The sequence below is a fragment of the Prevotella sp. MGM2 genome (genome assembly GCF_002933955.1).
Lineage (GTDB): Bacteria > Bacteroidota > Bacteroidia > Bacteroidales > Bacteroidaceae > Alloprevotella.
Genome location: NZ_BEWW01000225.1, coordinates 1 through 57,671, shown reverse-complemented (window position 1 = coordinate 57,671; position 57,671 = coordinate 1). Strand labels below are relative to the sequence as shown.

Below are 57,671 nucleotides of genomic sequence, written 5' to 3'. Positions count from 1 at the left end.
AGATTGTCGGTATCGAGCTTTCCGGCCGGGCCATTCCACGCCATGGCTATGAGGTGGAAGCCGACGGAAAGGTCATAGGGATTGTAACGACCGGTTATTGCTCTATCTCTACGGGCAAAAGTGTCTGCATGGCACTCATTGATGCCGCAAATGCCAAACTGGGAAATGCCGTAGAAGTACGCATACACCGGAAACTGCATCCCGGCATAATTACCAAGAAACGTTTCTACGAAAAGAACTACAAGAAATAAAAGGAAAAAAGTATATTTAACAAGCAATTACAAACTTAATTAAAACACTATCATCATGGCAAAAGTTATTGAAGGATTATATTACAGTGAGAGTCACGAATTCGTAAGGGTTGAAGGCGATTTCGGTTATATCGGCATAAGCGATTATGCTCAGGAACAGTTGGGCAATGTGGTTTACGTAGACATGCCGGAAGTTGACGATGAGGTGGCTGCTGGCGAAGAATTTGGAGCTGTAGAAAGTGTAAAAGCCGCCAGCGATTTGCTTTCTCCCGTTAGCGGTCTTGTTGTTGAAGTTAATGGAAATCTTGAAGATGCACCCGAGCTCATCAATGAAGATGCCTTTGCCAATTGGATTATCAAAGTAAAGCTCACGGATAAAAGTGAGTTGGAGACGCTCATGAATGCTGCTGATTATGAAAAAATATGCGGTTGAACCAACTATAACACTCCATTTACAGCATCCGAAATCAATTGAATTTCTTGCATAAGAAAACTCATAACGGGCATGATATGTTCTCACCCTGTTAATGTGCAAACATATCTTGCCCGTTGCTTATTTTTTCCAATGAAAGACTCACAGTTAACCGGACAAACCATGAAATATCTGCCCCACACTGCCGAGGACCTGCAAGCTATGCTGGAGGTTATCGGCGTCAAGTCTCTGGATGAACTTTATTCTGAAGTTCCAGAGGAATTAAAACTTAAGAAAGATCTCGACATACCTTCTGCTATGTCGGAAATAGAAATAAGAAAACACATAAAAACACTGGCCGACAAGAATCTTCAACTAAAATCCTTTGCCGGTGCAGGTGTCTACGATCATTACACTCCAAGCGTCATCCCCTACATCACCTCACGTTCTGAATTTTCCACTTCCTACACGCCTTATCAGGCTGAAATATCACAGGGGACATTACAATATATCTTCGAATATCAAACAATGATGACACACCTGACCGGCATGGACCTGTCGAACGCATCGATGTACGATGGCTCCACAGCAACCGCAGAAGCCATGCTCATGTGTGTAGCCTCCGCTAAAAAGCGTAATAAGGTATTGATTTCCGAAACTTTTAATCCGTCAACATTACGCGTGGTAAAAACCTACGCTAAATATCATGGTGTAGACCTTATTGTCATACCTGCGCAAACTGACAAGACCACCGATAAGACAGCCATATTCAAGGCTTTGGAAGAAGGTGACGTGGCAGGTGTAATTGTGCCTCAACCCAACTATTTCGGAGTGATAGAAGACTTCAGTGGACTGGCCGAAGCCTGTCATGCGGCCAAGTCCTTACTAGTTGTCAATACTATGGCCTCAGCCCTTGGCATATTGAAATCTCCCGGTGAATGGGGAGCCGATATCGCCTGTGGAGAAGCACAAAGCCTAGGTGTACCGATGAATTTTGGCGGTCCGTTCATCGGTTATCTATGCACAAAATCATCTCTCATCCGTAAAATGCCCGGACGCATTGTCGGACAAACAGAAGATACAAAAGGAAATCGTTGTTTCGTACTTACCATGCAAGCTCGCGAACAGCATATCAGAAGAGAGAAGGCCACGTCCAACATCTGTACAGCACAAGGTTTCATGTGCCTTTGTGTTGCCTGTTATCTTGCCTTAATGGGAGAAAAAGGTTTACGGGAAGTCAATGAAATATCTTACTCCGGAGCTCACTATCTGCAGGAAAAGCTATTAGAGACTGGGGCGTTTGAGGAAGTACATTCTAAACAGCCTTTCCTCAATGAATTCTCGCTCCGGTTTACCGGCAGTAAGGAACAACTAGAAGAATTCCGCCGGGATTTAGCTGAGAAACATGGCATTTTAGCCGGAATCATCGCAGAAGGATGTGATAATATCATCATCTTTGCTGTAACAGAACAACGCACTTCTGAAGAAATGAGCATTCTGATAGAAACTGCCCGAAAATACAAAGCATAAATCCAATATACCCTATCTGTCAAAAAAACTTTTAAACATAGCCAAACCATGAATAACACTTATTATGGTCAACTCATTTTTGAGCATTCAAAATCAGGCCGCACTGGTTATTCCCTCCCCCATAATGCATGGAAAGAACATGATATACACAGTCTGCCCCATCACCTGATACGCGAAAAGTCCGCAAAACTCCCTGAAACAGACGAGTTGACAGTAGTGCGTCACTACACTAATATGTCTAATAACAACTTTGGAGTTGACACCGGCTTCTATCCGCTTGGTAGCTGTACGATGAAATATAATCCCAAAATCAACGAAGAAATTGCCGGCATGCCGGCTTTCACCAGCCTTCATCCGGCTCAATGGGACCATGCACAAGGAGCATTGGAAATTTATTATAATGTACAGCAAATACTGTCGGAAATAGCAGGCCTTTCGAAGTTTACCCTTAATCCTTATGCCGGAGCTCACGGTGAACTTACCGGGCTGATGATAATACGTGCCTATCACCAGAAACGCGGCGACGCTAAACGCCGGAAAATTATCATACCAGATTCCGCTCATGGCACCAACCCGGCTTCAGCCGCAGTTTGCGGTCTCGACATCATAGAGGTGAAAAGTACCGCAGACGGAACTGTAGACGTTGAAGATCTCAAACCGTTATTAGGCGATGATATTGCCGGCATGATGATGACGAATCCTAACACTTTAGGCATTTTTGAACGGCGTATTCCTGAAATTGCCAAACTTATCCATGAATGCGGCGGATTAATGTATTACGATGGTGCCAATTTAAATCCGATGTTGGGAGTATGCCGCCCCGGCGATATGGGCTTTGATATCATGCATATCAATCTTCACAAAACGTTCTCAACACCTCATGGCGGCGGAGGACCTGGCAGTGGACCTGTAGGAGTAAGAAAAGGACTTGAAGAATTCCTACCCAATCCACAAGTATTAAAAGATGAAAAGGGACACATCACATTAAAAACTGCTCCCGAAGCTCTAGGAGCCGTATCTTCTTTCCTTGGCAACTTTAACATCATCATCCGCGCCTATTGCTATCTGCTGTCGATGGGAAAAGAATATATTCACATGGCTGGAAAATTATCTGTCCTCAATGCCAATTATGTTAAAGAAAATCTGAAAAGCCATTATTTGCTCCCCATTGCAGGACTCTGCAAACACGAGTTTGTGTTCGATGGTCTACGACCTGAATATGGAGGAAACCATCACACTCCCAACCATATAACAACCCTCGACATCGCCAAGCGTCTGCTTGATTACGGTTTTCATGCACCAACCATCTATTTCCCTCTGCTTTTCCATGAAGCCATGATGATAGAACCTACAGAAAGTGAGAGCAAAGAGACTTTGGACAACTTTATTGAAGTTATGAAAAAGATAGCAGAAGAAGCCAAAGATACTCCTGATATTCTCAAAACAGCCCCACATAATACCCCAATAGGACGCCCCGATGATGTTTTGGCTGTAAAAGCTGCCAAATTCACTTATTGAAACAGGAAAACAGGCAAGCAAACAGACAGGAAAAGGGAGAAGCCCACTTCAAAAAGGTCTTGGTTTGCTTGCCTTTATGATTATTAACCAACCACTTAATTTATTTCCCATGGAAACAGACTTAATCATTATAGGAGCCGGACCGGGAGGATATGAATGCGCCGTAAAAGCTGCCCGTCAAGGACTAAAAGTTACCATCATTGAAGCCAAAGCTCCAGGAGGGACTTGCCTGAACGAAGGTTGTATTCCAACTAAAAGCCTTTGCCACACCGCCGCAATTCTAAGAGAATTAAATGATGCAGGTGATTATGGAATAATCATGCAAGCATCCGCGCTTGACTTTACGGGCGCAATGGCACGTAAAAACCAAATTGTATCTTCTTTAAAAGAAGGCATAAAGCAATTGATGAAAATTCCGGGAATTAATTATGTAGAAGGAAGAGCAAGTTTCATAACTTCTCATACTATTTCTGTTGGGGCTGACATATATGAAGCTCCTCATATAATCATTGCGACAGGCTCTCAATCCAAGTGCCTGTCTATTCCTGGAGGAGATTTGCCTCGTGTGGTAGATTCAGCAGAAATGCTCTCCCTGACAAAGATACCACAACGGTTAAGCATCATAGGTGGAGGAGTTATCGGTTTGGAATTTGCATCTATTTTTGCGACCTTCGGCAGTGAGGTTACCGTTATAGAATTTTGCAAAGAAATTCTCCCCAACTTCGATAAAGACATAGCCAAACGGCTACGCCTTGAACTCAAAAAACAAGGTATAACATTCAAAAACGGAACTGCAGTAACTGCTATAACTACTGGTGAAAATGAAAATGCCCCTTATCTTGTAAGTTATGAGGAAAAGGGGAAAACATCCGCCATTGAAGCAGATATTGTTCTAATGGCCGTTGGCCGTATGCCTAATATACATGGACTTAACCTAGAAGCAATAGGAGTCGCAACAACTCAACGAGGTATTACAGTCGACGAAAACATGCAAACGAACATCAGAGGAGTCTACGCAGTCGGCGATGTAAACGGCCTATCCCCACTGGCCCATGCCGCTACTTTCCAAAGCTACCGCGCCTTAAACCATATCACTGGCCAAACAGATAACATTAAATTTAATATTATTCCAGCTGCAGTGTTCACGGTTCCGGAACTTGCAAGTATCGGGCTTACAGAAGATGAATGCGATAAAAAAGAAATTCCATGTACCATTCATAAATCTTTTTATCGTGCCAACGGAAAGGCATTGACAATAGGAGCAAGTGAAGGGCTAGTGAAAATCATAACTTCACCCAATGGGCTAATTTTAGGTGCGGCGATTTTAGGACAACATGCCAGTGACCTTATACACGAGGTTGCTGTAATCATGAACTATGGGGGAACTTTGGATCAATTAAAAGATATTATCCACGCACATCCAACTCTCAGTGAAACAATACTTTCTGCAGCAGAAGCGTAGTTCTCACACTTAAAAGAATACCATTATAAAAAAACGGCAGTTTTTCCTGTTAGGGAAAACTGCCGTTCATATTTTTAAATAGAATATCCATTACAAAGTACGCATATTCTTTAACCTTTGAATTTCACGACTTAAGTTTTGGCACATGATTCCATTTCCCATTGCCTGATATCGGCTAAGCTGATATTGAAGCATCATAATCGTTTGGTTCTTCTCACTTTTCATAATTTTCTGAGCTTTGTGGCAGTTCGCGTTTCGAACCGCAATGTTGAACATCTTTATTAAATCATTGCAAAGGTACAAAAAAATCACGTGTATTCCTCACTAAACACCTCAATTCACGGAAATGTTAACCGAATTTTAGAAGCTAAACCTGCATTCTGACAGGTACGCATTACTTTTACCATTCACAATGGCACTTACAAAAAACACAGAATGTCTTAAATAGTCCTGTTTTATTTGCACTTTCAATCAGATATAGTTATCTTTGCTTTTGAAGAAATCAACAAACAGCTTATGCCCGATATCCAACTCACCATACCATATACACATTGTACTTTTGAGGAACTTTCTTCCGAAGACCGAATTCTGGTAGAGAAAGCTCAAGATGCCTGTAAAACAGCTTATGCCCCCTACTCCCACTTTTGTGTGGGAGCCGCAATTGCTTTAAACAATGGTGAAATAATATGCGGCAGCAATCAAGAAAACGCCGCTTATCCTTCCGGAACCTGTGCCGAGCGATGTGCCATGTTCTATGCCAATGCACAACATCCTCAAGCAACTCCTATTACCATAGCTATAGCAGCCTGTAACACCGCTGGGGATTTTTCTTCATTTCCTATCACTCCCTGCGGGGCATGCCGACAAGTTCTGCTGGAAAGCGAAATACGTTATAAACAGCCGTTACGTATTATCCTTTACGGCGTAAAAAGCATCTATATTCTGAAGTCGGTTCGTTCACTGCTCCCGTTCCAATTCGACTCGTCAGCACTATAATCACTCCATATAATATAAATAATAAGCGGACAGACTGTTCATCTTTATGCTGAACTTATCTATCCGCTTTATTGATTTATTTTTTGTTCTCTTCAAATGGAAAAAGTGTCAATTACGGTCTTTAGCCTAGCCTGAGTGGCCTGGGTAGCAGGAACTAACGGCAAACGCAAATTATTCTCTATTCTGCCTTGTTCCGACAATAAAGCCTTCACACCCGATGGGTTGCCATCGACAGTCATCAATTTATACAAATCACTAAATCGCCGGTGTATGCACAAGGCTTCGTTATAGTTACCGATGAGTGCACTATGTACCATTTTACCAAATTCTGCGGTAAAAGCGTTACCAACCACCGATATCACTCCCGCAGCTCCAATGGTAATCAGTTCAAAAGTAATGGCATCATCACCACTCAACACCTGAAAGCCGTCAGGCGCCCCTTTTATAATATCTTCTATTTGAGAAATATTGCCGGAAGCTTCTTTTATCGCTACCACATTCTTACATTCATGAGCAATGCGGAGAGTTGTTTCAGCAGAAAGATTCACTCCCGTACGCCCTGGAACATTATAAAGAACAACAGGTAATTCCGTAGCGCCAGCCACTGTACAGAAGTGCTGATAAAGACCTTCTTGAGAAGGCTTATTATAATAAGGAGTCACGATGAGCAACCCATCTATACCATTCAAATCAGCCGTATTCAAATAATCAACCACCGCCGCAGTTGAATTGCCTCCGGCGCCAAGCAGCAAAGGCACACGACCTTCCACTTTCTCTACAGCAAAACGTACAATCGCTTGTTTCTCGGCCAAAGTAAGACAAGGCGTTTCAGCCGTAGTCCCCAAAATACAAAGAAAATCCACTCCAGCCGAAATTTGTGATTGTATCAAATTGCCCAAAGCCTCAAAATCTATACTAAAATCACTGCGAAAAGGTGTGACAAGCGCCACACCAAGCCCTTTAAAAAGGTTCTTCTTTTCCATAAATACTCTAATTTGGGCACAAAGTTAATTCAAGGCAAGTAAACGACAAAGTTATTTTGCTGTTTTTCTGCTTTTATTTCTTTCTCTCAGACCTATTCCTGCACTTTCTACAAACACTTTGCTTATCTCTGATCTTTTTTCTCATTATAGTCAACAAAAAACTGATGCAAGGCCATACGGGCGTCTGATAATTTGTCCGACCACTGTTTCACGGAATTTTGTCCGACAATATCCGTTACATACTTCACAGACACAAAAGGCAATCCGAATTTCAAACAAACGGCAGCACAGGCAAACGCTTCCATGTCAATGGCATCACCAAACAATCCGTCTTTGTCTGTTGCAAAATTATCGCCGGTATTAACAGTATATTCTCCTATTGTCCTCCGTCCGCCAACAACACTGCCCGATTCAAATAACGGACAAGGAAGTGCATCAATATCCGCTATCAGCCCATGTATCCTTAAATTGTAAAGATTACGGTCTACAAATCTCCGGCACACCAATATGTCGCCAACTGCATGATTTATAGTTCCGGCTGTTCCTACATTAATAATCAGGTCGGGATGAAGTTCCAACACGGCAGCCGTGAGGTTCATGGCAGCATTAGCCTTTCCCACTCCTATGATTGTCCGTATGACATTGCATCTGGGCAACTCCACACTTATACTCTCCTCTTCAAGAGCAAAGGCCACAAGCACCAACGGCTTGCGGCCTTTTTCCTTTTCATAACCTGCCGGTTCGTTGAAAGTCATAAAGGACTGTTTTTCATTCAAAATGATAGAGGAATGTTGCCACACCCGTCAAGGCCGGTTTACGCTCATCCTTTATTTCAATCGCAAATTTTATTTCGACCTTGCAGATACCACGCAAATTGGCGATGCTCTGAAGAGTAGCCACCAAACGGACACTCTGACCGCTTAATACGGCCTGGCCGAATTTCATCTTGTCCATACCATAGTTCACCATCATTTTCAGATTGTTTACCTCTATAATCTGTTCCCACATATAGGGCAAAAGAGAAAGAGTCAGATAACCATGAACTATGGTCTGTCCGAAAGGACCATCCTTTGAACGCTCTTGGTCTACATGTATCCACTGGTGATCCAAGGTGGCATCGGCAAAAAGATTTATTCGATCCTGAGGCACTTCCAGCCAATCTGAAGTACCAATGACCTCACCCACATGCTGGGCAAATTCCTCATAAGAGCTGATAACTAACTTACTCATATTTATTTCTTTGATTTTAATGATTTTTTATTTCGCAGAAGGCTATGATGCTTTTTCTTACAACGCGCAAAGTTAAACATATTTTCCTATATAAAGAAGCAACGACACTCCTGCGTCCATAAAAAGACGGAACTTCCTTCTAGGCTGCAAGAAGACCACCCGCCACTTGTCCATCACGTATCCCGTATTTCTTAAATGATTCTTCTTCTCAACCCTTTTCATAAGAGAGACGGCGGAATAAATTATATCAAAAGACTCTCCAGATATTTTACCGCGTTATTTCTCGTCCTGCCATTTCAGGCATCACTTTTTCTCTGATTTTGCTTGTCCTGAGATTTTAACACAATTTGCTTTCGACCTCAAAAAGTGGTATATTTGTAACAGCGCAGAGGACCGTCTCAAAAGACGGTCCTCTTTTTTAGACAAAATCAGGAAGAAACTCATGAAAAACTGACCTGAATATTGGCAAAAAGCCCGTATTGCAATTTTAAATCCAAGTATTCGAATTAAAGTTTCAAGTAATCTTTTTCCAACAACTCTTGCTTCGGTTTCGAAAAGCTATATAAATATGGCAAAAAAGCTCCTCCGAAATGTAACGAAAGGTTAAAAATGTTAATTTTAAAAGAGTATGTTTATGCGATTATTGAACAAAATTTTATTCTGCCTATGCATAGTTCATGCCTGCTCCGATGTGAAATTACGGACAGTCGTAATGAAACTCCTATAAATACTGCTCCGGCAAAGCAGTTCCTTGCACCCTACCATAAAAAATTGTTTTCTAGCCCGCGTAAGAGCCACATTGAGCTTACGGTCAACATCCGTTCCGCCCACCTGTTGCACCGAAGAAAGTATGTTTAATTGATAAGGCTGACGGATGGTTGTGGAAAAGATGACATAATCGCGCTGACTCCCCTGAAAACATTCCACGGTGTCTATGGTTACAGCTTCACATTCCAAAAGCCCATGCCGCAACAGCGCACTCCGGATAGTGGCAATCTGATTACGGAACGGCACGATAATACCGATCTGACGGGCCGGCACAACTGGGATATTGTTTTTCTTAAGCAACGCCAACAAGGCACCGATTATTGCCGCCACCGCTTCGGCCTCTTCCTTATTAATCTTATTATTGTCTGACGTCACAGCAGAAGCCACATCAACAAAACCTAAACGTGTAGAAGCCACGAAGGCCTCCATCAATGTTTCGGCGTGCTCCAGACTGAGCGCAGACAACTGATGTGAAAGTCCTACAGTCTTCAGGCGGTTGTCATAAAACTGTTTATTGACAAAATCACAAATTTCAGGGTGCATGCGGCCCTGCCTGTCGAGCATGCCCACCACAGCGTCCATTCCGTTGCTCAAGGCCTGACCGTGCAAGCGTTCAAAGAGAGAATTCCGTAAATCCGTCAACCCTATATCCAGCAAACAGGGATCGGTCACACGCGTTTCCCCTTCCGGCAACAGCACAACGGCCGGCAACTGTTTGTGATCGCCTATCATAATGAACTTGACAATACCGCTGCTTCCATCGGGGTGGCGTGCGCATAAAAGGCCGAGCAATTGCGGTTCTAGCACTTGAGAAGCCTCGTCGATAATGGCCACGAAATGCCTCAGGTTGAATATCTCCGTATGTGCGGACATCGTCGCCACTGTTCCGACGACAATGGGAACCTCCAGCAATCGACGACGTACATCCTCACGCTTCGAGACCCCCTCCATGAAAGCCGGAAGAAGATGCCTGCGGAATGCCGACTCACAGGTTTGAGGCAAACCGATGCGGACATAAGGAGCGTCTACTCCCGCTAACATGGCACAAATTTCATCGACAGCCCGATTGGTATAGGCCATGAGGAGCAATCCGGAACTTTCCCCAATCTCACAGCCTCTACTTACAGATTGGCTCTCATCATGCAAATGCTCCTCAACCATGGCTTTCAAGGCCACACTTGTTTTTCCTGTTCCAGGCGGCCCTACGAGCAGAAAGTAATCTTTGGCTCTTTTGGCAGCCTGCACTATCGGTGAAACGGCTTCATGATAAATTCCGACCAAAGGAACTGCTCCGTCATGCACTTCAGGAAGACGTTGCCCTAAAAGGAGGTCACGGCGTTTCTCTGTGGCAGTAAGAAGACTGAACAGTCCGCTCACCGAACGATTGAAAAGGCTATCAGTGGAATCATGCTCTATGGCATAAAATGTTTCACGCGAAAAGAAAGAACGGTTGCGCTGGCGATAGGTCAGACGCAACTTAACATATTCGCGCGTCAATTCTTCAATATAGCCTCTAATGAGCTGACGGGTGGTAACACTATCATTTTTCTCACGGCGCTCATACAACTGTACCATTTCGCCAACACTGAAATTGGCAATAAACTTATCTCCATAGTCTGGAAGGCCCAATGTCAGAGCTTCCACTCCTCCCAAACCACTCTCTTCAATAATCCGCAAATTGATAAGAATGTCGCCGGCCATCAGTTTGGTTGTCAAATCCGCCGTCCATACCGAAGCAAAGCCGCGGTTGGAATCAGGGCGATTATCGGTGGTTTTGCTCAAAAATTTTTCACGCTCCAAGAAAGTCAGGAAATGATTGAAATAGGCAGACAGGAGTGGTGTCATTTGCCGTAACGGCTGCATAACCGCCTCTATCGAAGGCTGAAAATATTTTTTCCACAAGGGAGTGGAAAGCTGACGGAGATTCAATTTTTCAGAAGCCATAAGAGGCACCACCTCCTGCCATTGCCCTTCGCGTATGCATTGCTCCAATGCGACTATCTCATTACGTAATTCCAATATATTCCTGACAGCCTGTGAACTGGAACGTTCGTTGTAAAAAATCGGATAACGGCTGTACAGAAGAAAAGAGCGGACAGCATCGCGCGGTATATTAAAATTATAATGAAGTATCTCTTTATAGAGCGACATCTGCAAGACATGCTCTTCCTTAGGACGCACGGCATGTCCAAAATGTTCTTGCGCCTTACCACTCTTCAACTCAACCAGACGTAGGTAGTCGGCTGTCATCACGTCAAAACGTCCGCGCAATCCCAGACATTCACAAATAAAAGACGGCTCTAGTAACACTTCATCTACATCTATGTCGACTTCCGGAGAAAGAAACTGCTCGGAAACAGCTTTACTGACATGATTATACGTAGCCTTAAGATTTGCGGCATAAACCCTATCCGGAGCTTCCGACAAACAAGCATAAGCCAACATATTCTCCTGAAAATGTTGTTGCAAAGAAGAGACAAAAAGCTGATCACCGCTCTTCTGGCCCGAGGCATTGACCTTATCGTCCATAAAACGGTTGGCAGCGTCACCCAGTAGAATGGGCAACGTTATCTGTCTAGGAGAAAACATGTTGACGAAATAATTTAAAGGACTGTCACCATAAGGTTTGACGCAAGCAGCCAATGCACTCACATCAATCAAATAATCCGGCTCGATGATAATCATTCCGGCTTTTATCATATCATCACCGATGACTTCCGCATCAATCAGATTAACGGCCATCCCTTTTCTCAATACTTGCAGTGTACGCTTAAGATGAGGTACAAGCACAGTACTGTCACCTAATTCACAGGTACAGCTGAAAGCATTGCTCCGAACTTCTGTAACGATGGCCCTAATACGCTGTTTTCGTATGATAAAAGTTTTCTTAATAGTAGCTGTTTGCGCCGTATTCTGTAGCTTTCCCATTAGAGTACCAGGCATATCCACGGCATAAAGTTCACACAAAAACCGGCAAAGTAGCGAAACATCTGTAAGAAAAGTGGTTTCTGTTGCAATCTCCTTTTCCAGCAAAACCATACGGGCACGACGGCGAAAACTGTCTGCGGCATGATAATCTATACCGGCTGCCTGGCACACTGCATATAACTGGGAAAAAAGACCGGAAAAGTCTGTATGAAAACCCTCTGACCGTTCTGTGCAAATCCGTCTTAACAGACTGTAAAGGCAAGAATAGCGTACCCGCAATTTCTGCCGTTTATCTAAATGCAACTCTATTTCTTGAAAAATCTCTTCTGCCGTAATCACCTGAAACCTTATTGCTGAAGTTGCTGCCTCAATTCTTCCGCAGAATAAATGCGGCGCTCACGGGAATAACGGTTACGCTTATGCGAACGCGCACCGGAGGCATGAACCGATGAATGATGACTGGAAACAGTCATACCGATATTTCCTCCATAGCTCCTGTAACGCTCAAGAACACTCGTTACATAACCAGCTGTTTCAGATCCTATCATATATCCGTACTTTACGACCGGATCCCTATAATATTTCGGTTCGGAAAGCCGAAGAACATAAAAACTGACGCTCTCCCACAAATGGGCATTCCTTCCATATTTTCTAGCCAACGCCATGGCATCACGCACATGACCGAATCCGCCATTATAAGCAGCCAAGACAAACTTCACACGCTCTTCCTTATCGGTAATATCCTTAAATTTATCAGTCAGTTGCTTAATATAACGGGCTGCTGCTGCCACATTATCCTTAGGATTATAAATGCGATCAGCCGAAAGTCCGAGCCCTCGGGCCGTTGACGGCATAATCTGCATCAAGCCGCAAGCTCCGGCCCAAGACAGTGCCGAGGGGTCAAAACCGGATTCCTGATAACATTGTGCGGCTATAAGCCGCCAATCCCATCCTGTAGTTTCAGCCGCAGCGTGAAAGTATTCATCATAAACGGAGATAACTCCACGTTCGCGAGAAAGATACGATGCACGCACTTTACGACGGACCTGACGGCGCTCATCAAAGCGATGCTTTTCTTTACGCTTTACTTCCGGCGATGGAGACGTGGCATACCACATTTGCAATGCCTCCCCCAATGCCACAGCCTGTTGACGAACCGCCCAAGAGTATTTACCATCATCACTGGTTACTCCAACAGCCGCCAAACCATTCTTCCGTATGACTTCGAGTGGCAATGCTAAAGCTATGATGTCAGCCTCTCCATTTTTCAACATTTTTAAAAGCGAAAGTGTGTCATTCGCAATCTCCATGCGCAAACGCAAACCTTCATGGGTTGCAAAATCTGCCGCAAAAGCATATTGCAATCCCATCGATTGCCCCTGATAGTCAAAATAGGTATCTGGGCCATTTAACGTGGCTACAATCAATTCTCCTCCATTCTGAATGTCTACAAGATCATATCCCTGAGACGTTTTTTGCTTCCCTGACGATAGAAAAGCACCATTATCTCCTACAGACTGTGGAGACTTCCGACATGCCCCCAACAATATTAAAAGAAGAAATGGAAAAACGTCATATCTCATAGTCCACACAACTGCGCACTTCGATATAAGGGGCTAACCGGCCCGCAACTGCGCGATGAGCCGGATGTACGGAATAAGCTCTAACATCGTCTAATGTATCAAAAACACTCTCCAGACAAATGTCACACACTTCGTCGGCATTAACATTAAGGCCTACGCGGATATTTCTGATACAATTTATCACTGCCGGCAATGCCTCTATATCCGATTTAAAGGCTGTCATAACAGACTTTTTTTCCTGAGCGGACATAGCCGGCTTTAGCTTAAATATCACGATATGTCTGATCATATTATTTGCTGAAAATCCAATAATTATTCCATATTACTCTTTCAGGCCTCAAATATCCTGTTTTTTTCTTCATTGCTCCGAAATGGCCTCGTGCATAGCCATAGCAGCCCGGCGGCCGTCCCCCATAGCCAAAATGACGGTTGCTCCACCCCGCACGATATCACCACCGGCATAAATAGCCGGTACTGAAGTTTGCAAATTGTCGTCCACTTCAATAGTACCTTTCCGACCGACATTCAACCCATCAATTGAATTGGGTACTATAGGATTCGGAGAAACACCGATACTTACAATAACAAGATCGACATCCATCGTGACAACAGCCCCTTCAACCGGAACGGGGCGGCGGCGGCCACTGGCGTCAGGTTCTCCAAGTTCCATTTTCTGCAATACAACTTGCTTAACATGTCCATCTTCATCCGTGACATATTCCAAAGGATTGTGAAGTGTCAGAAAGCGCACACCTTCTTCTTTGGCATGTTTCACTTCCTCCAATCGAGCAGGCATTTCTTCTTCAGAACGACGGTAGATGATTGTAGCAGACTCTGCTCCAAGACGCAATGCCGTACGCACTGAATCCATGGCCGTATTGCCACCTCCTACCACAGCCACCCGTTTGCCCATAATGACCGGGGTATCGCTGGCCGGATTGGAAGCATCCATCAGATTGACACGGGTCAGATATTCATTCGATGACATCACCCCGGTAGCATTTTCACCTGGAATACCCATAAAATTGGGTAAACCGGCTCCGGAAGCCACAAAAACACCACAGAAGCCATCTGCTTCCAACTGTTTCACGTCGAGTGTCTTACCGACAATACAATCTTTTATAAAATGTACTCCCAATTGCTTCAGATTTTCAATTTCATGGTCTACAATGGCATTGGGCAGACGAAACTCCGGAATTCCATACTTCAGGACACCACCGATTTCATGCAAGGCTTCAAAAACAGTCACATCGTATCCGTGCTTTACCATATCGCCGGCAAATGACAAGCCTGCGGGACCGGAACCGACCACCGCCACTTTCTTCCCATTCCTTGCAGCCTTAACCGGCGCAACAACAACCGCATGCTCACGCTCATAATCGGCAGCAAAGCGCTCCAAGTAACCAATAGCCACGGCCTCTCCTCCTGTTTTCAGATGAATACAGCGACTTTCACACTGTTTTTCCTGCGGGCAAACCCGACCACATACAGCGGGCAGTGCACTGGTTTCCTTCAAGGTTGCAGCAGCGGCCAGAAAATCACCCTGCTCAATGTGCTTCACGAAACGTGGTATATCAATACCGACAGGACAGCCCTGTACGCAGCCGGGATTATTACAATCCAAACAGCGCTTGGCTTCCTGTTGCGCGACCTCGGCCGAAAGTCCGCGATTGACTTCCTCCTTTAGTCGCCGTGCACGATACTGCGCTTCTAACTCAGGCATGTGACAACGAGATATAGCCATTCGTTCCTTGGGCTTCATGGCTTTGCGCAAATCAGTGCGCCACAAAGCGTTGCGCGAAATATCCTCATCCAAACAAGGCATGTGCTCTTCGGCGGCCACACCCTTGCATTCCGCAACCTTAACATTCTGAATATCAACCTTTTTCTCACAGCCATCTCCTTTACCAAGTTGAGACTCAAACTGTTCCAAGGCCACTTTTTCCGCACTTCGGAAAGCCCCCATACGCTTGAGCATTTCGTCAAAGTCAACGACATGTCCATCAAACTCAGGCCCATCAACACAGACAAACTTCGTAACCCCTCCGACTGTAATACGGCAGGCACCGCACATGCCCGTACCATCCACCATGATGGTATTGAGCGAAACATCTGTAGGTATATTATATTTTTTTGTCAGCAAACAAACAAATTTCATCATGACAGCGGGACCGATGGCAAAGCATTTATCTACCCGCTCACGCTGTATGACTCCCTCTACGCCCTCTGTTACCAAGCCTTTCTGTCCGTAAGAGCCGTCATCAGTCATAATAATAAGTTCATCGGACGAGGCACGCATTTCCTCTTCAAGAATAATCAACTCCCTCGTTCGTCCGGCCAAAACTGTCACGACACGGTTGCCGGCCGCCTTCATCGCCTGAACAATGGGCAACATAGGAGCTACTCCAACGCCGCCCCCCGCACACACAACAGTACCGAAACGTTCCACATGGGTGGCTTTACCCAGCGGGCCTACGACATCAGCCAAACAATCACCAACTCCCAAACGGCAGAGCTTTTCGGAAGAGACCCCAACTTCCTGTACAACTAAGAAAATGGTGCCTTTTTCCACATCTGCCTGAGAAATAGTAAGCGGTATGCGCTCACCGTGCTCGTCTACACGCACAATTACGAAATGACCGGCCTTGCGCGAACGAGATATCAAAGAGGCCTCAACCTCTATCTGAAATACTTTCTCCGAGAATTGTTTCTTGCTGACTATTTTATTCATTGCACATTAATATTTTATATTCAAACATCTGAAGCCCCTGCCCAATACCTCACTTATCCAAACACTCCAGCCTCAAAAGGCATTATGCTTCGTATGAAGTGAATTACCGGAAAAAGCCTTTTATTTTCTAAATATTTGGCAAATATAATGAATTTTCTTTTAGGCATCCCAAACGCGATACTGAAATATCAAAAAAAACACATTCACATTAGTCCTCAGAAACAGTCTGTAAAAAAGCATACCTACTCAACCCAATATCACCCGACAAACCGGTCTATGTAATTTTCCAAGCCTTCCAACTTTAACATTTTTAACCTTCATAAACGTTTCTGCAACCTGTTTTCCTAACTTGAAGTATTGGATTTATAAAAACCTTATTGAAATTTTAACAGGAATACTTCGAGTTTAAACTCCAATACGGGAAATTTTCAAGAAAAACAAAGCGAAAACATACAAAAATAGCCCTAAAAAACACATAAAAACGGGGATTTCAATAAGAAATCCCCGCTCCGCTATTACAAATATACGACATTTTACAGCCAAAAGCAAATTGTGTTAAAATGGCAAATGCCTATCCCAAAAACATCCCCGTTTCTTCATGGCCGACCTCATCTACAAAGAATTACCTCTCCTGCGAAAAGCCGGTCGATAGGCTCATACCATATCCAGCTATCAGAAGCAGTTGTCAATAATAACAGACAACAGGTCTGCCGGTTATCCTTCATAGCTGTTCAATGACTTAAGTAACATACTGTTAGCCTTATCTATCACGGAATTATCCAGCGATGCCAAATAAATCTGCGTAGTACGTTCGGAAGAATGCCCCATTCCCGCACTGATAACAGAAATCGGCACATTGTGATTACGGGCAGTAGTGGCCCAAGTATGGCGGGCGGTGTATGAACTCAAAGGATGCAAGAGGCCTAAACAGGCTGTCAGTTTCTTAAGAACACGGTTATAATACCCTAAAGCTGTTTGATATTGTTTATAGGCCACAGATGGATGGAGACTTCTGAGAAACGGGAACACATAGGGGCTTCCTGCCGTTTCTGCTGCATATTTCTTAATGATGCGCGCCATACAAGGCTCTATGCGTACAGTCAGGTACTGTCCTGTCTTACGGCGGACATAACAAAGCACACCGTCTGAAATGTCACTTTTCTGCAAGAAGGCAATATCAACGAAAGCCATGCCACGGGCACAATAACTGAAAATAAAAACATCGCGCGACAAAGCCAGATGTGACTTCGGGCGCAGTTCCAATGCTTGCAGCTTCAGCAATATGTTCTCATTCACCGCACGCTTACGGGTTGAAGCCACTCCAGTATAAACGTCACGGAACAAATGAGTACATTGAAAATCATATAGCCGAGACAATTTGTTACAAATAGAACGGAGCACTCTCATGTAAAAGGAAATGCTGTTGCGTGCCACTCCCCGTTGTAACAACCAGGCATTATAGGTTCCAACAAAATCCTCATTCACAAGCGATAGCGGAAGTTCTGCCTTATCTCCAAGAAAGTTTGTCAGACTGTTAAGCGTACGCTGAAAATTTCGGGCAGTCCCAAACTTTTTTTCTGCTTTCTTCTCCTCAATGGCCAAACGAAAAACAACGAGCAAACAAGGTTGGGAAGATGATGACAAATAATCCATAATGATTGTATATTTAAAAGTTAATCAATAAAGTTATCTGCAACATTCTTTTCAACAAAATCCTTTGCCAAAACAGTTCCCGGAGTACTCGGAATTACCAGGATACCTGTTCTTTAACATCGAAAAAATTCCCACCTGACCAATTTTACTTGACAGTTTAACACATCACCTGACAAAAAAACAATCCCGACCCGAAAAAAATCCGAGCCAGGATGTCTACACATATAAGCACGCTTTACGCAGCCTGCTATTTTTTCAAATCAAACAAATAGGTAAATTTCACCACGATAGTCCCATTGTTTGAACGAGAGAACACCTCTTTTTTACTATTGCCATATAAATCGCTCAATCCATAATAGTAACGTCCATCCAACATAAAATGTCCCACACGCGTATTCAATTCAATACCGGCACCTGCCGTAATTCCATAATCGAACTTATGTTTGAGCGGCATTTCATATTGTGCATACATGCCGTTAGGTCTGTCGGGATTTCCATCGGCATTGGTAGTCCACACTTCGCTTCGCTTCGTCTTTTCCGAAAAGCCATACCCCACCTGAGGACCGGCCAGAAAATACCCCATCACACCACGGTGCTCACGTCCCCAGCCAAGACGCGCAAGGAAAGGTAACTGAACGTAATCGATGTCACGTTGATACGTATCGGGCAAAGGCTCGTCTTTCCCATTATAAATATCTTCTTTCCACCCTAAACGTGCGAAATTCAATTCTACCTGCAAAGCACAAAGCGTGTTAAAATATTTTTCACTGGTCATACGCAACGTCACCCCAAAAGCCGGCCCCACATGCCACTTCTGCTTGATGGAGGGATCAAACCCCACAGAGTTAAGAGCCACCCCACCGTTAAAGCCAACAGCGAGTGAACTGCGCGCCTCACCTATCTGTGCCATAATTGAACCACACGCACAAAAAGCAATGAACAATGATAATATGTTTTTCCTTATTTGCATTCCTTCTCTGATCTGTAAATAATAAAGATATTACCCTATTTTAAAAAAGGGAACAGGGTAGATCCATATTCCTCAATTAATTATTTAAGCTTCATCTTATCTATCACACGGTCCGGACGAAAATGAATAAATTGCATGCAGTCATTCACCAGGCCCATGCCTACAACCGGACGTATGAAATGAAGTTCATTCTGTAATAATCTGCCTTCTGCTTTACGGCTGAAAAAATCATCGCCATATTTCAGCAAACCGCCAACGGCATAAATACCTACATCGTGGCCCAACAAGCCCATGCGGGGATAAACTGAAAGCGGTGTGGTCTTGAACCAACGGGTATATTCCTTTTCAAAATCAATCGTGGCCTTGTCATACTTATTGTAAAAATAATTGGCAAAAACGTAAGTATTGGCCGCAAACATATCTTCCTGAAGTTCCTCGGCATATTCCATCCAGTCAAGAAAACCCAAAACGGCAAACTGTCCCTGAGGCGACAAACTCTTCATCCATTTTATTTTTTCAAGAACTTGTCTGGCACATTCTTTCGTAGAGGCATCCGGAACGAAAACGGTCATGCGGTTTTGGCCCATCGCCGCTTTCATCTGTCCGGAGGTGTAGCCGGGAGCCAGTTCCGTACAATCATATTGCTTGGTTTTCAACGCTTTGATTAAATCAATCGAAAAATTCTTTTCATTACCATTCTCACTATGCAGAAACACAACTTTTACATCCTTGAATACTTGCGAAAACAAGCGGGCTACAGACTCATTGAGATATTTCTCCGGAGCATTCACTAAAAACAGGTTGGGATTAGTCGTTATTTGCGGCACTTTCGATGAAAACGGTTGTATCCACTTTGTCTTCTGCTTCTGACTTGTAAAAGCTGACATCGCTGCCATATTCTGAGGATAAAGAGGTCCCACTACAAGATCAATATCTTTCAAGTTCAGTTGAGAAATCAAACCGCCCATATCACCACTACTTTTCGGTTCATTAAAAGCATATACATTAATATTCTTGCCATCACGCTTCAAATTACCGACTGCCATAAGAAAGCCGCGATAAAACTCAACGCTACGTTCCACTTCCACTCCTCCGGAAGTCAACGGCAAAACCACAGCAACATTCACCGCGGAGAGCGCATTGCTCTTGTCAACAACAGGTTTCTGCACTTCCGCCTGTTGAGGTTTGGCATAAGGAATACACAAGAAATTTCCTTTTTTTAATTTATAGCCTTCAGCTTTCATCTCCGGATTTGCAGCAATAAGTTCGTCTACGGTAATGCCATAACGTTGCGAAATACTCCAGACTGTTTCCTTTTTCGCAACTTTATGCATTTCACGACAATCCGACCCTGCAATTCCGGTACCTCTCGCCTGTCGTGGTATCATAATCACGGTCCCTATTTTAAGTGATTCTGTCTTCAACGAAGGATTTGCCGCAATAATACCATCTACGGAAACGCCATATCTCTGCGATAGAGAGTAAAGGGTCTCTCCTTGCTGAACCGTATGTCTGCCGGGATTTTGCTGCGCTGCAACAGACAATGTACCGACTAAAAAGGCTATGAATGTCCCTAACAATATCCGCTTGATTTCCATCTGCATCTGTTGATTCCTTAATTAATATTTAAATTATATTTTCAACATAAAACGATTATCCCGGTAACTGGCAAAACACCATATTCCATAGGAAAAAGTCCCCACTCTTCTTTTAACAGCAGGTTAAATTGAGGCAAAAATACACAAAAACTGGTGACTATAGCAAGCTATTAAAAAGAAATACGTATTTTTGAGCCAAATAAACCGTTTAAACATGACAAGCAAGTACAAATACATTATCTCTATTTTCTTATCGCTAATTCTCTCTATTCCCTTATCCGCACAAAAAAAAGTCTCCAAAAAGAAAACCGCCAAAACCGTCAGAACCATCGATATTACAGAAATTCAGAATTTAATAAAGGCATATCGGTTTGAGGAAGCCGAAGACCTGATTACAGAAGAACTGGATAAACAGGAAAATACCGACAAAAGCAACATCAACCTGATTAAAGAATTACATCAGGCCCGTTTAGGCGCAGAGATGCTGTGTAACACTGAAAAAGTCATAATTATAGATAGTACTGTGGTGAAACGCAGCGATTTTCTGAAATATTTCAACATCAGCCGTGAATGTGGGAAAATAATCCCGCCAAGCGCTATCATTCAAAGTCTTGCCGGAAAACAAACCGGCGCTACGGCTTATATGAATGAATTGGGAGACCGTTGTATATATTCACTTCCTGACTCTACCGGAGCTCTTAAATTAATGTCTGCCGACCGGTTAGGAGAAGATTGGAGTTCTCCCGTACGCCTTGAAGGTATAGGCATTCCTACAGACATTCAGGATTATCCATTCATGATGGCCGATGGAATGACTCTCTATTTTGCAGCCAAAGGCGAAGAAAGCCTGGGAGGATATGACATCTTTGTTACCCGCTATAACAAATCCACAGGAGAATTTGTAAGGGCCGAGAATGTCGGCATGCCATTCAACTCTCCAGCCAACGACTATCTGATGGCCATTGACGAGACTTGTAACATCGGCTGGTTCGTAACTGACCGCAACCAAACAGCTGATAACGTCTGTATTTACCGTTTCATCCCCAATGAAACCCGAGAGGTCTATGATTTTTCCCCAGAAAATGAAGAAAAAATACGCCATATGGCACAACTTTTCAGTATTTCAGAAACCCAGACCAATTCTCAAGCTGTAAAAAATGCTCTTGAACGGATATCCCAAATAAAGAACATTCCCGATAATCACCCACAGGAGGAACATCATTTCATCATTAATGATCAAAAGGTATACACCAACCTCTCCCAGTTTACAAATCCGAAAGCCAAAGAACATGCAATAAAACTGATAATATGGTATGGGCAACAGAACAGTAAGAATAACTCACTGGAGGTTATGCGTTCCACCTTTTCCAAACGGCCAACAGAGCAATTAAAGAATGACATATTGAAACTTGAAAAAGAAATTGCGACTTTACGCCAAGACATCGAAAAAGAAGAGAACCACATGCGACAAGCTGAAACTGAAGGCAAACAATAACAACCTATCCAGATGAGCATAAGTGTCAATAAATTATAAAAACCACGCCATGAAAAAACATTTCGAAGATTCCGAACTTATCATCAACTCAGACGGGACAATATTCCACCTACATTTGCTCCCCAAACAACTCGCCGACAAAGTAATACTCGTAGGTGATCCAGGCAGAGTGTCGCTGGTAGCCGCGCATTTTGAAGAAAAGGAATGTGAAGTTGTAAGCCGGGAATTTCACTCAATAACAGGAAGTTTCAAAGGGAAACGTATCACAGTTCTTTCAACTGGTATCGGTTGTGACAACATAGACATTGTACTCAACGAACTCGATGCTTTGGCCAATATAGACTTTGCAACCCGCGAAATAAAGCCGTCGCTTCGCTCTTTGGAAATTGTACGCATAGGCACATGCGGCGGACTACAACCTTATACACCTGAAGGAACATTCATTGCAAGTACAAAAAGCATAGGCTTTGACGGACTTCTTAATTTCTATGCCGGACGTGACAACGTCTGCGATACTGATTTTGAGAAAACTTTTGTAACAGCTATGGGATGGAAAGGTAATCAATGTATTGCATATCCATACGTTGCAGATGCTCATCCGGAATTAACGGAACGCATAGCTGGTACTGATATGGTGAGGGGGGTGACAATAGCCTGCGGCGGTTTTTTCGGCCCGCAAGGTCGCGAACTGCGCATTCCTTTAGCAGATCCTTCACAAAATGAAAAAATCATGAAGTTTGAGTATCACGGGCTACGTATTACAAACTTTGAAATGGAAAGCAGCGCTTTGGCCGGTCTGGCCAAACTCATGGGACATAAAGCCCTTACCTGCTGTATGGTTATAGCTAACCGCGTGGCTGGCAAAGCAAATCCCAACTATAAAAATTCCATAGATAACCTTATCAAAACTGTTCTGGATCGTATTTGATACATATTTATAAAGAGTAAGAAGTAACTATTTAAAACCATCCGCTTTGTCCGAAAATGTTATATATTTCCGCTTTTTAAAGTCAGGAAGAAAAAGTGAGATATGAAAGTCATAAGCCTGCATGGGACGGATGATCATTTATATGAACTTGTGGCACCTTTAGTCATGAGTCCGGAAGTCTTATGCTACAATAACAACTATCCATTCAAAACCACTCCTCTACATACATGGTACATCTGCATGATAAACGGAGCCACAGCAGGCTTCATGCCAATAAAGGAAACGACCCGCGGACTATACTTGGATAACTACTACATCAGAGATGATAACCATGATATTTTAGAGGTCTTGATAGCCCATGTCCTCTCTGTTACAGACAAACCAATAACAGTTTTAAGCCACAAAAGACATACAGAGATTTTCCGCCATTATGGATTCATAATAAGCACTGTATTCGCTCAATACAACAAAATGCAACGAACCATTGCGAAAGGAGGATACGACCAATGATTCGTCGGCTTAATGTATATGAGGCAGTACAGGAACGCCTGAAATTGCTTTTTGAAAATTTTGATTATATCTATGTTTCCTTCTCTGGAGGAAAAGACAGCGGAGTCCTTCTCAATCTATGTGTGGAATATATACGCAAAAATCTGCCTGGGCACAGACTGGGTGTTCTGCATCTCGATTACGAGGCACAATATTCTCAAACCACAGAATATGTCAGCAAAAGACTATCGGAAGACAGTGATATTCTTGATATATATCATTGTTGTGTGCCTTTCAAGGTAGCCACATGCACATCCATGCTTCAATCCTACTGGCGTCCTTGGGAAGTGTCAAAAAAGGGTATATGGGTCAGAGAAATGCCTAAAAATTGTTATAAAACTGATGATTTCTGTTTCTTTGAAGATAGCCTATGGGATTATGACTTTCAAAAACTGTTTGCTCAATGGCTTCGCCATAAGAAACAATGTCGTTATATATGCTGCCTTGTAGGCATACGCACCCAAGAAAGTTTCAACCGCTGGCGCACGATCCACAGTGACAGAAACTACAGGCATTTCGGTTCTACAAAATGGATACACATGATGGACAGTCATGTATATAATGCTTATCCCATATATGATTGGAAAACAACGGACATTTGGACAGCAAACGGTAAATTCGCCTGGGATTACAATCATCTGTACGATCTGTTTTATCAAGCAGGAATACCAATGGGGCGTCAGCGCGTGGCGAGTCCGTTCATTTCACAAGCTCTATCAACCTTAGCAGTATACAAGGTCATTGATCCCAGCACATGGGGAAAGATGGTCAGCCGTGTCAATGGTGTCAACTTTGCGGGCATATATGGGAACACGCTCGCTATGGGATGGAAATCAATCAAATGCCCAGATGGATTTTCATGGAGGCAATATATGGATTTTTTACTTAGTACTCTTCCGAATAAAACTGCGGCGAACTACCGAGAAAAACTCCGTGTCAGCATCCGTTTCTGGAGAGAACGCGGAGGTTGTCTTTCAGAAAACACGATCCGTAAGCTTCAAGATAGAGATATTCCAATTTCTGTCGGAAAAACATCAGCATACCGTACCAATAAATTTCCAGTCAAGATGGAATACCTTGATGACATCGACATCCCGGAATTCAAAGAGATACCAACTTACAAACGTATGTGCATCTGCATACTGAAGAACGACCATATCTGCAAATACATGGGATTTGCCCTTACTAAAAAAGAGCAGTCATTAAGAGAGCAAGTGATGAAAAAATATAGATCATTAAGCCATGAAAAAATATAAGAGTCCTGTATATAATGTAATAGCCGTACCTATTGAAAAGATTGTCGCAAACAATTACAATCCCAATGTCGTAGCTCCCCCAGAAATGAAGCTATTGGAACTTTCAATATGGGAAGACGGCTACACAATGCCATGTGTATGCTACCACTTGAAGGACATTGACCGCTATGAGCTCATTGACGGGTTCCACCGTTATATGGTTATGAAAACTTCCAAACGCATATATGAACGCGAACAAGGACTCTTACCTGTAGCAGTCATAGACAAGGACCTGTCGAACAGAATGACCTCTACAATACGCCACAACCGTGCCCGTGGAATGCACAACATTGAACTGATGAGCAACATTGTCGCAGAACTCACACGTTCCGGCATGTCAGATAGTTGGATTATGCGCAATATTGGCATGGACAAGGATGAGTTGCTGCGACTAAAACAGATATCCGGACTAGCAGAGCTATTTGCAGACAAGGATTTCGGGATGTCTGATGAATGGAAAGAAGAGGATTAACTATCGGGAAGATTAACAAAGTACATTCATTTTAAGAAGGGACTATTACATTTCAAAAAGATAAGAAAACAAAAACTGTCCTTGAAAAAAGTTTTTTAAGTAAATGATCTTCAGCAAACCAAATCAACAACAGAAAACAAGAGACTGATTCTTCATAAAACATCAAAACATTATTATAGCGTAACAAATAAACACTCCTTTCACAACTGGATTCAAGAGTGTCTGCCACCTCAAATCCCCCATAATATAGAAGAGAAAAATATCACAGGACAACAATTATTAAGGTTTAATTAGTCAAAAACGCAAAAAAACAAAAAACCAATCGATGTTAGTTTATTCCTTCTTAAAGAATAAAGCTAAGTTTATTCATATAAAGAAAACATATACACTTATTTTTTAGTACTTTTGCTGCAAATTTTAAGGAAGACTATTAAAGCCCCACACTTAATTTCCCAATCTTTCTCATAGGTAATTGATATCACACTAGAATAAACCACCAACGAATAATAAATACGATGAAACGTTCATTTGTTTTTTTCGTGATGACATTGCTCATCGCATGCAATTTAAAAGCTCAAAACGCAGCCTATCAAATACGTGGCACTGTAAAAGATTCCATAACAGAAGAAGCAGAAGCATTTGCCACTATTACCCTTACCCCACAAGGAACCTATCGCCCCACAGCAATGACAACAGCCAACGAGAAAGGGGAATTCAATCTCCCTGTAAAAAGTTCCGGTAATTACACACTTCAAATAATAAGTTTAGGAAAGGCTCCAATAGCCCGTTCGGTCACACTAAGTTCTCAAAAAGTAAAAGACATGGGAACTTTACTCATACAAGAATATACCTCAACGCTGGGAACAGCCACGGTTACAGCCATACGTCCACTCATTAAAGCTGAACCTGACCGTATCGCCTACTCCATCGCCGATGACCCGGACTCACAAACAAACTCCATGCTTGATATGTTGCGCAAAGTACCGATGGTTACAGTAGATGGAGAAGACAACATCAAGGTTAACGGCAGCAGTGGTTTCAAGGTTTATGTTAATGGCAAACCCAATCAAATGATGAGTTCGAATCCTTCACTCATTCTCAAAAATTATCCGGCTTCTGCCATTAAGAAAGTAGAAGTTATAACTGATCCCGGGGCGAAATACGACGCAGAAGGGACATCCGGTATTCTCAATATAGTAACAGCTGCTGAAACAAAAACCACAGGCTACACTATAACACCACACATCAATCCATCCAACCGAGGTCTGTTCGGCAGCCTTTTCGGTATGGCACAAATTGGAAAGCTCACGATATCAGGAAACTATGGTGCAGGCCACATGAAACAACCTGAAGGGACAAACAAATCCGAGCGCGAAACTTTTTCTGACCCTGTCAATCATTTATTGCGTTCCGAAGGTACATCTCAAAATAAAGGCACATTTCAGTTTGCCGGAATTGACGCCAGTTACGAGTTCAATCCACGCAATCTGCTAAGCGTTTCAGCTGGTCTTAACACATATCATGGCAAGTCGCCGCTATCCACTCATTATTCTATGACTGATTCCGAGGGGAAACCTGTTTACAGCTACGACCTGATTCAATATACAAAAATGAAATATGACGGTTACAACGCCAGCGCAGACTATCAACACACATTTAAGAAAGAAGGACAAACTCTAACATTCTCTTATCGCTTTAATACGTCTCCTTCAAATTCACGCACAACATCACTATACACAAATATAATAAATGTCCCTTACCAGCTGACCGACCTCTATGCTGATCCAGACAATAAAGCCATAGAACACACAGCTCAAGCCGACTTTACCACTCCTTTTGGGAAATACCATACTCTGTCTGCTGGCATTAAATACATCAATCGTATTAACCGCAGCAATAACCTGGAAGGCACACGGCCGACCGGTACTGATGAAGAGTTTATCCGCGATGAAGAACGTAGTCTGAATTACCGCCACCGTAACGACATTATGGCAGCCTACGGTGAATATACCCTCAAAATAAAAAAAGCCACAACACGTGCCGGTATACGTTATGAATACTCACATGTAGATGTAAGTTATCCGGATGGTAAACAAATGCCCTTTACCAATAACTTCAGCGACTTTATACCCTCTGTCAGTGTGGGTTATAACCTATCCCAAACCATGATGTTGAAAATGGGATATAACCTGCGGATCGGCCGACCTGACATTTCCTATCTATCTCCCTATGTACAACACCCAACGGCCGAAACACAAACTTATGGCAACCCTAATCTAGACAGTGAAAAAGCACATAATTTTGAATTGGGGTACAACTCTTTCAGCCAAAAACTCAGCATCAGCACCACACTGGCTTATCAGTTGCAAACGAACGGACTCACACCATATACATTCCTGTCCGATAATAATATCCTCACCACGACCTATGGGAATCTGATGCACCAGAAGACACTATCCCTTAATGCCTACATCAACTGGACTATATTCAATGGCACTGTTTTAAATTTCAATTTATCAGGTGATTATGCCGATTACAAAGCTTATCGCTATCACAACGGCAATAACGCACATAATTCAGGATTCAGCGGCAGCCTGTTTGGTGGTCTCCGACAAGATTTGCCTCTTAACCTCAAACTGAACCTCCATGGAGGTGGAAGTCTGCGTTCTCCCAATCTGCAGGGACATCAAGCCGGATTCTATTTCTATGCGCTCAACCTGAGCCGATCTTTCCTTACTGACGATCGGCTTACACTCAGCCTGATGGCCGGTAATTTCATTCATCCCAAGCGTAGCTTCCGTAACAGTACCATAACCGAATCCTTCCGGTCAGAAAGCATTCACACGACCAATTTCATGCGCTTCGGCATGGGAATACGCTATCGGCTAGGATCATTAAAAGCCGTTGTTAAAAAAGCAACCAGAAGCATCGAGAACAACGATGTCATACAACAGCAGAACACGAACAACAGCCAAAGCAGCGGAATGGGACAATAAATTAGAACTATATTACATCAATATCAAAAAACTCAAAACATTTGAATTTTGACGCCGATTCTTGACATACAAAACCTGACCAAAACTATTGGCAGTCTGGAATTGTTCAACAACATATCGTTCTCCGTTTCCGAAGGACAGCATGTCGGACTTATCGCACGTAACGGTACCGGAAAATCAACATTGCTCAACATCTTGCACGGTGATGAAGATTATGATAGCGGCAATATTATTTTTCGCCGCGACATTACCGTTGGCTATTTGGAACAGTCCCCCCGTTATGAAGCCGGCATGTCTGTCATTGACGCCTGTTTCAGCAAAGCCGGAGAACTATCCACACTCATCAGCAGCTACGAACAATGTCTCGCCACTCCGGGCAATCCTGGACTTGAGCAGCTTATTGAAGAAATGGAACGTTGTCAGGCATGGGATTTCGAGCAACGCGCCAAACAAATTCTGACAAAACTTGACATCAGAGAATACAATAAGCCCATAGCTCAACTATCAGGCGGGCAACTCAAACGCGTAGCATTAGCCAATGCGCTACTGACCAATCCCGATTTACTCATTCTCGACGAACCGACCAACCATTTGGATATCGGCATGATTGAGTGGTTGGAAACTTACTTGCAACGTTCGTCAAAAGCATTACTCATGGTTACGCACGATCGTTACTTTTTAGACCGTGTGTGCAGTATCACACTCGAACTTGACGAAAACACACTCTATACCTATCGGGGCAATTACGAATACTATTTGGAAAAACGCGAAGAACGCCTCACCGCCACCAATGCCAACATAGCCCGTGCACAAAACCTCTATCGCAAAGAACTCGACTGGATGCGCCGGATGCCTTCGGCACGCGGCACAAAAGCACGCTATCGTAAAGAGGCTTTCTCAGAGTTGGAAAAACAGGCCAAACGCCACATGGAAGAACGCACAGCCCGACTGGAAGTAAAAAGCGGATACATCGGCAGTAAAATATTCGAAGCGGAATATGTCTCTAAAAAATTTCCAACAGAAAGCGGTGAACCTAAAATTATTCTGAAGGATTTTTATTATAACTTTTCCCGCTATGAAAAAATGGGAATAGTAGGAGCCAACGGCACAGGCAAAAGCACGTTCATAAAAATGCTTTTAGGAAAAATACAACCCGACAGCGGGCGCTTTGTCATCGGACAAACTGTGCGGTTCGGTTACTTTTCACAGGAAGACATCCCCTTTGACAAACAAAAGAAAGTAATTGACGCCGTAAGAGAAATAGCCGAAACCATAGATCTTGGCGGAGGCAGACATCTAACGGCAACCCAGTTCCTCACCCACTTTCTCTTTCCTCCCAAACGGCAGCAGGACTACATATACAAACTATCAGGAGGGGAACGCAGACGGCTGCAACTCTGCATAACGCTCATGACCAATCCCAACTTTCTGATTCTTGATGAGCCGACGAACGATCTCGACATTCCCACCCTGCAGATACTTGAGGAATATCTCATGGATTTCAAAGGATGTGTCATCATTGTCAGTCACGACCGTTACTTCATGGACAAGGTCGTAGACCATCTGCTGGTCTTCAACGGTAATGGCAACGTAGATGATTTTCCCGGCAACTATACCCAATACCGCCAATGGCTTTCACTCAAAGAAAAAGAGGAAATGTCAGTCATCACAGAAAAGAAACAAGTCGTTTCTAACCGGAACACACGCGAGCGTCCCCGCAAACTGACTTTCAAGGAACGTCAGGAAATGACTCAGCTGGAAAAAGACATCGCAGTTTTAGAAGCAGAAAAAAAACAGACGGAAGAAGCTTTATGCTCCGGTTTACTTCCCGTTGACCAACTTACAGAAAAGAGCAAGCGTTTTCCTCTTCTATTGGAAGAACTGGAGGACAAAACCATGCGCTGGCTTGAACTAAGCGAATTGGAATAACAACTGCAAGAAACGCCCGATACAACATTACTCAACGATTAAAGCAACTCTTTAATGACACCACTGGCAGAACGTCTGCGTCCGCAAAATCTAGACGAATACATCGGTCAACAGCATCTGGTCGGCCCTGGCGCAGTTTTGCGCAATATGGTAGACTCCGGACACATTACCTCATTTATCTTATGGGGACCGCCGGGAGTCGGTAAGACGACTTTGGCGAAAATCATAGCCAAACGCCTGGATGTTCCATTTTATATATTATCTGCCGTCAACAGCGGAGTCAAAGACGTTCGTGAGGCCATTGACAAAGCCCGCCGAAACCATTACTTTGGCAGTCAAAGCCCTATCCTCTTCATCGACGAGATTCACCGCTTTTCCAAATCGCAACAAGACGCACTTCTGGCTGCTGTGGAAACCGGCGAGGTCACCCTCATCGGTGCCACAACTGAAAATCCGTCGTTTGAAGTCATCCGCCCATTGCTCTCCCGCTGCCAAGTCTATCTGCTTCACAGTCTCAGCGCCGATGACTTGCAGTTACTGGCCAACCGGGCTATTAATCACGACACCTACCTTGTCCAAAGACATCCTGAAATTAAAGAAAGCGAAGCACTGTTACGCTACAGTGGCGGTGACGCCCGAAAACTTCTCAATATTCTTGACCTTATCGCTGCGGCCACTCCGGAGAATGCCCCATTGCTGGTGACAAATGAAATCGTCGTAAAACTTTTGCGCGAAAATCCCGCCACTTACGACAAAAAAGGAGAAAGTCATTACGATGTCATTTCCGCTTTCATTAAAAGCATACGCGGCAGCGATCCCGATGCCGCAACATACTGGCTGGCCAGAATGGTAGAAGGCGGTGAAGATCCGCAATTCATAGCCCGCAGGCTCGTCATTTCGGCAGCAGAAGACATAGGTTTGGCCAACCCCAACGCACTGCTGCTGGCCAATGCCGCATTTGATGCCGTCAGCCGCATAGGCTGGCCGGAAGCGCGCATTCCGCTGGCCGAAGCCACTATTTATCTAGCTACAAGCCCTAAAAGCAATTCAGCCTATCTGGCCATCAATGCAGCCATCGAAGAGGTAAAACAAAATCCTAATGTCCCTGTACCACTCCACTTACGCAACGCTCCCACCCAACTCATGGCGCAATTGGGCTATAGTGATGGATACCTCTACCCACATGACTATCCCAACCATTTTGTCGACCAGCAATATCTTCCTGACGAAATAAAAAATCACCGTTTTTGGATACCGGCAGACAATGATCATGAACGGACCGCCACACGGCGTCTTCAATTCTTTCACAACGAAAACCCAACATAACCTATTATTCTTCCACATGAAGAGTCCGGTCATTCATGAAAAAAAGGAACAATATCATCAGCATGAAATTAAATGGATACAGTTTAAGATCCTTTCTAATTAAGAATTTTAAACACTTTTGGCACGAGCATTGATTTTAACGTTTCTTGCTTTTGCCTCTTCAACATATTATCTTTGTAGGAGAATGATAAGCCGTTCGGATTCGAACGGCTTATTTTGTCTTTTTAGTTTTCAAAAAGCCTTATTCGCGTAAAAATTCCAAGTATTGGATTTCAAATTCCAAGTATTACAGTTTCCCAAAGTTCTATTTCTATGAAAATAAAGTGCTCCAAGAAGCCTATTGATGATTTACAAACCTTTAGAAAAGTTAAATATGTTAATTCTCAATTCGGACAATCCAACGTTCCCTTCACATATTTTATAGAAAAACACATATTCAAATTCACCATAAACAATCACAAAACCATCTTAAGCTAGAACAACTAAAAATTAAAGCTTTCATTGTGATAGAAACATTAAAAAAATCCATTTATCTCACACAGGCACAATTATTTCATTCCTGATGTTCCCGCACACATTTTTACAGGCACATTTTAAAGCGCCCAACAACTCTCCTGTTATTTTTTAATTGTATCTTTGCAATAATTTACTATTATCGCGTTTAAGTAATAAATAAGTACAATAAAATATGAATTTCAAAAAGTTCCTCATAGCGATAACCATTTTCGCCATACTCCCTTTAACCGGCAACGCCCAATCCGGCAAGATGACAGACAAACAAATAATGGAATATGTCATCAAAGAAAACTCTAAAGGAACACCGCAATCTGCAATAGTAAAGAACTTGATTGAGAAGGGAGTAGACATCAGTCAAATCCGTCGGGTACGCAAAAACTATGAGAAAGAACTCAAGAAGCAACAAGAAAAGAACGGTTTGAATGAACTGGACAACAAGGGAGACGAACGTAGCCGCAAAAACAACGGAGATAAGCGTCAGGAAAAAACAGGTAAAAGCACATCCATGAAAAGGAATGAGAAGCAACGCCCCAAACGCGCTGACTACTCATGGGATTATGATGACGAAGTGAATCAGATTTTGGAGATAAACGAATATGATGAGGATTATTTCGACAATGATGAGGAATATGAAGAATGGCTCCGCTGGAAAGAAAAAACAGAAAAAAATCCTAAAATAAAAGTATTCGGACGTGACATATTCAACAAAGAAAAACTGACGTTTGAACCCGACATGAACATAGCCACGCCTTCAGACTACCGTCTGGGACCGGGCGATGCCGTATATGTTGACGTATGGGGAGCCTCACAGAAAAACTACACCGGAACGGTGTCTCCCGACGGTAATATTGACATTGAGGGATTTGGTCCGGTTCAAGTGAGTGGCATGACTGTGGCGCAAGCCAACAATCATTTACGCTCCACGCTAGGCAGCCGGTATGCCGGCTCTAATGTACGTCTTACTGTGGGACAGACGAAAACCATATCCATCAACGTTATGGGAGCAGTCAAAACTCCCGGAACTTACACATTATCAGCCTTTGCCACAGTGTTTCACGCACTCTACATGGCCGGAGGCACAGATGAAATAGGCTCTCTCCGCAATATCAGTGTATTCCGCAACGGCAAGCAAATAACAACCGTTGATGTGTATGATTATATCCTTAACGGGAATCTCAAGGGCAATGTCCGACTGGCTTCCGGAGATGTCATTATCGTCAATCCCTATGAATGCCTCGTCAACATCACGGGAAAAGTGAAGCGTCCGATGTTCTACGAAATGAAAAAGAACGAAAGCCTGGGAACTCTGATTGGTTATGCCGGCGGTTTTACCGGAGATGCTTATCAAAAAAACGTAAGACTTGTACGCAAAAACGGCAATCAGTATTCCGTCTTTTCTATAGACGAATTTGAGCGCAATGGTTTCCAACTGTCTGACGGCGACTCGGTATTCGTTGATTCCACCCTGCAACGCTATAGCAATATGGTAGAAATAAAAGGAGCCGTATTCCGCCCCGGAATGTATCAGGTCGATGGCAACATCGCCACTATCCGCCAACTCATAGAAAACGCCGGTGGTTTTACTGAAGACGCCATCCGCACACGTGGCATCCTGCATCGCCGGAAAGCCGACCGTTCACTGGAAGTCGTAGCGCTCGATCTGGAAGGCATCCACAACCACACTGCGCCTGATATCAGCCTGCGTAACGAGGATGTGCTCTTTATTCCAAGCAACAAAGAACTGAAAGAAAATCAAAAACTCACCATTACAGGAGAAGTTCTCTATCCGGGAGACTATGAATATGCAGAAAACACCACCGTGGAAGACCTTATTCTGCAAGCTGGCGGCCCCACAGAAGCCACTTCGCTGGTTAAAGTGGATGTTTCGCGACGCATCAACAACGCTAAAGGCTCCACTGCCCCTGAAACCATAGCCCAAACTTTCTCCTTTGAACTGAAGGAAGGATTTGTCGTTAACGGACAGCCGGGATTTACCTTGCAACCTTATGACGAAGTTTTCGTACGCCGTTCTCCCGGCTACATGGAACAAGAACACGTAACCATTACCGGTGAAGTGACTTTCACGGGTAAATACGTTCTGACAAAGCGCAACTACCGCCTGAGCGACTTGATTAAAGCAGCCGGCGGACTGAACAAATCGGCCTATGCAGCCGGAGCACGACTGGAACGTTTGTTCACTGAAGATGACAAAGCTAAGCGAGAGTCTATGCTCAAAGCCATAACAGGCAATGACACTATTGATAACTCACTGCTGGATGTCATAAAAACACGGCCTGTAGGTATCAACTTAGACAAAGCGATAGCCAATCCCGGTAATGAACAATGGGATATCGTCCTGCAAGCCGGCGATAAAATTGTCGTACCTGAAATCAGCAATACGATTTCCATCAATGGCGAGGTGATGCTTCCCAATACTGTGGCTTATAAAGAAGGCGCAAAACTAAGTTATTACATCAACCAGGCCGGTGGATACACAGATAAGGCCAAAAAGAGCAAAGTGTTTATCGTCAACATGAACGGTACTATTTCACGCTCCAATTCCTCTAAATCCATCCAGCCCGGCAGTGAAATTGTTGTTCCGGTCAAAGCTGAGAAAAGGAAACTCTCATTCACTGAAATTATCAGTATGGGTAGTCTGATGGGAACATTGGGCGCTATCATTGCGACATTAGTAAAATAAAACAAGGCAAAATGCAAGTACTACGAAAAATAGATTTAGGGCGTTGCTGGTTTCTAATTAAAACACACAAGAAGTTATTCATTATAACGGAAATATGCGCCGCCACAATAGCACTGGTCATTGGATTCAGCATTCCAAGAACCTACCAGGCCACGGTAAAATTAGCTCCGGAAACTTCAGGAGGAGGCCTAAGCGGAAGTATATCGGCATTAAGTTCAATGATGGGAATGAAAGTCGGTAATATGATGGACGAAGATGCCATTTCCCCAGAACTATACCCCGATGTCAAATCTTCTCCTGATTTTTTGTTGGGACTATCAAAAGTACAAATACAAACCCTAGACAATAAGGTTGCCACAGACTACAAGACTTATCTGGCAAAACACACAAAGACAACTTGGTGGAACTCTCTGATAAGTAAAATCAGTCCTAAAGACAAGGACAGCACGATAAAAAAGCAGGAATTGAAAGACAATCATATTATTCAATTGTCATTAAACGACTATCTGCTTCTTAAAAACATAGATGATGCCATAACTTGCACTACAGATAAGAAAACAGGCGTCATAACCATAAGTGTAATAGACCAAGATCCTAAAGTAGCTGCTCTGATGGTCGATTCTGTACGTAGCCGCTTACAAAACTTCATAACCGGTTATCGCACTCAGAAAGCTCGCAATGACGTTGAATATTTCACCAAACGATATGAAGAAGCCAACAAGGAATATAAGAATGCGGCAGCACGATATGCGACTTATTCGGACGCACATCAGGATTTGAGCCTTGAAAGCTATAAGGTTGAGAATGACAATCTTGAAAATGAAATGCAATTAGCCTACAACATCAAATCCGAATATGCCACGAAATTAGAATTAGCCAAGGCTAAAGTATCGGAACAGACCCCGGTTTATACAATAGTACAAACTCCGATGGTTCCGGTGAAACACATTGCACCACGCCGGAGTATCATTCTGCTCATGTGGCTATTCTTAGGTTTTGTAATATCTTTTCTATTGGCTCAAAAGAAAACACCAGTAAACATCGTTCTAAAGGAACAGGTATAAAATAAACCTGCCACTATGCTAAATAAAAGTCGCCTCTTGTCCATCGAGAAACGAAGTTCACGCACAATATTAAATATCGCAGCCTCTTTTCTAATAAAAGGATGGGCCGGCATTATTCAAATAATACTAGTTCCATTAATCCTTTTATGCTTGGGGGAATATATAGCAGGTATTTGGCTAACGGTTTCATCTCTTCTCGTTTGGGTAGAATCATTCGATTTAGGACTTGGCAACGGACTAAGAAACAAATTGGCTGAATGTGTTGCAAAAAATGATTGGCACAGTGCCCGCCAAGCTGTATCTACAACATTCATTATCATAGCAATACTTGTCATTCCTCTCATAATCATCGCACTAGGCATACTTTTCAATATAGATATTTACAACATACTGAACGTAGACCGAACAATAGTTTCGGATTTACATACAACGATTACAGCCACAATTATTGTCATTGGATTCACTTTCATTCTAAAAATTGTGGGAAACATCTATCTTGGTCTACAGCTACCTGCCATCAACAATCTATTAGTAGTTCTAGGACAAAGTCTGGCAGCATTGGGACTTTACATATTTCATCTCTACTTTGGAACACTGACACTCCTGCAAGTTGCGCTTATATCTACCATAGCACCGGTTATGGTATATACATGCGCATATCCAATCACATTCCATTTTTACAAATCATTACGCCCATCATGGCACTTATTTGAAAAAAAAATGGTCAATGAGCTTTTCACGAAAGGCATGCAGTTTTTTGTACTTCAAGTAGCAGGAATAATATTGTTCTTATCTTCAAATGTCCTGATATCATCGCTGCTTTCACCGGCAGAAGTTACACCTTATCAAATTGTCTATCGCTATTTCAGTTTTGCCACTATGCTGTTCGGTATTTTGGTAACTCCACTTTGGACGGCAGCAACAGATGCTTATACTAAACAGGATTTTGTCTGGATACGTAATGTAACTAAACGAATGAAATATTGTTTTCTATTGTTTGTGATATTAATTATCATAATGTCACAGGTCGCGCCTTACATCTACAGAATATGGGTAGGTGAAAATGTATTCATCAATCCTGCCCTCACGTTTATGATGTCTGTCTATACTATAATACTGATATATAGCCTTTATTTTGCGCATATTTTGTTTGGAATCGGTCACATTCGCCTTCAAATGTACGTCACTTTAGCAGAAGCTGTAGTATTTTTTCCATTAGCCATAATCGGTGCAAAAGTAGGCGGAACACCGGGAATAGTCGCAGCCTTATCCTTTGTCAACATTTTCTGTGCTGTTACGAACACCATTCAATACAAAAAAATAATTACCGGCACAGCCTCCGGCATTTGGATCAAATAAATATGTTCATCGCATTAATTGTCATATTTGCCTTACTGTGGGGGTATTTATTTTTTAAATACTCTGATATATTCTCACCTTGGAGTGTGACTTTACTCATTTGGATATTCATTATATCCATGTACTCATTTTTAGATCACGGATTATACAAAGCTGACAATCAATTTATAAAAGCCATTCTTATTTGGAATACAGGATTTTGTGTATCTTCTTACCTTTCATTTAGGATAACTCCGGCTTATCAAAAAGAAAGTTGGGCTAAAAACTATCAGACTATTAAGATTATCAAGTGGATATGCCTCCTTCTAGTTCCTTATATGCTCTATAAGTCCATATCTTTTGCATTGACAAACGGAAGTGTAGCCGATTTGATTTTCAACTTACGCCAACAAACAGTTCTGGAAGATTCTGGTTTTAGCTTAGGGCCACTGATCTATTTAGTACACGTGGCCTATGTTCTCCTGCTTGTTACGATTGATGAGGAAAAGATAAATCGCAAACAATTTTGGCTAGCCTTTATTCTCTGTTTCACCTTTTTCATCGTAACTATGAGTAAGTTGACTTTGTTTATGATTATAGTCAGCATCTTATATCTACTTTATGTCTATCGTAAGATAACAATCAAACCATTCCTGATTTGCGGTATCATATTTTTCGTATTCGGACTTCTCTTCACCAACTTGCGTGTTACAGATTCGAGTGGAGAATCCGGATTTGACTTCATGGATTTAGTGGGTATGTATGTCGTTTCACCTGTCGTTTCTTTCTGCTATGAAACTCCATGCTCTTCCGACTTATGGGGAGAAAATACATTCAGAGGATATTATAGTTTGATGAATGCTTTAGGATTTGTAAATTTTATTCCCCCAAAATTTCAGGAATGGGTATCTGTACCTATCCCAACAAATGTTTTTACAATGATGTCCCCCTATTTTAAAGACTTTGGATATTCCGGTTTAGCTGTTCTGAGCATTGCCGAAGGCATCTTTATGGGCTATGTATATAAGAATTCTGAAACTGGAAATAACATCATGCGCCTAATCTACACGTACATACTCACCCTCTTAATCCTTCAATTCTTTGATGAACTTTTCCTCGTAGGACTATCCAATTTCATACAAATTGTAATACTTATCCTGCTATGTCATACAAAGTTCGTCTTTAATGAGAAAAACATAAATTAATGGACAAGAAATCAGATATATTCCCAATCATAGTTTTATACTGCTGCAAGTTGAGCGAATCCAAAACCTATAATTCCTTATTAAAAAATAAAGGAATCAAAGCCATTATGGTATATGACAATTCCCCTCAAAACTATCAACAGGAAATGATGCCAGATAATGTCATATACATCCGTGATTACTCCAACAGAGGAATATCCTACGCCTATAATACAGCGGCACAATATGCTTATGAACACAAATATGACCGCTTACTTGTTTTGGATCAAGACACCACATTCCCAGAAAATGCCTTAGATGCTTACTTTAATGCCGACAGAAAAACAACTCTATGGGCCCCGACCATTATTACAAAACAAGGGAAACGACCGTTATCTCCTGCCGATATAAGAAAAATGAGAATAAAAGCTGTAAAACTTCCAGTCGGCAAGCATTCTCTTTATCATTATTTCCCTATCAATAGCGGTATGTGTATATCTTTAAAAGCATACATGGAAGTTGGAGGTTATGACGAAAACATACATCTCGATTTTTCTGACTTTCAATTCCTGCGTAAATTACGGCAACGCAATGAAGAATTTCTTCTTCTTCCAACCCTTGCATACCAAGATTTCTCCAATGAAAAAACCGACATAAAGAATACCATCCACCGCTACAGCATCTATATTAAGGATGCCAGAAAGTGTAAAATTAATGGTACAAAAGAACGTCTGCAACACAAATATTCCGTATTTTTGCATACATTATCTTTAACTTGGCGTTTTCGTTCTTACGCTTTCATAAAATTGTATTTATCATAAATAGATAAAATGATATCCGTCTGTATTGCCACATATAACGGAGCGGCAACCATCAGTGCCCAACTTACCTCCATTATCCCCCAATTATCTCCTGAAGATGAGATCATCATATCTGATGACAGATCCTCAGACAATACAATAGAGGTTATACAAACATTAAAGTGTCCTCTGATTAGAATTATCCAGGGGCCGGCTGCCGGTTCGCCTATCCCCAATTTTGAAAATGCGTTGAAAGCAGCCAAAGGAGATTATATATTCCTTTCCGACCAAGATGATAAATGGAAGCCGCAAAAGGTACAAATAATGATGAAAGCTTTAGAAAAGGCAGACTGTGTATTAAGCGACTGCTCCATTACCGACAGTAATTTCAATGTCACTCATCCCTCTTTCTTCAAATGTAATAACACCAAAAACGGTAAGTATTACAACTTGCTTTTCAAAAACGGTTATATCGGCGGAAGCATGGCTTTCAGACGCTGCATATTAAATCGGGCACTTCCATTTCCCCGTCACACCCCAATGCACGACCTTTGGATCGGAAATGTCGCAGCATTTTTTTACCGGATGGCATTCATTAGCGAATCTCTGAGCTATTTCCGCCGCCATGGACATAACACCTCCACAAGTTCTCAAAAAAGCATCAATCCATTGAGTACAAGGCTCAGTTATCGTTTTATCACAATAAGAGCATTATTACGTCTGGCGTTTTCTCATCCTTCCCCCAAGCCATGAAAAAATTAAAAGTTCAATCTCTATCCATCGAGAAAAATCGTCCCTCCATATAATATACATCATCGTCCTTCATAATGACAGAAAGGACAATATTGCTACAGACTCATTCATTTAAAAGAGTTCTTGGTAAAATAAAGGAAAAGGTTTATTTACTATGATTAACGAAATAGTATATCCTATCATAGCGTTTATTGTCAGCGTCTTTATCACAATCATCTGCATGCCGCGACTATTACGTTTCTGCAAACACAGAGGGCTCTATGACATGCCCAACGACCGTAAACTGCACCAAAACAAAATCCCTCGTTTAGGTGGTGTTCTTTTTGTTCCAGCTACGCTCATCGGCGTTATGAGCGTCATCATCTTACTTATGCTGACAAACAGTCACTTGCCAGTATTCGATGCTTCAGGTTTTTTGATTGTATCCGGTATCTTTCTCATTTACCTTATTGGGATTCTTGATGACTTATTCGGACTTCCTGCAAGTCTTAAATTCGGCATACAATTCATAGCGGCTTTATTTTTACCTCTTTGTGGTTTGTACATCAACAACTTATACGGATTTTGCGGTATATATGAGCTTCCTGTTATTGTGAGTTATCCTTTCACTATTTTTATTGTACTTCTGGTAGTAAACGCCATTAATCTCATTGACGGTATTGACGGTTTAGCTTCCGGCGTGTGCTTACTGGCTTTAGGAGTATTCATTTTTCTATTCGGACAAATGCATCTTACTGATTATGTCGTATTCGCTTCTGCTTTAATGGGTAGTGTCATCGTTTTCTTTTACTATAACATGGCCGGAAATGCAGAACGTTTCACCAAAACATTCATGGGAGATGCCGGTAGCCTGATGCTAGGATACGCTCTGGCCTATCTGGCCATAAAATATGCGATGAATGATACTCGCGCACTTCCATACAGAGCCGATGCCATCCTTATGGCCTACACTTTGCTCATCATTCCTTGTTTTGATCTCATAAGAGTAGCTTTGGGGCGACTTCTACGCGGCACGTCCATTTTTCATGCCGACAAGAGCCACATTCATCACTGTTTTCTTGCAGCAGGTTTCACAATGAGACAAACACTTGTTATAATACTCTTTCTTCAAACTGCTTATATTATTATAAACATGTTACTTTGTAAATTGTCAGTCAATCAAGGTATCATTGTAGGATTAGACATAATCATTTTCCTTCTATTGTTCCGCCTACTATCTTTAAAGGAGAATGCACACGTCTCTATATAGAATACTTCCATATACCATCTTTTAAAGTTAAAAACATAGACCTTCCACAGATGAATACCTCCTATAAAGTTTCATTCTCCATAGTCCTGTATCAACAAGATACAGAAGAAATCCAACATGTGCTCCACTCCTTGTTACTTTATGAAGGAGAAAAAACCATCTATGTCATAGATAATTCGCCTAACGACACTTTCTCTTTTGTCACAGATATCAATGATTGCATTACTTACCGCCACATGTCTGAAAACGTCGGTTTTGGTGCAGCCCATAACAAAGCCTTTCGAATGGCCAGAGAATACGGCAGTAAATACCATTTCGTTGTCAATCCCGACATTTCTTATGACAAAGATGTTGTTAGTCCAATGCTGGCTTTTTTAGAGGAGCATGAAGATATCGGGCAAATGATGCCCCGCATACTCTATCCTGACGGAAAGAAACAATACTTGCCCAAACTGTTACCATCCCCCTACATGTTATTCTGGCGTAAGATGAAACATCCGCTCCGAATACATGAAAATTATATGAATCGCTTCGAAATGCGTTCCATGCTCGATAACCGTCCTTACGATGTAGCCTGTGTCACCGGCTGCTTCTCTGCTATACGCACAGAACTGCTGGAAAGGACAGGCGGTTATGACGAACGGTTTTTCATGTATTTTGAAGACACTGACCTCACTCGCCGTCTACACGCCATTTGCCGTACAGTTTACTATCCGTTAGTCCATGTCAAACATACTTACGGACACGGTGCCAGCAAACACTGCCGTTTATTTTTCATTTTCATTTCATCATGCCTCAAATATTTTTTCAAATGGGGATGGTTTTTCGACAGTCAAAGAAGACAAATCAACCAGCATGTATTGAAACAAATAGAAGCATAACACATGATCATTCATCCATGATCAGCTGAATTAAAAAAACAATGAATGAAAAATGAAATGCACCATAAAAAAGGGTGCATTTCATTTTAACACAATTTGCTTTCTTACAGAAAATATCGTATTTTTGCAATAGCCAAGCGGAACCTTCCATCGTAAAGTCCCGCTTTTTCTGTATATTCAAGGCTTTTCCCAACAGATTTTCCCCGTATTTATGCCATCAATTCCCCGTATTACAATTTAAAATCCAAGTATTCGAATTGAAATTCCAATACAGACTTTTTACTTGGCAATAACGGGAACCTATATTTTAACAATTAGGAATGTATCAAAACGTTAAAAATGTTAATCTAAAATCATCCTTCAGAACCTTGTCTGACCAAGTTTCTCCACTTTGGCACGGTATATGCATTTGCCCTCTCGCCCAACGCACAACATCCTTATTTCTCCAATGACCGGAAACATCCTCAGAATCCATGGCCATATAATCCAAGAGAGGCTGTTCTTTTAATCGGAACTGCCCGGCCAAAGCATACTTCTTGCAATATGGCAATGCCATGACTTCATTGACCAACAAAAATATAAATCTGTTGATTTAATCTACTCCCAATATCCGAGTTATAAATCAATACAAATCTCTCAAACTTCCTTCAAAAACTTTGGAATTTATGATGCAAAAATACAAAATGTAATCAAAAAATTCTTTCAGTCAGCTAAACTTTGACTGTATTTAACTGTTTCGAATTCCCTATTATTTGTTTCTCACTATTTGCTGGATGGATTTTGTTATCCAATAATTAACTGTTGTTTTATAATTGGATATATCATTCAATTGGCACGATGATTCTTTTATCAGGTTCTTGAGACCATTGCACTTGGTATGTTTTTCCATTAATTTGGTCAAGCATGATGAAATTATAATTATTGGTTGTTGGATATAAAATAAAGCGTCCATTGACTTCTTCGTCTTTCCATACAACTGAATATAAAGATAGTGCTGTTTCAAAACGTTTGTCATCTTCAAACGACCATTGCACTTGCCAAATACGACCATTCCTTGTATCAAGTTTCAGAAATGTCCACATATTAGCTGTCGGATATAGTTTATATCTTGCAACTTCATCAACACTTCTAACAACTGTTGCAGAGTCTGTAACAGTTTGTGCGTATAATGTGTAAAACATCATCAAGAAAGCACTTATGATAAATAGTCTTTTCATATCATGTCTATTAACAATAATCATCTATTCCGTCTTCACCTTCCCATTTAAGTCCCTGAGCCAAAGTAAGAGCCTTTTGCGCACCTTGTTCCTCAAAGAACGTTGTTCCTTCATGCACGTATTTCCCGTCCTCAAATGTTATAGTAATCATTGAGAACTTCTTTATTTCATCATCTGCATGTGTGATTATCACAAGGCGATTATCATTACATGATGCAAAATCATCTATAAAATGTGTGGCATATTGATTTTTAGTTATGACAGCACCTTTTTTCAAATTGTTCAGATAAGTGGTCAGTGGCCTATCTCCAACTTCAGAAGGACAGAGTGGGAATTCTGTTGGTGTACGCCAATATCTTTGCATGGCATTAGGTGTTAATGATTCGGTCAGGCTATCTGTGTGCGAATCAATACTAATCATATTGCCAATTTGTTCCAAAGTTACATTTATATTATGTTGTTCTCTCTCAAAAGGAGATTTCTTCTCTTCCCTTCCATAAGGAGTATAAATCCATTCTCCAATAGCTCCGCCTAAAGATTTCTCATTATTTTTTGTTTCTGCCCAGGCGCACAATCTTTCGTAAGAGGCTTTTGCTTCTTCCGGTGTTACGGTTCTCATCCATTCATAATTTGGATTGTCATCGACAAACTTCTGTATTATTGAAGGGTCATTCACAAAAGCCTCAATGCTCCCACAAAGATCTTCTATTTTCTTTCTTGTTATCGGATTGTTCAACGCATTTTCTAACTTTGTCAGCCATCTGAGGTTTTGAGGTCTGTTGTTCCTGCGGTTGGTATCAATGTGATCAACGATGTGCTGAGGTGTGGGAGGTTCGCCAAGAAAAGCGAAAGCCACAATTCGATGTACCCGTTCTGTCCCAATTCCCATATATCCAGTATTCTCATTTGGCTTTCCGAAAGTCCACGTATTATCATCTTTCCTTATACGCTTTCCTTCTCGTGCATGGCGTAATACAGCTCCGTTATCACGAACGGAATAATGTTCTCCTTTATAAGAACATTCTTTTATTTCCGTATAATCATTCAGAATAGAATGTATATTCATTGTTTATTTCCTCCCAATCTTGTATAAGTTTCAAATGCAAAAGCTAAAAATTTGTACCATTCATCGGCTGTTTTATAATCCAATTTTACATTTACACATACTGACCTATAAACAACATTAGTGCATACTTCTACCATACAGCCATCATCGCTAAAGGCAGGAGCTATCGGAAGTGCAGCGCAATTACCTATACGCTCTTTTAGGGTTTCACCTATAGTGAAAGTAATAAAATAGTCAGACAATCCAAAATCAGGTGTAGGGCAATCCTCATATCCAGGTTCATCGAATTTACTGAAAACTATAGCTGAAGACTTTCCTAATTTGCGCAGTATATCTGGTACGACATTTAAGAACTGCGATACAGCTTTTTGCTTCATTACCTCTTCTTCAGATTCTTTGCTGTCGTTTATCAGTTCCACATCCTCGGCAAGTTCCTTAAAGAAATTGCGGTTCAGTACTTTTGAAATTTGCTTCAACTGAGCAATATCCATTTTGCTACGTTTAAAAATGTCATAAACATTATTTCTTTGGCAGCAAATCATCTTAGCAAATTCAGTAATCGGAATTTGTTGTTTGCGAACTTCATTTTCTATGAGTTCTCCTATAGTTCTTTTGTTTGTCATATTAACAGTTTTGATTTTACAATGCAAAGTTATATGACATCCGACAAAACATCGTAAAACGTGTGTATCATCTTATTGTACAACTTTTATTCTTCCAATACTTCGTCATCATCGAAATTTTCGCCCTCAATCTGAACATCTTCGCCAAGCATCTGCTTATAAACAATTTGCACGGTCTTATATTCGTCATCATCCATGTCGTATGATGCTACAATCTTGTTCATGTCCTTGTCAAACAGATACTTCATTTCCCCGAAAACGATTTGCCCAGCATTGTTGTTGGCACGAAAACGATGTCGAGCTTTAAAACCTATAAACAACTGTTCTTTATCCAGCATGGTTTTCAGTTCGTCTGCAAGTTTCTTTGCTTTTTTCTCCGCATTTTTTTTATTCTGTGCGTTCTCGTCATATTCATCTTTTGCTTCTTGATATTCATTCTTGCTATAAGCAGATTGGTATGGTCCGCTCCAAATAGACATTGAAGATTTTGCACTCTTCATCTTTCTGTCATATTCATCAATAGACATCCCTATTTTGCATAATTGTATTGTTTTTTCATAAAATACAGGATCATCAAAAGGAGTAAATGCGCTATCAACCTGAGTTTCCGCCGGGTCGTACGTTTCAGGATGATACAATGTTTTCTTTATATCCTCTTCTATCAATGTGTTCGCCTTATCTTCCAGCGATTTGCTGCATGATGCAAACAATGTAACGAGCAAAGCTCCTAATAATATTTTTCTCATATTCTTTGTTTTTTAGTTACAAATATGAGCAGAAATCAAATATGAGCATCTTTAGGCTCTACCTTTCCTGCGGCTATATCAAGGTATCTCTGATACGAAGAGCTGATTTTATCCGCATGCTTAAAAATATGTCCCCAAAGAGATTCAGCAACAGAATAGCATTCATAGTGATGAAGCAAAAGCGTAAGTTGCTCAAGGCGGTTACCCACCACTTCACCATAGCGGACAGGAAATTTAAGCAAGGTGACACCATATCCAAAATCTCCTCGTTCAAAAAGAATTTGAGCCGCATCATAGAAAGCATTCCATGCACTCCCTGTCAATACAAAAAGAGAAAGAAGTTGGTGATTAGCCGAACTATACTGACCCAAATGTATCAGACACAAGGCTAAACGATGAACAATGCGTTCACGTTCGCGATGTCCACGCGGACAAAAGTACCCGGCCCTACGATACAATTCAGCCGCAGCGTCATAACGACCGGCTTCATAGCATTTACCGGCATAGACCATACAAGCCGTGAAATCCTGCTGCAAATAAGCTTGAGTGACTCCCTCATTCGAGAAAACGTCTACAGCATCAGCATCAAATTTGGCATAATTCTTTAATTTCTGGGCCTCACCATCAGTGTCCGTTATCGCTAAAGCATATTCGCAAGAGTCATCACATTCATCGTAACGTCCCATACGATATTGGCATGTAGCCAAACGAATCCAAAGCGTTTCATCAAAGGGGCATTTGTCTATCATGTCATTAAGCATCGCTTTGACACGAGGATAATGGCACACAGCAGCATAACATTCAACCATCAGAGCCTGTACCTGAGCATAATCAACGTAATCATTCGAAATTTTAGAAAGAAGGAAAAGAGCATAAAGCGCATAACCGTAATCAAAAAACAATTCCGAACAATCATAAAGGAAATCATAGTCCGTTACTTCAAGGCTTGACGGCAAAGCAGAATAAGCCAGTCTGGCCGCCACATGAGGCTGAGCACAACGTACTTGTTGCTCAACTTTGAAAAGTAAGCTATCATAACCGCTAAACCCGGAAAGCGCCAAACAGTTTGATGCTTCAGACCAATTGCCTTCATCGGCATACCAATGTGCTTGCGTCAATCTGACTTCAGGATTTTCCGGATCTGTTTTTTCGGCAAAATGGCGGCACAATTCCGCTTCAAAAACCATACCAAATCCTGAATAATAATCCATGAGGTCCAAATAGTCTGAAACAGACAGCGATGGGGGGAGTATTTCATTAAAAGCCTGCTCAAAAGTTTCGGCCAAGACTTTTATGTCTTTCTTGTTATTATCGTCCATTATCATAAATAAAATAGGTTACAACACTTCCAGCAAATTATAATGATTTAAGCCCAAATATCCCATAAGAGAAAACTTTCCATAACTTTTCTCCACACTGATTTAGTAAAACGAGGCACAAGTAAGCAGGCTGTCAACCCACGTCTTGCACCTCGCATTCATAAAATCTTTTTCCGTTGCTGTCTGTTTATTGCTTTGCCCAACTGTCCTTCAACCCAACAGTTCGGTTAAACACCAAATGTTGAGATGTTGACTGCTTGTCATAAGTAAAATAACCTATGCGCTGGAACTGCAAATAACGGTTACTTTCCTGCTCCGCCACATACTTCTCAACATAACAAGGATAAAGCGTTTTGAGAGAATCAGGGTTAAGAAGTTCCCGGAAATCGCGATCATCAGCCGAAGGGTTTTCCACACTGAACAGGCGATCATAGAGACGCACTTCCGCTTTCAGACAATGTGCGGCACTCACCCAATGAAGTGTACCTTTAACCTTACGGTTGGCGCCTTCCAAGCCACTCTTACTTGTCGGATCATATTCACAGTAAATTTCCTCAACAGTTCCATCAGGCCCTTTCTTACAACCTGTGCACTTCACAATATAAGCATTTTTCAAACGCACCTCTTTGCCCGGTACCATGCGAAAGAACTTTTTGGGAGCTTCTTCCATAAAATCCTCACGTTCTATCCATAGCTCACGGCTAAAGGTTATCCTATGCATACCGTCTTCTGCATTTTCCGGATTGTTTACAGCCTCCATCTCTTCCGTCTGCCCTTCCGGATAGTTTGTTACGATAAGCTTAACCGGATTAAGCACCGCAGAAACACGCAATGAACGAGCATTAAGATCTTCACGAGCGGCAGCTTCCAACATGGCATAATCATTAAGGGCATCGAACTTGGTATAACCAATCATATCAATGAACTTCCGGACAGCCTCAGGCGAATAGCCACGACGACGCAAGCCACAGATAGTCGGCATACGAGGATCGTCCCAACCCTCTACCAACTTCTCTTGAACTAAAGCCAATAATTTGCGTTTGCTCATTACGGTATAAGTCAAATTAAGCCGATTGAACTCATACTGACGGGGACGATTATCTTGCAGATCTGTGCCTTCTTTCAGCTCATCTACAAAAAAATCATAAAGCGGACGATGAGGAACAAACTCCAAGGTACAAATAGAATGAGTCACTCCTTCAAAATAATCACTCTGACCATGAGCAAAATCATACATCGGATAAGCTTTCCATTTCGTACCAGTGCGATGATGCTCTTTATTTATTATACGATAAATAACCGGATCACGGAAATGCATGTTCGGATTAGCCATATCAATTTTAGCCCGCAACACCATTGCACCTTCCGGTAATTCTCCACTATTCATTTTCTCAAAAAGCGCCAAGTTCTCCTCTATCGGACGGTTACGGAAAGGACTGGCGACTCCAGGCTGAGTAGGAGTACCCTTTTGCTGTGCTATTTGCTCGCTGGTCTGTTCATCAATATAAGCTTTACCTTCCTTTATCAAACGCACGGCAAAATCCCACAGTTGCTGAAAATAATCAGAAGCATGATAGATATTGCCCCACTCAAAGCCTAACCAATGAATATCCTCCTTAATGGCGTCAACGTATTCGGTATCTTCTTTTTGAGGATTAGTATCATCAAAACGCAAGTTACAAATACCACCAAACTTTTGGGCTATACCAAAATCCATGCAAACCGCTTTAGCATGTCCTATATGAAGATAACCGTTGGGCTCAGGCGGAAAACGTGTTTGTAAACGACCTCCGTTTTTACCGGCTTTAAGATCATTGTCTACAATCTGCTCAATAAAGTTCAGACTCTTTTTTTCTTTTGCTACTTCGAGTTCGTTATTCTCTATCATAATTTTATGCTATAATCAATTGGCCATTTCCGAAATGAACTTGATACGCACCAACCGGATTTCCTCCTCGGTGTAGTCGCTTCCCATTTCTTCCAGAGCATCATCAAGGTCATCGGTTTCAGACTCCTTGAAATATAAATAAATATCACTGACGTGATCCTCATCCATTATGTCTTCAATGAAATAATCTATGTTTATTTTAGTGCCGGAATAAACGATAGCCTCAATTTCATCAAGCAATTCGTCAAATTCGATCCCTTTGGCCACAGCAATATCATCAAGCGCCACCTTACGGTCTATACTATGAATAATGCTTACCTTTATTTTAGACTTGTTGGCCACAGTACGGATACGCAAATCTTCCGGCCGTTCTATTTCATTCTCCTCACAGTGTTGCTTAATGAGTTGACAGAATTTAGCTCCATAGCGTTTTGCTTTGCCAGCTCCTACTCCGGGAATGTTTTGAAGTTCATCTATATTCTGAGGATAAATAGTAGCCATGGCTTCCAAGGAGGCATCCTGGAAAATAACATAAGGAGGAACATCCAAATCCTTACTCATGCGCTTCCGTAAATCGCTGAGCATTTGATAGAGTGCTGGATCCACAGCACAAGCTGCTCCACTTTGCATGAGAACAGCCTCTTCCTCTTCATCAAAGTCGCGGTCTTCGACTATTTGAAATGACGTCGGTTTCTTCAGAAATTTGTGGCCTGCCGGAGTAACTTTCAGCACCCCATAATTATCCACATCCTTTTCTATATAACCTGCAATTTGTGCCTGCCGGATAACAGCAAACCAAATTTTGTCATTAACATCGTCCCCACAACCAAATTCTTCTATATCATTATGTTTATGGGCACACACTTCATCTGTAGCACGTCCTACAAGGACGTCTTTTATATAATCATCTCGAAAATTTTCCTTGGTTGCAAGGATAACTTCGATTACGTTACACAAATAGTTCTTTGCTTCCACTTGTTTTTTAGGATTTAAGCAATTGTCACAATTTCCACAGGCATCCTGAGGGTAAGTTTCCCCGAAATAATGAAGCAGCGATTTACGACGACATACCGAAGATTCAGCATAAGCAGCTGTCTCTTTCAACAGTTGCCGGCCTATATCTTGTTCAGCAACAGGCTTTCCCTCCATAAACTTTTCCAGTTTTTGGAGATCTTTATAGGAATAAAAGGCAATACAATTACCCTCTCCCCCATCACGACCAGCCCGGCCTGTCTCTTGGTAATAACCTTCAAGACTCTTAGGTATATCATAATGGATAACAAATCTGACATCTGGTTTATCAATGCCCATACCGAAAGCTATGGTAGCCACAATGACATCGATTTTTTCCATCAGAAAATCATCCTGCGTTTTCGAACGGGTTGCAGAATCCATTCCAGCATGGTAAGCTTCAGCCTTTATATCATTTGTACGTAAGACTTCAGCTAACTCTTCTACCTTTTTTCTGCTCAAACAATATATAATGCCACTCTTTCCCGGATGCTGTTTGATGTACTTAATTATATCTTTATCTATTTCTTGTGTTTTAGGACGTATCTCATAATAAAGGTTCGGACGGTTAAAGGAACTCTTATACTCCATGGCGTCAAGAATACCAAGATTTTTCTTGATATCCGTGCGCACCTTATCCGTAGCCGTAGCTGTCAATGCTATAACCGGAGCGTTCCCAATTTCATTGATTATCGGACGTATATTGCGATATTCCGGCCGGAAATCATGCCCCCATTCAGAGATACAATGAGCTTCATCTATGGCATAAAAAGAGATTTTTATAGAACGCAGAAATTCCACATTCTCTTCTTTCGTCAGCGATTCCGGAGCCACATAAAGTAATTTGGTACGACCGGAAATGATATCAGCCTTAACCGTATCAATCGCCGACTTAGCCAAAGAGGAGTTGATAAAATGAGCTATTCCATCATCCTCACTGGTATGTCGAATGGCGTCAACTTGATTCTTCATCAAAGCGATAAGTGGCGAAATAACAATTGCCGTACCATCCATAATAAGAGAAGGCAACTGATAGCACAGCGATTTTCCTCCTCCTGTAGGCATTAGCACAAAAACATTATGGCCCTCCAGGAGACTCTCGATAATGGCCTCCTGATTCATCTTGAAGCTATCGAAACCGAAGTAACGCTTCAGTGGCTCATGTAATTTTAGTTTCTCGTTCATAAGACGTCAGGTTAGTGAACTACCCCTTGCGGGATACAACACCAGCTCCCAACCGGTGATTATATATCAACGAATATGTTGTATTCCGGTTATCGGAAACTGATATTACCAAACAAAGTTATAAACAAGTTTCGATATTACATAAAAATCAGCCAAAAAAAAATCAATTATTTTTTACTACTGCCGAAATAACCACAGACTAACCGTCATCAAATTAGCTTCATGTCTAATATATTAACCCATATTATAATTACCAGTCCTTTTATCACAATATTGCGTTCGCTTTGTCAAACTGCTGCCTGGCATACTCTTCCGTGACAACGAAAATTTTATCTTCTGCCGAAGGCAATTCATACATTGCATCCATCATAATACTTTCCACAATAGACCGCAAGCCACGGGCTCCCAATTTATATTCTACGGCCTTATCAACAATATAATCGAGTGCCGAGTCCTCAAACGTCAGTTCGATACCATCCATATCGAAGAGTTTCGCATACTGCTTTACAATTGCATTCTTGGGCTGGGTCAATATCTGACGCAAAGCGTTTCGATCAAGCGGCTGTAAATAAGTGAGAACCGGAAGACGACCGATAATTTCCGGTATAAGACCAAAAGACTTAAGGTCTTGCGGTTGAATATACTGCATAAGATTAGCGGCATCTATTTTTTTTGCATTCTGCACAGAATTGTAACCGACAGTGTGCGTATTTAAGCGCTGGGCTATTTTCTTTTCAATGCCATCAAAAGCACCACCGCAAATAAATAGAATATTACGCGTATCTACATGAATATAATCTTGATCAGGATGCTTACGTCCTCCTTTGGGAGGGACATTAACCACTGATCCTTCCAGAAGTTTAAGCAAACCTTGCTGAACACCTTCACCGCTCACATCACGTGTGATGGAAGGATTATCTTGCTTGCGGGCAATCTTATCAATTTCGTCAACAAAAACAATACCTCTCTGAGCACGTTCCACATCAAACTCCGCCACTTGAAGTAAACGTGACAAGATACTTTCCACGTCTTCACCCACATAACCGGCTTCTGTGAAAACCGTAGCATCCACAATGGTGAAAGGTACTTGAAGCAAGCGGGCTATAGTGCGGGCTAAAAGCGTCTTTCCGGTTCCAGTAGAACCAACCATTATGATATTCGATTTTTCGATTTCAACATCACTTTCATCCATCTTCTCTTTTTGAGCCAAACGTTTGTAGTGATTGTATACAGAAACCGACAGATATTGTTTGGCAGCATCCTGCCCTATAATATATTGATCAAGATAAGCCTTTATTTCCTTTGGTTTAGGAACCTGCTGAAGATCTATTCTGTTTTCAGCATGACGATGAACCGCTAAAGACTTATCGGCTTCTTTCACAATGTCGTAAACCTGCCTCGCACAGTCATCACAAATATTAGCCTCCACACCGGTGATAAGAAAACCAACCTGGTTCTCATCGCGGCCACAATAAGAGCATGTTCTTTTTTTCTTCATTGGTCAAGCTGTTTAATGCTTATGTTTTCAAACCGCAACCGCCTTTCAAGGTTTTCTCTTCAATACTCTATCAATCATGCCATATTCCAAAGCTTCCTCGGCCGTCATCCAATAATCACGGTCTGAATCGGACCACACTTTCTCAAAATCCGTATGAGAATGTTCGGCTATGATGGTATAAAGTTCTTTCTTCAACTTTTGAATTTCACGAGCAGTGATTTCAATGTCTGAAGCTTGTCCCTGTGCCCCACCCATCGGCTGATGTATCATCACCCGACTATGTACCAATGAGGAACGTTTGCCTTCCGTTCCAGCAACGAGTAAAACAGCGGCCATAGAAGCAGCCATTCCGGTACAGATAGTAGCCACATCGCTTTGTATAAACTGCATGGTATCATAGATACCTAACCCCGCATAAACTGAGCCACCAGGTGAGTTGATATATATAGAGATATCCTTACCGGGATCACACGAATCCAAATAAAGCAACTGGGCTTGCAACGTGTTGGCAGTATAATCATCGATCTGCGTACCAAGAAAAATGATACGGTCCATCATCAGGCGTGAAAACACATCCATTTGAGTCACATTGAGCTGACGTTCCTCTAATATGTAAGGATTCAGATATTGATTCTGACTCTTAATAACATCATCAAGCACCATAGAGTTAAGCCCAAGATGACGGGTGGCATATTTTTTAAAGTCTGTCATACTTTTCTTTCTTAATTTATTTTATTCTATATATGGCCTGAAGATTATCCGTCAGTTCAAGGAACAAGGACTGAACCTGAAAAAAGAACTTACAACCTTACTTAGGGCCAAAACCATCTCTTGACAATTGACGAGTTATCAGGTCTGCGGGCACAACACGAGCAGCCATTCCACTTTGGCCACTTGCTCATTACACGCCAACTTAATAACTCGTCAACAAGAGGATAAAACTCACCTCTCCGCAAGCGGATCAGTTGAACATCTTACCAAAATCTTCTACAGAGATGCTCTTATGATTGAGCGTTACCACTGTCTTAAGAACAGCAGTAAGTTTAGTATCAATGCTACGCTCCACAAGAGCGTTCACCTGCTCTTTCTTCTTGAGCATTTCAGAGGCATATTGCTCCAAATACTCATCAGGAATATTATTCATGCCATACTGGGCAAACTGGAAGCGTGTAGCCTGAATGGCAGCAGCCTTAACGTCCTTATCTTCGATCTTGATGTCATTTGCAGCGACAAGCTGTTCTTTAATCAGGTGCCACTTAAGTTCTTCTATGCTCTTTACATAGTTTTCCTCTACGAAATTATCATCCTTGTCCGGATTGTTGGCTTTCATGATTTTCTTCAGCAATTCATCGGGGAACTCCAGCTGACCAACCTTATTTTCCATATAAGCACGCACGTCAAGAAGGAATTTGTAGTCACTGTCAGCCGTACGCTGCATGGCAATACCTTCTTTTACCTTATTACGGAATTCCTCTTCATTTTTAACCGCATCCTTGCCAAATACCTGATCAAAGAAATCCTGATTGAGTTCGGCTGGAACGAAACGGCTGATTTCCTCTACCTGGAAAGAGAAATTACCGGCATATTCACCTACTTTTTCTTTTTCCACCTTCAGGAGAGCTGCCACTTCCGTCTCGCTGCCTTCATAAGCCTTGGAGGGACAGAAAGTGATAACATCATTTTTCTTAGCGCCTTCAAAAATTTTCTTCTGATCGTCATTTTTAAAGTAAGTCGGCATCAGTGAAACCTTTTCCACCTGCAAGCCACCATCTTTAGGCTGACCATCGGCATCAAGCTCAGCTATCAGACCACGCAGGATGTCACGTTCTTCATAGCTTTCTGCCTCTTCCGGATGTCCGGCCTGCTGGGCAAGCTGCTTCACCTGGGCGTCCACCTGTTCGTCACTGACCTCAATGTCATAGTAATCAACAGTGTCATCCTTTGCCAGCTCCGCCTTAAATTCAGGGGCAAGGGCTATATCAAAAACAAATTCGAAATCCTCCTGCTTTTCAATATCCTGCGGCTGCTGTTTTTCACTGCTAAGCGGCTCACCGAGCATATTGACCTTGTTTTCCTTTATATAATTGAACAAACTGTCGTTGAGCAATTTGTTTACAGCGTCTGCCTTTGCCTGCGGACCATACATTTTCTGCACGAGTCCCACGGGCACCTTGCCGGGACGGAAACCGGGCATCTGAGCCTTCCGGCTCATTTCCTTGATAGCTTTTTTTACGTTGTCTGCATAGTCTGCCTTTTCCATCTTGACGGTCAAGACAGCACTAACGTTTCCATTCTTTTCTAACGAAATATTCATAATTATTCTAGTATTGTTATTTTAAATCAAAACAGAACTTTTGGCGTGCAAAGATAACACAACACAGGCGAAAGACAAAATTATTCTTAAAGAAACTTACATACAGCATCTTTTAGGCACAAATTGCAACATCTAAGAATCGAACAGGCCCGTTATCTGCCTGATATCTTCCATTTTCGAGGAAAGGCTTATCGTCTTGCCTTTAATAGAACCAGCCAATGACACATACAATAACGGCCGGTCGTATTCCTAATCTACAACCGGCCGTCAGCACAAAAATCAGTGTCACAAACGCACCTGATTTACTTGACGAGCATCTTGCGCGCGGTGCCGTCGGAATAACGCACGATGTTCACGCCGCGGTGAGGAGTGGCAGACTTGCGGCCGCTCAGGTCATAATAGCCTATGACGGTGGGGGCATCCGGCGTAGCAGTTTCAACAACGCCGACACCCGTGGGGGCATCCAGCGTCGTAAAGGTCAGTTCCTCGCCGTAGGTGGTTCCTGTGGCGGTCTTCACGAACGCGCGGCAGCAATAGGTCGTGGCGGGCAACAAGTCACGCAGCTCAGCCCTCATCACCTGCCCCGTGGCCAGAACCGTCTGCACATTACCGGCGACAGCGGCGTCATTCACGCTCATAGCTTTGGCGGCACCGGAGTTCAAAGGCCAGTATTCGAAGCCTTGCTTCTCTATGGCATCGGTGCCGGCCAGGATGTAGCCTTTCATCCACGCGCTGCTGTGAGTCACTTCGGCAGCGGCATAAGTGTGTACAGTCGGCTCAAAGTAGCTGAAGTCGCTTGGGTCGAACGTCACCCAGCCACCATAGTAATAATCTTCCTCGGCCGACTTGTAGAAAGCTCTCACATTATAATAGGAAGTAGACTGCAGGTTACGGATGTACCCCTCCAGTTGTCCGCCGTAGATGGCGGCATAACCTTCGCCTGGTGCAAGCGATGCCGGTGCATCATATTTTTTCCATTGGAAACCCACGCTGGTCTCGTCCTCGCCGATGTTGGTCGTGGCGGCCACGATGGCACAACTGTTCGACACGCTGCGCGGCTGCAAGGTGATCAGTTCAAGAGCCGGTGTGACAAATGTCTGACTGGCACTCTCATTGCTTCCCTCCTTCGTTCTGACATAACAAGTCACGGTATATTCCGTTTCCGGCTTTAGTCCCGTTAATATCAGCGTATTGCCGCCGTCATAACCGGTAAAGCCGGCCTCCGACACATGGGCGTCTCCTGCGGTATGGCTTCCTCTGAGCGTAACACTTGTCGGTCCCAAATCCTGTTGAACTATGGCAGGTTGCAAGGATTTGGTCGTAAACGAAAAGCCGTCTTTCGTAACTCGTTTCGAACCATAATCGGCAAACAGCGTAGCATAATATTTCCTACCGGGAACAAGATCGGTAAGCACAACTTTATCATCCTTACATTCATAAGTTTTACCATCAAAGATAATTCCTTTTTTCGTTGGCGAACAACTCTCATCTTCACTTGCCGTTATCTTCAATGTCGCTGTGGTCTGTGTTGTGCTATTGCTTGCATCTATTACAAGTTCCTTGGTTCTCACAGTTTCCGTCTGACTTCTTTCTTCTCCTTCCGCGGTTTCATAGGTCACAACTATTTCATACGAAGTGTCAGGCTCAAGACCGGTTACAGTGTACAAGCCGTTCTCATCGGGAGTGATTTCTGTACCACCAAATTTCACGCTCCTAAGAGTTGCTGTTATATTATGCGTATTCATTCAGAACAATCCGAAATGACATATTACACAAATTGGCTTCATTTACAGAAATGAAATAAGGAGCCTCTATATTCCTTAAGCTGTGTTTCCAACTCCTACGAATAGCTTCAAATTCTGTATTATAGGCAATAATGACAGAAAGAGAATTAAGTCCTTTAAAGGTATAAGCATCAAGTTTTAATTGTTTACCTAAAATATAAAGCGGAAACAATTTACAATCATCAAACGCATAACTCCCAATGCTCGTCAAAGAATATTCTTCATTATAATAAGTTATAGATGCTGGAATGATTTGTTTGCTTGAATATGAAAAAGGCGTGTACCATTCTTCCGCTTGCCTTTCTCCAGATTACCGCCAAGTGACCTTATCTCCAACAAGCAAAGAACAGTTCACGCCTTCCGGGCGTGAACCTTCAGTCTGCTTGTCCTCGGAGATGAACATTGGCGGTATTCAGAGAAAGAGAACAAGAGCTAAAAGCTCAATATCAATATTGATATATTTTTATCTGTCCGATTTCAAGTTTTGAGGGATGGAACGCACTTTTTCGGTTTATAGTACTTTTTAATAATATTAATCTGCGGGAGTGTACGGCCTTATGACCGGTACGACATTTCCCAATTTGCGTTTTTCTCTCTGTCTGTTTCTTAAAGTAAGCGTTTTAAAGGGTGGAACAATGTTAGCTGCGGAGACTGGGCCGGCGGAACAACAGTTCACACCGAAAGCCGCGACATCCGCCTGCAAATATACGGATTTTATCGGAAACGGGGCGCATAACTCCCTGTTTTTATGCAGCAACAAGGGTTTGAACGCCATGAGACGGAAAGACTCCGACAACAGCGCCGCCCCACCCTCACCCGAAGAGGCAGACCCGACAGCCGGACAGAGTTAGCGGCATGCCCTCACAACCCGGTTTCAACGCCATTTCCCATTTTAACATTTCTTGCTTTCCGGCAAAAAATGTTGTATATT

Annotated in this window: 44 protein-coding genes (1 of these 44 running past the window's edge); 23 read left to right on the top strand and 21 right to left on the bottom strand. The window is 42.3% G+C overall.

Annotation, left to right across the window (positions count from 1 at the left end):
* The 6 genes from gcvT to cdd all read left to right on the top strand — a co-directional run.
* On the top strand, positions 1 to 251 hold the final stretch of the coding sequence (gene gcvT / locus C5S62_RS05630; protein WP_104404428.1) for a glycine cleavage system aminomethyltransferase GcvT. The gene continues 841 nt to the left of window position 1, outside the view; the window shows 251 of its 1,092 coding nt (coding positions 842-1,092); its start codon lies beyond the left edge, outside the window; its stop codon occupies positions 249 to 251.
* 55 nt (positions 252 to 306) lie between these two features.
* A complete protein-coding gene (gene gcvH, locus C5S62_RS05625; RefSeq protein WP_104404427.1) occupies positions 307 to 684 on the top strand; it encodes a glycine cleavage system protein GcvH in 378 nt (125 codons plus the stop codon).
* A 162-nt stretch (positions 685 to 846) separates the two neighbouring features.
* A complete protein-coding gene (gene gcvPA / locus C5S62_RS05620; RefSeq protein WP_172486091.1) occupies positions 847 to 2,193 on the top strand; it encodes an aminomethyl-transferring glycine dehydrogenase subunit GcvPA in 1,347 nt (448 codons plus the stop codon).
* A 48-nt stretch (positions 2,194 to 2,241) separates the two neighbouring features.
* Positions 2,242 to 3,711, top strand: coding sequence for an aminomethyl-transferring glycine dehydrogenase subunit GcvPB (gcvPB, locus tag C5S62_RS05615; RefSeq protein ID WP_104404425.1), 1,470 nt, complete (start codon positions 2,242 to 2,244; stop codon positions 3,709 to 3,711).
* A gap of 109 nt (positions 3,712 to 3,820) precedes the next feature.
* A complete protein-coding gene (gene lpdA, locus C5S62_RS05610; protein ID WP_104404442.1) occupies positions 3,821 to 5,173 on the top strand; it encodes a dihydrolipoyl dehydrogenase in 1,353 nt (450 codons plus the stop codon).
* A gap of 516 nt (positions 5,174 to 5,689) precedes the next feature.
* Complete coding sequence (gene cdd / locus C5S62_RS05600; RefSeq protein WP_104404441.1) at positions 5,690 to 6,169, top strand: cytidine deaminase; 480 nt, start codon at positions 5,690 to 5,692, stop codon at positions 6,167 to 6,169.
* A gap of 92 nt (positions 6,170 to 6,261) precedes the next feature.
* Here cdd and dapA read toward each other — a convergent pair whose 3' ends face one another.
* The 10 genes from dapA to C5S62_RS05550 form a co-directional block, all read right to left on the bottom strand.
* Entirely contained in the window at positions 6,262 to 7,152 is an 891-nt protein-coding gene (dapA, locus tag C5S62_RS05595; RefSeq protein ID WP_104404423.1) for a 4-hydroxy-tetrahydrodipicolinate synthase, read from the bottom strand.
* 122 nt (positions 7,153 to 7,274) lie between these two features.
* On the bottom strand, positions 7,275 to 7,907 hold the full coding sequence (locus C5S62_RS05590; RefSeq protein ID WP_104404422.1) for a nucleosidase: 633 nt from the start codon (positions 7,905 to 7,907) through the stop codon (positions 7,275 to 7,277).
* Between the two features lie 13 nt (positions 7,908 to 7,920).
* A complete protein-coding gene (locus tag C5S62_RS05585; protein ID WP_104404421.1) occupies positions 7,921 to 8,382 on the bottom strand; it encodes a MaoC family dehydratase in 462 nt (153 codons plus the stop codon).
* 675 nt (positions 8,383 to 9,057) lie between these two features.
* Positions 9,058 to 12,249 carry a DEAD/DEAH box helicase gene (locus C5S62_RS05580; protein ID WP_133159516.1) on the bottom strand — a complete coding sequence of 1,064 codons (3,192 nt, stop codon included), beginning with the start codon at positions 12,247 to 12,249 and terminating at the stop codon, positions 9,058 to 9,060.
* Between the two features lie 176 nt (positions 12,250 to 12,425).
* On the bottom strand, positions 12,426 to 13,661 hold the full coding sequence (locus C5S62_RS05575) for a transglycosylase SLT domain-containing protein (protein WP_104404419.1): 1,236 nt from the start codon (positions 13,659 to 13,661) through the stop codon (positions 12,426 to 12,428).
* Complete coding sequence (locus C5S62_RS05570) at positions 13,651 to 13,950, bottom strand: Dabb family protein (RefSeq protein WP_104404418.1); 300 nt, start codon at positions 13,948 to 13,950, stop codon at positions 13,651 to 13,653. Before C5S62_RS05570 ends, C5S62_RS05575 begins: the two co-directional genes overlap by 11 nt.
* Before the next feature lie 69 nt (positions 13,951 to 14,019).
* Complete coding sequence (locus C5S62_RS05565) at positions 14,020 to 16,392, bottom strand: bifunctional dihydroorotate dehydrogenase B NAD binding subunit/NADPH-dependent glutamate synthase (protein WP_104404417.1); 2,373 nt, start codon at positions 16,390 to 16,392, stop codon at positions 14,020 to 14,022.
* Positions 16,393 to 17,106: 714 nt separating this feature from the next.
* Positions 17,107 to 18,045, bottom strand: coding sequence for a site-specific integrase (locus C5S62_RS05560; RefSeq protein WP_104404416.1), 939 nt, complete (start codon positions 18,043 to 18,045; stop codon positions 17,107 to 17,109).
* A gap of 247 nt (positions 18,046 to 18,292) precedes the next feature.
* The gene (locus C5S62_RS05555) at positions 18,293 to 19,015 is read right to left on the bottom strand and encodes a porin family protein (RefSeq protein WP_223301153.1); all 723 of its coding nucleotides are present in this window, start codon (positions 19,013 to 19,015) and stop codon (positions 18,293 to 18,295) included.
* Positions 19,016 to 19,095: 80 nt separating this feature from the next.
* Positions 19,096 to 20,613 carry a LysM peptidoglycan-binding domain-containing protein gene (locus tag C5S62_RS05550; protein WP_172486089.1) on the bottom strand — a complete coding sequence of 506 codons (1,518 nt, stop codon included), beginning with the start codon at positions 20,611 to 20,613 and terminating at the stop codon, positions 19,096 to 19,098.
* A gap of 214 nt (positions 20,614 to 20,827) precedes the next feature.
* Here C5S62_RS05550 and C5S62_RS05545 point away from each other — a divergent pair, with 214 nt between their 5' ends.
* From C5S62_RS05545 to C5S62_RS05470, 16 genes are all read left to right on the top strand, one after another.
* Entirely contained in the window at positions 20,828 to 22,108 is a 1,281-nt protein-coding gene (locus C5S62_RS05545; RefSeq protein WP_104404414.1) for a hypothetical protein, read from the top strand.
* A 49-nt stretch (positions 22,109 to 22,157) separates the two neighbouring features.
* On the top strand, positions 22,158 to 23,036 hold the full coding sequence (locus C5S62_RS05540; RefSeq protein ID WP_104404413.1) for a nucleoside phosphorylase: 879 nt from the start codon (positions 22,158 to 22,160) through the stop codon (positions 23,034 to 23,036).
* Positions 23,037 to 23,138: 102 nt separating this feature from the next.
* Positions 23,139 to 23,546, top strand: a complete 408-nt coding sequence (locus tag C5S62_RS05535) for a hypothetical protein (protein ID WP_133159515.1) — start codon at positions 23,139 to 23,141, stop codon at positions 23,544 to 23,546.
* A complete protein-coding gene (locus C5S62_RS05530) occupies positions 23,543 to 24,841 on the top strand; it encodes a DUF3440 domain-containing protein (RefSeq protein WP_104404411.1) in 1,299 nt (432 codons plus the stop codon). The genes C5S62_RS05535 and C5S62_RS05530 overlap by 4 nt, the downstream gene beginning before the upstream one ends.
* Entirely contained in the window at positions 24,828 to 25,352 is a 525-nt protein-coding gene (locus C5S62_RS05525) for a ParB/RepB/Spo0J family partition protein (protein ID WP_104404410.1), read from the top strand. The genes C5S62_RS05530 and C5S62_RS05525 overlap by 14 nt, the downstream gene beginning before the upstream one ends.
* 515 nt (positions 25,353 to 25,867) lie before the next feature.
* Positions 25,868 to 28,348, top strand: a complete 2,481-nt coding sequence (locus C5S62_RS05520; RefSeq protein WP_104404409.1) for a TonB-dependent receptor domain-containing protein — start codon at positions 25,868 to 25,870, stop codon at positions 28,346 to 28,348.
* A 48-nt stretch (positions 28,349 to 28,396) separates the two neighbouring features.
* Positions 28,397 to 30,277 carry a ribosomal protection-like ABC-F family protein gene (gene abc-f / locus C5S62_RS05515; protein WP_104404408.1) on the top strand — a complete coding sequence of 627 codons (1,881 nt, stop codon included), beginning with the start codon at positions 28,397 to 28,399 and terminating at the stop codon, positions 30,275 to 30,277.
* Between the two features lie 54 nt (positions 30,278 to 30,331).
* A complete protein-coding gene (locus C5S62_RS05510) occupies positions 30,332 to 31,603 on the top strand; it encodes a replication-associated recombination protein A (RefSeq protein WP_104404407.1) in 1,272 nt (423 codons plus the stop codon).
* A gap of 688 nt (positions 31,604 to 32,291) precedes the next feature.
* Complete coding sequence (locus C5S62_RS05505; RefSeq protein ID WP_223301152.1) at positions 32,292 to 34,820, top strand: SLBB domain-containing protein; 2,529 nt, start codon at positions 32,292 to 32,294, stop codon at positions 34,818 to 34,820.
* Between the two features lie 11 nt (positions 34,821 to 34,831).
* Positions 34,832 to 35,884 carry a Wzz/FepE/Etk N-terminal domain-containing protein gene (locus C5S62_RS05500; RefSeq protein WP_104404406.1) on the top strand — a complete coding sequence of 351 codons (1,053 nt, stop codon included), beginning with the start codon at positions 34,832 to 34,834 and terminating at the stop codon, positions 35,882 to 35,884.
* A gap of 36 nt (positions 35,885 to 35,920) precedes the next feature.
* Positions 35,921 to 37,243 (top strand): MATE family efflux transporter, encoded by a 1,323-nt coding sequence (locus C5S62_RS05495; RefSeq protein WP_172486090.1) that lies wholly within the window; start codon positions 35,921 to 35,923, stop codon positions 37,241 to 37,243.
* A 2-nt stretch (positions 37,244 to 37,245) separates the two neighbouring features.
* Complete coding sequence (locus C5S62_RS05490) at positions 37,246 to 38,427, top strand: O-antigen polymerase (protein ID WP_133159514.1); 1,182 nt, start codon at positions 37,246 to 37,248, stop codon at positions 38,425 to 38,427.
* Positions 38,427 to 39,227 carry a glycosyltransferase gene (locus C5S62_RS05485; RefSeq protein WP_104404403.1) on the top strand — a complete coding sequence of 267 codons (801 nt, stop codon included), beginning with the start codon at positions 38,427 to 38,429 and terminating at the stop codon, positions 39,225 to 39,227. Before C5S62_RS05490 ends, C5S62_RS05485 begins: the two co-directional genes overlap by 1 nt.
* Before the next feature lie 9 nt (positions 39,228 to 39,236).
* Entirely contained in the window at positions 39,237 to 39,959 is a 723-nt protein-coding gene (locus C5S62_RS05480; protein ID WP_104404402.1) for a glycosyltransferase, read from the top strand.
* A 154-nt stretch (positions 39,960 to 40,113) separates the two neighbouring features.
* Complete coding sequence (locus tag C5S62_RS05475; RefSeq protein ID WP_104404401.1) at positions 40,114 to 41,208, top strand: glycosyltransferase family 4 protein; 1,095 nt, start codon at positions 40,114 to 40,116, stop codon at positions 41,206 to 41,208.
* A gap of 50 nt (positions 41,209 to 41,258) precedes the next feature.
* On the top strand, positions 41,259 to 42,089 hold the full coding sequence (locus tag C5S62_RS05470; RefSeq protein ID WP_104404400.1) for a glycosyltransferase family 2 protein: 831 nt from the start codon (positions 41,259 to 41,261) through the stop codon (positions 42,087 to 42,089).
* A gap of 821 nt (positions 42,090 to 42,910) precedes the next feature.
* On the opposite strand, the gene C5S62_RS05460 is transcribed toward C5S62_RS05470, so the two are convergent.
* From C5S62_RS05460 to C5S62_RS05410, 11 genes are all read right to left on the bottom strand, one after another.
* A complete protein-coding gene (locus tag C5S62_RS05460; RefSeq protein ID WP_223301151.1) occupies positions 42,911 to 43,306 on the bottom strand; it encodes a hypothetical protein in 396 nt (131 codons plus the stop codon).
* Positions 43,307 to 43,316: 10 nt separating this feature from the next.
* Positions 43,317 to 44,372, bottom strand: coding sequence for an HNH endonuclease signature motif containing protein (locus C5S62_RS05455; RefSeq protein ID WP_104404397.1), 1,056 nt, complete (start codon positions 44,370 to 44,372; stop codon positions 43,317 to 43,319).
* Positions 44,369 to 44,995 (bottom strand): hypothetical protein, encoded by a 627-nt coding sequence (locus tag C5S62_RS05450; RefSeq protein ID WP_104404396.1) that lies wholly within the window; start codon positions 44,993 to 44,995, stop codon positions 44,369 to 44,371. Before C5S62_RS05450 ends, C5S62_RS05455 begins: the two co-directional genes overlap by 4 nt.
* A gap of 86 nt (positions 44,996 to 45,081) precedes the next feature.
* Positions 45,082 to 45,741 (bottom strand): hypothetical protein, encoded by a 660-nt coding sequence (locus C5S62_RS05445; protein ID WP_104404395.1) that lies wholly within the window; start codon positions 45,739 to 45,741, stop codon positions 45,082 to 45,084.
* A gap of 35 nt (positions 45,742 to 45,776) precedes the next feature.
* Positions 45,777 to 47,060 (bottom strand): hypothetical protein, encoded by a 1,284-nt coding sequence (locus tag C5S62_RS05440; protein ID WP_172485914.1) that lies wholly within the window; start codon positions 47,058 to 47,060, stop codon positions 45,777 to 45,779.
* A gap of 187 nt (positions 47,061 to 47,247) precedes the next feature.
* A complete protein-coding gene (locus tag C5S62_RS05435) occupies positions 47,248 to 48,948 on the bottom strand; it encodes a glutamine--tRNA ligase/YqeY domain fusion protein (RefSeq protein ID WP_104404393.1) in 1,701 nt (566 codons plus the stop codon).
* 15 nt (positions 48,949 to 48,963) lie between these two features.
* Positions 48,964 to 51,144 (bottom strand): DNA helicase RecQ, encoded by a 2,181-nt coding sequence (gene recQ, locus C5S62_RS05430; protein WP_104404392.1) that lies wholly within the window; start codon positions 51,142 to 51,144, stop codon positions 48,964 to 48,966.
* A gap of 265 nt (positions 51,145 to 51,409) precedes the next feature.
* Positions 51,410 to 52,642 carry an ATP-dependent Clp protease ATP-binding subunit ClpX gene (clpX, locus tag C5S62_RS05425; RefSeq protein WP_104404391.1) on the bottom strand — a complete coding sequence of 411 codons (1,233 nt, stop codon included), beginning with the start codon at positions 52,640 to 52,642 and terminating at the stop codon, positions 51,410 to 51,412.
* A gap of 45 nt (positions 52,643 to 52,687) precedes the next feature.
* Positions 52,688 to 53,353, bottom strand: coding sequence for an ATP-dependent Clp endopeptidase proteolytic subunit ClpP (gene clpP, locus C5S62_RS05420; RefSeq protein ID WP_104404390.1), 666 nt, complete (start codon positions 53,351 to 53,353; stop codon positions 52,688 to 52,690).
* A 250-nt stretch (positions 53,354 to 53,603) separates the two neighbouring features.
* Positions 53,604 to 54,956, bottom strand: coding sequence for a trigger factor (gene tig / locus C5S62_RS05415; protein WP_104404389.1), 1,353 nt, complete (start codon positions 54,954 to 54,956; stop codon positions 53,604 to 53,606).
* Between the two features lie 302 nt (positions 54,957 to 55,258).
* Positions 55,259 to 56,701 (bottom strand): fibronectin type III domain-containing protein, encoded by a 1,443-nt coding sequence (locus C5S62_RS05410; protein ID WP_104404388.1) that lies wholly within the window; start codon positions 56,699 to 56,701, stop codon positions 55,259 to 55,261.
* A 674-nt stretch (positions 56,702 to 57,375) separates the two neighbouring features.
* On the opposite strand from C5S62_RS05410, the gene C5S62_RS05405 reads away from it, so the two are divergent.
* A complete protein-coding gene (locus C5S62_RS05405; RefSeq protein WP_133159513.1) occupies positions 57,376 to 57,591 on the top strand; it encodes a hypothetical protein in 216 nt (71 codons plus the stop codon).
* Positions 57,592 to 57,671: the final 80 nt, after the last annotated feature.

What these genes read in the sequence shown, in the direction of transcription:
- gcvH (WP_104404427.1), top strand. Translation starts at nt 307, where the DNA reads ATGGCAAAAGTTATTGAAGGATTATATTACAGTGAGAGTCACGAATTC.
- gcvPA (WP_172486091.1), top strand. Translation starts at nt 847, where the DNA reads ATGAAATATCTGCCCCACACTGCCGAGGACCTGCAAGCTATGCTGGAG.
- gcvPB (WP_104404425.1), top strand. Translation starts at nt 2,242, where the DNA reads ATGAATAACACTTATTATGGTCAACTCATTTTTGAGCATTCAAAATCA.
- lpdA (WP_104404442.1), top strand. Translation starts at nt 3,821, where the DNA reads ATGGAAACAGACTTAATCATTATAGGAGCCGGACCGGGAGGATATGAA.
- cdd (WP_104404441.1), top strand. Translation starts at nt 5,690, where the DNA reads ATGCCCGATATCCAACTCACCATACCATATACACATTGTACTTTTGAG.
- dapA (WP_104404423.1), bottom strand. Translation starts at nt 7,152, where the DNA reads ATGGAAAAGAAGAACCTTTTTAAAGGGCTTGGTGTGGCGCTTGTCACA.
- C5S62_RS05590 (WP_104404422.1), bottom strand. Translation starts at nt 7,907, where the DNA reads ATGACTTTCAACGAACCGGCAGGTTATGAAAAGGAAAAAGGCCGCAAG.
- C5S62_RS05585 (WP_104404421.1), bottom strand. Translation starts at nt 8,382, where the DNA reads ATGAGTAAGTTAGTTATCAGCTCTTATGAGGAATTTGCCCAGCATGTG.
- C5S62_RS05575 (WP_104404419.1), bottom strand. Translation starts at nt 13,661, where the DNA reads ATGAGATATGACGTTTTTCCATTTCTTCTTTTAATATTGTTGGGGGCA.
- C5S62_RS05570 (WP_104404418.1), bottom strand. Translation starts at nt 13,950, where the DNA reads ATGATCAGACATATCGTGATATTTAAGCTAAAGCCGGCTATGTCCGCT.
- C5S62_RS05565 (WP_104404417.1), bottom strand. Translation starts at nt 16,392, where the DNA reads ATGAATAAAATAGTCAGCAAGAAACAATTCTCGGAGAAAGTATTTCAG.
- C5S62_RS05560 (WP_104404416.1), bottom strand. Translation starts at nt 18,045, where the DNA reads ATGGATTATTTGTCATCATCTTCCCAACCTTGTTTGCTCGTTGTTTTT.
- C5S62_RS05555 (WP_223301153.1), bottom strand. Translation starts at nt 19,015, where the DNA reads ATGCAAATAAGGAAAAACATATTATCATTGTTCATTGCTTTTTGTGCG.
- C5S62_RS05550 (WP_172486089.1), bottom strand. Translation starts at nt 20,613, where the DNA reads ATGGAAATCAAGCGGATATTGTTAGGGACATTCATAGCCTTTTTAGTC.
- C5S62_RS05545 (WP_104404414.1), top strand. Translation starts at nt 20,828, where the DNA reads ATGACAAGCAAGTACAAATACATTATCTCTATTTTCTTATCGCTAATT.
- C5S62_RS05540 (WP_104404413.1), top strand. Translation starts at nt 22,158, where the DNA reads ATGAAAAAACATTTCGAAGATTCCGAACTTATCATCAACTCAGACGGG.
- C5S62_RS05535 (WP_133159515.1), top strand. Translation starts at nt 23,139, where the DNA reads ATGAAAGTCATAAGCCTGCATGGGACGGATGATCATTTATATGAACTT.
- C5S62_RS05530 (WP_104404411.1), top strand. Translation starts at nt 23,543, where the DNA reads ATGATTCGTCGGCTTAATGTATATGAGGCAGTACAGGAACGCCTGAAA.
- C5S62_RS05525 (WP_104404410.1), top strand. Translation starts at nt 24,828, where the DNA reads ATGAAAAAATATAAGAGTCCTGTATATAATGTAATAGCCGTACCTATT.
- C5S62_RS05520 (WP_104404409.1), top strand. Translation starts at nt 25,868, where the DNA reads ATGAAACGTTCATTTGTTTTTTTCGTGATGACATTGCTCATCGCATGC.
- C5S62_RS05510 (WP_104404407.1), top strand. Translation starts at nt 30,332, where the DNA reads ATGACACCACTGGCAGAACGTCTGCGTCCGCAAAATCTAGACGAATAC.
- C5S62_RS05505 (WP_223301152.1), top strand. Translation starts at nt 32,292, where the DNA reads ATGAATTTCAAAAAGTTCCTCATAGCGATAACCATTTTCGCCATACTC.
- C5S62_RS05500 (WP_104404406.1), top strand. Translation starts at nt 34,832, where the DNA reads ATGCAAGTACTACGAAAAATAGATTTAGGGCGTTGCTGGTTTCTAATT.
- C5S62_RS05490 (WP_133159514.1), top strand. Translation starts at nt 37,246, where the DNA reads ATGTTCATCGCATTAATTGTCATATTTGCCTTACTGTGGGGGTATTTA.
- C5S62_RS05485 (WP_104404403.1), top strand. Translation starts at nt 38,427, where the DNA reads ATGGACAAGAAATCAGATATATTCCCAATCATAGTTTTATACTGCTGC.
- C5S62_RS05480 (WP_104404402.1), top strand. Translation starts at nt 39,237, where the DNA reads ATGATATCCGTCTGTATTGCCACATATAACGGAGCGGCAACCATCAGT.
- C5S62_RS05475 (WP_104404401.1), top strand. Translation starts at nt 40,114, where the DNA reads ATGATTAACGAAATAGTATATCCTATCATAGCGTTTATTGTCAGCGTC.
- C5S62_RS05470 (WP_104404400.1), top strand. Translation starts at nt 41,259, where the DNA reads ATGAATACCTCCTATAAAGTTTCATTCTCCATAGTCCTGTATCAACAA.
- C5S62_RS05460 (WP_223301151.1), bottom strand. Translation starts at nt 43,306, where the DNA reads ATGAAAAGACTATTTATCATAAGTGCTTTCTTGATGATGTTTTACACA.
- C5S62_RS05455 (WP_104404397.1), bottom strand. Translation starts at nt 44,372, where the DNA reads ATGAATATACATTCTATTCTGAATGATTATACGGAAATAAAAGAATGT.
- C5S62_RS05450 (WP_104404396.1), bottom strand. Translation starts at nt 44,995, where the DNA reads ATGACAAACAAAAGAACTATAGGAGAACTCATAGAAAATGAAGTTCGC.
- C5S62_RS05445 (WP_104404395.1), bottom strand. Translation starts at nt 45,741, where the DNA reads ATGAGAAAAATATTATTAGGAGCTTTGCTCGTTACATTGTTTGCATCA.
- C5S62_RS05440 (WP_172485914.1), bottom strand. Translation starts at nt 47,060, where the DNA reads ATGGACGATAATAACAAGAAAGACATAAAAGTCTTGGCCGAAACTTTT.
- C5S62_RS05435 (WP_104404393.1), bottom strand. Translation starts at nt 48,948, where the DNA reads ATGATAGAGAATAACGAACTCGAAGTAGCAAAAGAAAAAAAGAGTCTG.
- recQ (WP_104404392.1), bottom strand. Translation starts at nt 51,144, where the DNA reads ATGAACGAGAAACTAAAATTACATGAGCCACTGAAGCGTTACTTCGGT.
- clpX (WP_104404391.1), bottom strand. Translation starts at nt 52,642, where the DNA reads ATGAAGAAAAAAAGAACATGCTCTTATTGTGGCCGCGATGAGAACCAG.
- clpP (WP_104404390.1), bottom strand. Translation starts at nt 53,353, where the DNA reads ATGACAGACTTTAAAAAATATGCCACCCGTCATCTTGGGCTTAACTCT.
- tig (WP_104404389.1), bottom strand. Translation starts at nt 54,956, where the DNA reads ATGAATATTTCGTTAGAAAAGAATGGAAACGTTAGTGCTGTCTTGACC.
- C5S62_RS05410 (WP_104404388.1), bottom strand. Translation starts at nt 56,701, where the DNA reads ATGAATACGCATAATATAACAGCAACTCTTAGGAGCGTGAAATTTGGT.
- C5S62_RS05405 (WP_133159513.1), top strand. Translation starts at nt 57,376, where the DNA reads ATGTTAGCTGCGGAGACTGGGCCGGCGGAACAACAGTTCACACCGAAA.